Genomic DNA, 57,671 nt, shown 5'->3' with positions numbered 1-57,671 from the left:
CCTATGGCAGCAGAAGCAGTTCCATAATTGGCTCCGTTTAAGGATTGTTCTATAATTGGATAGGTATATCTGTTTGGAAAACCTGAAACGGCATCAGTAGGAACTGCCATAGCCGGATAATCCAATAACCTGATGGATGTCCAAGCCTCCAAGCCTCTATTGTATAAGGCAATCCACTTTTGGGTTCCAATAACCTCTTTCCAAGGTGTGGTAGCCGTACTTGCCAAAATAGACAGGTCATAATCCACATTAGGCTGCGCCAAATAATCGGCCGCCTCTGTAGCAGTTCCTCCCCAATCCAGAATGGAGGCCGTTATAGCCGCATCATAATGTTCTTTGGGAGTTCCACCCACCTCAAATAACCTTGCCCGTGCTTCCGCCAATAAAAATCGCACCTCGGCATAATCCAAAATTATCCCAGGAAAAGTTGCTTCCTCCACTTGGGCAGAGACATGTGAATAAGTAGTATAACTGGATGTTTCCCCTATGTTACCTCCTTTGTAGGTACCGTCTTCGGTGGGAGTAAAATAAAGGGGTCTTCTTGGGTCGTCCAAAGCATTCATAACGTCGATGATCGTAGTGGCGGCAACAAAATCCTTTCTTCCGCTCAATACCAAATTATCGTGAATAGGGTTTGTATTGGGATCTGACCCCAAATAGGTATAGGATGCATTGTCTGCATTACTTGTAAACACCCCTGTTGCAACGGCACTCTCCACAGTGGACTTGGCAAATGCAGCATCCTTATCGGACAAAAGTATACCCATTCTCAATTTTAGGGAAGCAGCAAATTTCTTCCATTGTGCCACGTCACCTCCATATATTCTATCGGCACTACCAAAACTTCCTGTATTAACATCCAAAGCACTTATTGCAGCAGTCAATCTACCAATCAAATCCTTATAAATGGTTTCACCGTCATCATACTTCGGTAGCAGGTTGTTAATATCCAAAGCTTCTGAATAAGGAACATCCCCAAAGGTCTCTACCAGGATACTGTAGGTGTACACATTAAGAATTTCGATAATGGTCAGCTTGTTAGGTTTTAACTCTTCTAGTTCCGCCGTAAGATAGGTGGTTTCAGAAATAACCCTTTTTGCCTCATCCAAGTCCTTTAAAACATCTTTGTACAAAACACTCCAATGCTTTTCAGGAATAGTTCTGGTAACCTGATCATAGTTACTTTCGTCCGTATAGGTGGTTTCCTGTAAGTATTGTGCCCAAAGTTTAGTATTGTTATTGTTCACATTTAGATCCACCACTTGGTCTACCAAACTTTTCTGCGCTCCGGTGAATAAACTTTCGCCCGGCACGGCCAATGGATCCTTAATATTCTCGTTCAGACTCTCCAAATCACTGGAACAAGAAGCAAAAATCACGGCAGTAATTAATATTGCTAGTTTTTTCATTTTTATTTTTTTTAGAATTGTAATTTAAGATTGACACCAAGATCCCTTGTAGTTGGTAATGATCCAACGGAATAACCTTGAAGGTTACCGGCAGACAAACCACTTTCTGGATCTGCATGAGGCAAGTTTTTATCTATAATCCAAAGGTTTGATCCAATAACGCTTAAACTAGCATTGGTCAAGAATGTACTGGCCAACAATTTGCTTGGCAAATTATAAGTAAGTGCCACTTCACGTAATTTTACATAACTGGCATCATAAACAAATGCTTTATCCGGTAAACCTCTTCTATATCCAAGAGCTCCGAATCGGTCGGCCCTGATCCTAGAAGTGTTTGTTGTTCCATCAGGATTTACACCTTCATTGATAAATCCACCACCATCGGCCAAGGTATTCCTTACGGGATTACCCAGATCGTTAATAAAGACAGTCTCTGCATACAGACCTGTTGCAAGGCCGTAGTATTGATCCAAGGAGAATATGCTACCCCCTTGTTGAATATCGATCAAAAAGCTTAACGAGAAATTCTTGTAATTAAATTTATTGGAAATCCCCATCAACCAATCTGGATTGGTGTCTCCAATTTTTTGATCCGAAGTAGACGTTTTAATATACTGTCCATCCGCTGGATCAACTACCCTTTCACCATTTAGATAGGTGTAATCCGTTCCGTAAATTACTCCATAGGGCTGTCCTACTTCCGCATTAAGGGTTACACCTCCTTGGAAATCCCCCAATTGCAAGGTCTGGATTCCATCTTCCAATGATACCACCTCATTTTTATTCTTGGTCCAGTTGACCATGGCTGTCCAACTAAAGTTATCGGTCCTGACTGGATTTCCGGAAATGGAAAGCTCCACACCCTTGTTCTCAATTTCACCTGCATTCAATATCTTTTTTTCATAACCTGTGGCTCTAGACACCGGAACTCCAAAAATTTGATCAACAGAATTGGTCTGGTAATAAGCAAGATCAAAACTCAATCTATTACGTAAAAACTTCATTTCCAAACCAAGTTCAAAGCTTTCGGTTTTTTCGGGCTTCAAATTAGGATTCTTTTTCTCATTGTCAACAGAAGTACTTGGCGCCCCTGGTGGAATGTTCACGTTATAGGTATCGTATAGATAATCGAAAGGTGCACTGTTCCCCACTTCCGCATAGTTAGCCCTCAATTTACCAAAGGTTACAAAATCAGCATTCAAAAGATTGGTAAAAACGAAACTAGTGGCTACGGAAGGATAATAAAAAGTACTATTGTCCTCAGGCAATGTAGAAGAGTGATCCCTTCTTATGGTGGCATCCAAGAAAAGTATACTGTTGTAACCCAAAGATGCGCTGGCATAAATACCATCTATACCTACTTTTTCATCATTTTCAACCGGAAGTCCAAGTGGTCCTGTACTGTTCTGCAAAGAGTAAAGTCTTGGGACACTCAGCCCGCCACTCGTAGCAGAATAAATAGATTGAAATTCACTTCTTCTAATATTGGTACCCAATATCCCTTTCAAATTAAATTGATCGGAAAGGTCCTTTTGAAAATTAAACATGAAATCGTAGTTGGTCTCTGTAACTTCCAGATTTCTTCTTCCATAACCTGAATCCACGTTACCCCTGTTTCCTGCACTATCCGGAATACCAAATTCTGTTGGCACACTACCGTTGGCCCTTCTTTCCTCTTGTATCTCGGAATAGGTATCTGTCGCCGCTCTTGCAGTAAAGTTCAACCAATCCGTAAACTTATAATCCAAGGATACATTACCTATAAAACGATTTCTAGAATCGTTTTGGTAATTCTCGTAACGGGTCCAATATGGATTGTCCCAATAAATCGGTGCCGAACCGGCATCAGTACTTGCAGGGTTCCACGTTACGTTCCTTTTCGTATTAAAATAGATATCCTTTAAATCCTTAATATCCACGTTGGTCTGCCACCATTGCTTAAAATTACTGACAATGTTATCACTATAACCCGTAGAGTTACGGCCCAATGCCTTTGTATTGATATAATTGGCATATCCAGTAACCGTTAATCGATCCGTCAATTTAAAGGATCCACTCATGGAAAAATTGTGTTTTTTAATGGAACTGTTCGGCATTAAACCGCTCTGATCAAATTGGGTGTAATTCAATCTAAAAGAACCATCATCCTCATAAGACCTAGCAAAAGAAACCGAATTGGTCGTTGTAACCGGAGTCTCAAAAAATGTGATTGGCCCGTTCTTGGCATTTACCCATGGGGTAGCCGTTCTATAATTTGGAGAATCCGGATCCAAGGCATCCCACTGGTAGATCAACAGATTTGGGTCGAACCTTCCACCATAGGAAGCATCTTCTGTAAACGGTACGGTTAGATCGGCAACACCATCACCGGTAACATCCTGCATATTATAAAAATCATCCTCATCAGGCCCGTAATAAGGTCCATAACCTGCACCGTATTGGTTTTGGTACTTGGCAAATGTACTTTTATCTATGGAGCCTATTGTAATTCCAGAACTAACAGTAACCCCAATGCCTTGTGCATCCTTTCCTTTTTTGGTGGTTATCATGATAACCCCATTGGCTGCCCTTGAGCCATATAAGGCAGAAGCGGCCGCTCCCTTTAAAACGTTTACCGATTCAATATCATCAGGGTTGATATCAGAGGCGGTATTACCGTAATCATAATAGTTACCACTTGCCTCACCTTGATATTTGGAATTGGTATTCGTATTGTTTACCGGCACACCATCTATAACGAACAGCGCCTGGTTACTCCCGGTCAACGAGGCATTACCCCTAATCACCACATTGGTGGAACCCCCCAGGTTGTTATTTTTTTTGATCTGAATACCGGAAGCCTTTCCCGAAAGGGCATTTACAAAGTTTCCGCTCTTCACTGTATTCAAGTCCTCACCTTGAACCTCCTGTGTAGCATATCCCAAGGATTTTTTATCCCTTGAAATACCCAAGGCAGTAACTACTACCTCCTCCAAGGCCTGGGCATCCTCCTGCATAACAACATCGATTGTGGACGTTGCGCCTATTACTTTTGTAACACTCATTTGTCCAATATAACTGAACAATAAGGTTTGCCCTTCACTCCCTTGAATGGTATAATTACCATCAAAATCAGTTTGTGTTCCATTAGTGGTCCCTTCCACCAAAATGTTTACGCCAGGTAAGGCCAGACCCATTTGGTCGGTCACCGTACCAGAGATAGTTTTTTCCTGCGCGTAGGAAAAACTCATAATTAGCCCCATGATCGGAACTAAAATCCAAGTTAGTTTTGATTTCATTTACTTTTTTTTAAGAATTAGTCTGCCACAAACTTGTAAAAAATTCGTTAAAAAACCTAAGAAATTTAACAGAAGGATTACAATTTGTTAAACTTATGCCTATTATTATTTTTTTGTTAATATTTTAATGAATTAACAGCATTTAGTTTAAAGAATATTGCCAAATTCTTATATATTCTTAACCTAAGAAGATTCCTACTATGTGTGTTGTAGATACTTTAACAGTTTTAAATAACCCAATAAATCCTATATTGCCTTTTTAGCCCCTAGATATTTTCTTGTCCCTATTGTTCCGTGGTCACTTACCAACTTCCTTCATTCCAGAATTAGAACCCAATCCGGGACAATTCCATAACGTACTTAAGAATTTGTTTACAATGGGCATTCAACCCTTTTATAAATTTTTATATTTGACTTTCACAGAAGAAAAGCACTCACTTTTGTTGGGCTTGACTCACATGCAACTATCCAAATTCAGGAAGTATTTGCATACCCAAGAACAATAGAACCATGCATAAATGCTAAAAACTTTCTACAAATACGAACTGGAAGCAGGAACCGATGAAGCGGGTCGTGGTTGTTTGGCAGGACCCGTAACCGCTGCAGCCGTTATTTTACCAAAAGAGTTTTCGAACAGCACCCTTAACGACTCCAAAATTTTATCCCCTGCCAAAAGGGATTTACTTAGGCCAATAATAGAAACCAATGCCAGTAGTTTTGGAATTGCCCATGTTTTTCCAGATGAAATTGACAAAATAAACATTTTGAACGCTTCCTTTTTGGCCATGCACAAGGCCTTGGATCAATTAAACACGGCCCCCGAACTTATCATTGTAGACGGCAATAGATTTAATCCCTACAAAAACATCCCCCACGCCTGCATTATTAAAGGAGATGGAAAATACCTAAGCATTGCGGCCGCTTCCATCCTGGCAAAAACCTTCAGGGATGCCTACATGGAGAAAATCCACTTGGAATACCCCATGTACAATTGGATAAAAAACAAAGGCTATCCCACCAAGGAACACAGGGCGGCCATACGGAAGTACGGTATTACCAAATATCATCGAAAAACTTTTAGACAATTACCCGATCAATTAAAACTAGACGTTTAAAAATCCTAAATTTGTTGAAAGATTTATTTATGAAAATCAAATTATTTGCGGTACTCTTCTTAATATTGACCGGATGCTCGAAACAAAGCCCCAAAACCTCCCCAATACTCTATTACGTTCCCCAGAATAGTGCCATTATTATAAAAATAAATGACAAGCCCTCTTTTTCCAGTGAACTGGAGAACAGCGACCTTCTTAAGACCTTGTCCGCTACGACCTCCTATAACGCCATTCAGGAAAAGCTGAAAGCACTGAAATATATCCAACCCAATGGAGAGAGTATTTTGGCCTTTGTGGAATTGGGAAAGGCAAATTTTGAATTGTTATTGATTGCCGAAAACAGTGATGACCTTTTTCAAATTGCCGAAGGAAGCAATAACGTAATTGAAAACGTAGGTTATGAGGGAAAGAACTTTGACAGCTACAGTGTGGACGGGGCAAATTTCTTTTCAACGGTTTTAGACGACAAAATTATAGTTAGTACCGCCCAAATGTTGATCGAAAATATTTTGCGCAATGAACAGGATTTAACGGCAGACGAATCCTTAAATAAATTGTATCAGATTGCCAATAACCAGAGCAGTGCCAATATTTTCATAAACACCAATAAAAGTAATTCCTTGCTCAACCACATTATGTCCGATGGGCATCAAATCGACATTTCCAAATTTACGGACTGGATATCCCTGGATTTTAACACCAATAAGGACCACCTAAAACTCAATGGCATTAGCATGGCCAACGATTCTATCATAAACTTTAGTAATCTTTTTAAAAACAGCCATGCCCTAACGCCAAAGACACCAACTCTGGCCCCAATGAACTCGGATGCCATTTTGGCCTTTACTTTTGACAATTATAAAGACTTTGCGTTAAACCAAAAAAAATATTTGGACCGTTCCACAGTTATAGACACTACCTTTAAGGCAGTGGAAGAAATTGGATTCGTGTATCTGAACAATGAAAAGGCCGCAATTCTCCACACCTACGGCTCCGAAAATATCCTTAACTACCTGGATAAATTGGAGAAAACTTCAGAAGAATACCAAGGCAATGAAATTGTTGGACTCTCCAAGTCCGACTTCCTTAATCATTATTTCAACCCACTAGTACAGGATTTTGAAGCAAATTATTATACGATCATAGAAAATGCTTTTGTGTTCTCCCCTACTCCGGAGACCTTAAAGACCATCATTGGTAATTTTAAAAATGTTTCCACTTTTGAAAAAACATCTGTTTACAAAACAGCAAAAGAGCAATTGGCAGACGAATCCTCTATGCTCTTTGTCTCCAACGCCAAGGGTATTGAATATTTTTTGGACCAATACATAGTCAAGGACATCGCTAAAAATATTAAAACCAAGGAATTAACAGAATATTCCTTTGCCGCGCAAATGGTAGCGGACGATAATTTTCATCATACCAATATACTTTTTCAAAAAATCGCCCACGAAACTACCCTCAACAAAACCATTCCCTATTTCACCCTACAGTTGGATACAGAAATCGTGACACCTCCCCAATTTGTAAAAAACCATAGGACCAACAAGGAAGAAATTATAGTTCAGGACCAGGACAACAATCTCTATCTAATTTCTACGGACGGTAAGGTAATTTGGAAAAAACAACTAAGTGGTAGGATCCAAGGACGTGTAGAACAGGTAGACCTATACAAAAATGGAAGATTGCAACTCGCATTCACTACGGACAATCAGTTTATGATAGTAGACAGAAATGGTAAGGATGTGCCCCCCTTTACCTTCACCTACGAAGGAGGCAACTTAAACCCCTTGGCTGTATTTGATTACGACCGTAGAAAGGATTACCGGTTTTTGGTAACACAGGGAACAAAAATATTTATGTACAATAGCTCGGGACAAATTGTAAAGGGCTTTAAGTACACGAAGTCGGCAAATCCCATCCTGGGCACACCCAAACATTTTAGGGTAGGCAAAAAAGATTATTTGGTCATGAAACAGGAAGGCGGAGAACTAAAAATATTGTCCAGAACCGGTGATACACGGGTTAATGTCTCGAACAAAATTAGCTTTTCCGATAATGAAATACTGCTACATAAAAACAAGTTTACCGTTACTGACACCAAAGGACGTCTTTTCCAAATAGACGAAAATGGCAAAACAAATGCAGCCAACCTAAACCTGCTCCCCGACCACGGTTTGGATGCCACAAGTAATACCCTGGCCATTATGAACGACAATGTGCTGACCATAAGGAGCAAAAAGGTGGAGTTGGAGCTTGGGGTATATTCAAAACCCAAGATTTTCTATTTAAACGACAAGATATATATCAGCGTTACGGATATACAGAACCAAAAAATCTATCTTTTCGATAGTCAGGCAGAAGCTATTTCCAACTTTCCCGTACCCGGCAATTCCAGTATCGATCTAATTGATATGGACAACGATCATAAGCTGGAGCTTGTTGCAAAGGATCAGGATAACTCCATAATAGTTTATAAAATAAATTAGGAAAAACACATCATTTAAATTTTCCTGACAATTGATAAAAAGGCAAGAATTTTCTGCTTTTTTTAATCTTAAAAATAATACTCAATTTCCCCATTAATCCTACATTTTTAGGCTTATCAATGCCTAGTGGCATTTCTTTTTTTACAAATATTTCCGATGTAAATGTTAAACATTGGTTGTAACACACCATTAATACATAAAAACATGCAAGATATACACCTATCTCTGCACAAGCCCGAAATTTTGTTAAATTTAGTTGGTTTATCGACCTAAAGTTGATTGAGTCAAAAACACTACGAGAACATAAAAAACGAAAGATTATGAATCCCTTAAAGGCATTCCCCAAAACAATTCCAGCTATTCTATTGGTTTTCTTTTTTTCCGCCTCCCTACAAGGCCAAATCTTGAAAAAATTGGGCAAACGTGCAGAAAGAGCCGTGGAGCGGACCGTAGAAAACCGTGTAGATAGGGAAGCTTCAAAAAAAACAGATGCCGTATTGGACAGTATATTGGAACCTGGCTCTAAAAAACCAACTTCCAACCCACAAATAGACAGCCCATTACCTCCTTCGGACCAAGGCAATCACGGAAATACCGGCGACAACTCGGGCAACGGAACCAAGGTTGCCCAGGGTACTGCCAAGACAATCCAAGTATATAGTAAATTTGACTATGTCCCCGGAGACAAACCTCTATTTTTCGATGACTTTTCCAACGATTTTATTGGTGACTTCCCTTCCAAATGGGATACGAACGGGAGTGGGGAAGTGGTAACGATCAATGAGTCTTCCGAAAAATGGTTGGAATTCTTGCCGGGATGGAATACCTATTACATTCCTATTGCTCCCAAACTTCCTGAAGATTATACCATTGAATTTGATTTGTTGACCTCTGGACTGGATCAGAAAACTTCCTCTACAGCAGGTATAAGCTTAACCCTCAGTGATGACCCAAAATTCAAGGCAGGCCAGTATTACGGTTATGTATGGTTCCCTGTAGGACAATATGGCGCCTTCAATATAAGGGTAAAGAACTTCGATAAAGTAGCGGGAAGTGAGATAAACAATGCCATTAGGGCCGATATAAGGGACGAAGTACTAAATAGACCCCATATATCCATTGCCGTTAATGGTCAGAGATTCAGGGTCTGGGTCAATGAGCATAAATACGTTGATATTCCAAAATTTATCCCTTTGGGAGAACATATTTCTTCCTTAAAATTTAATGTCAACAATTTAAAAGATGGAAAGGAACGAATATTTATCACCAATTTAAAAGTGGCCGAAGGAGGGGTAGACCTCAGACGCAAATTGATTGCCGAGGGGGAAGTTTCCACCAATGGCATTCTGTTCGATTCCGGCTCGGCCAACATCCAACCTCAATCCATGGGGATCATACGACAAATTTCGCAAGTTTTGCAGGAAGAAAAAGGAATGAACCTTATGATAGTTGGACATACGGACGCAGATGGATCCGGTGATGCCAATTTAAGCCTATCCCAAAAACGAGCTGCTGCGGTAAAAAATGCCCTAGTAAATGTTTATGGCATTACAGACGGCCGTTTACAAACCCAGGGCAAGGGAGAAAGCGAACCCATTGGGGACAATAATACTCCAGATGGCAAAGCCCAGAACAGGCGTGTCGTATTCAAAAAAATATAACTTAAAAAAATATTCAATCTAAATAATAAATATGAGAACACTTGCCTTAGTTTATAGTTTTTTTCTTGTAGCCACTACAACTTTTTCACAGGAATGTAGCAAATACTTCCCAATGGATGAGGGTACCAAATTCCAAATTACCAATTATGACAAGAAAGATAAAGTGTCAGGAGTATTGGATTACGTGGTTAAGGAATTTGTTGGCAATACAGCTACCTTATATTACGAAATGCACGATGAAAAAGGCAAAATGATTTTGAGTTCGGATTATGGAGTTACTTGTACGAATGAGGGGATTAAAGTAGATTTTAGTTCCATGATGTCGCCCGAAGTAATGGGGCAATACAAGGATTTGGAAGTGGAAATGACCGGAACCGATCTTTTATACCCCAATAACCTCAATACCGGACAGTCACTACCCGATGCCGATGTATTGATGACGGTTAAGATGCCTCCCCTTAATATGAAAATGAATATGAATTTTTTCAACAGAAAAGTAGAAGGCAACGAATCCATAACCACCCCGGCCGGCACTTTTGATTGCTATGTAATTACCTTTGATACGGAGGCCAAAATGGGTGTTAAGATGACGAACAGCAATAAGTTGTGGCTGGCTGAAGGTTACGGCATGGTACAGCAGGAAACCTACAATAAAAAAGGTAGCCTAATAAGCAAGAGTGTGCTTACCTCTTTTGAAGATTAAGTTAAAACAATAATGGAATCAAGTACTTTTCCCGGGGTTTAGCTAGGGACAAGGTTATTTATGGAATTGAATACATTTACACGTATTAGCCAGATTAGCTTTAAGACAACTGTAATCTAGTTCCCCAATAGCTCTAAACATAAAGGAGTTTACTCTTAAGACAGTATCCTGCGACAAACACCGAGACTTACACTTCGGCTTTTTGTTCTATAATCCCTGCTTCAAAAAGTGTTGCAAAATGTCCAAGAAGCCTTTGCTTCACCTCGGCCATATCCACTTCCCGTACGCCAAGCTCCACATTTAAGGAAGTAACGGCCTTCCCTTTGATACCACAGGGAATCATCAAGTCGAAATAGCCCAAATCCACATTTACGTTCAAGGCAAATCCGTGCATGGTAACCCATCGACTGGCCCGCACCCCCATGGCACATATTTTTCGTGCAAACGGTGTACCCACATCCAACCAAACACCTGTTTCCCCTTTAGATCGCTCCGCTTTAAGTCCATAGTCAGCCAAGGTCAAAATAACCATCTCCTCCAAAAGCCTCAGGTATTTATGAATATCTGTAAAAAAATTATCGAGGTCCAGGATAGGATAACCAACAATCTGTCCCGGGCCATGATAGGTTATATCCCCGCCCCGGTTTATCTTGTAAAATTGGGCACCTTTTTCATTAAGTACATTTTCATCCACCAACAGATTTTGCAGGTCACCACTTTTTCCCAAAGTGTAGACATGCGGATGCTCTACAAACAAGAAATGATTGGGTGTTTCCAAGTGGGAACCCTCCCTCCTATTCCTTATTTTTAAATCGATAATAGATTTGAACAATTGTTCCTGGTAATCCCAAGTATCCTTGTAATCCTTACATCCCAAATCTTCTAAGAGAATACTTTTATTCATGTGGCAAAGATACAAACTCTCCCCATAAACCAAACCACAAAACCTAGCTTGGATTGTTAAGAATGACCAATGCAGCAATTACACCGGGTACCCATCCACATAGAGTAAGCAGAAAAACTATTACAAAGGAACCGCACCCCTTGCCTATTACGGCCAGGGGTGGGAAAATAATGGCCAATATGACCCTAAAACAGCCCATGGTTATTTCGATTTTTGATTGATGAAGTCCCATAACGGGACAAGTATACCAATAAGACTAAAAAACGAACATTTTGTTACAATAAATTGGGAATAATTTGAATATGCTATTTTGAAAACGATCAATTCTGATTTTAGGATTGATAGATTAATGCAGAGTACCTATATTTGCAGCCTTAATTTATAAGAATATGCAGCTTTCGGAACAAGAAGTGATTAGAAGGGAGAAACTTGGCAAGCTAAGGGAATTGGGCATCGATCCCTATCCCGCGGCTCTATACCCAGTAGATAGCACTTCTAGAAATGCCAAGGAAAATTATGAAGAAGGTAAAAAGGTAGTGCTTTCCGGAAGACTTATGTCCAGAAGAATCCAAGGCAAGGCTTCCTTTGCCGAACTACAGGATAGCGAAGGCCGTATACAGGTCTATTTTAATAGGGACGAAATTTGCACTGGAGAAGATAAAACCCTGTACAACGATGTATATAAAAAATTGTTGGATATTGGCGATATTATAGGGATAGAAGGGGAACTTTTCACCACACAGGTTGGCGAGAAAACCGTCATGGTCAGGAATTTTACTTTGCTAAGTAAATCCTTGCGTCCCTTGCCCTTGCCCAAGGTAGATGCCGACGGAAAAGTTTACGATGAATTTAACGACCCTGAATTGCGCTATCGTCAGCGATACGTGGATTTGGTAGTAAACCCAAGCGTTAAGAAAAACTTTATTAAGCGTACTAAAATAACCAATAGTATGCGCCAGTTTTTTAACGATGCCGGCTATTTGGAGGTCGAGACCCCAATACTACAACCCATTCCTGGAGGCGCCGCTGCCCGTCCGTTTATGACGCACCACAATGCACTTAATATTCCTTTATACCTAAGGGTAGCCAATGAGCTATATCTAAAGAGACTGATTGTTGGTGGCTTTGATGGCGTTTATGAATTTGCCAAGGACTTTAGGAACGAAGGCATGGATCGCACCCATAATCCTGAGTTTACGGTCATGGAACTTTATGTGGCCTACAAGGATTACAATTGGATGATGGACATGACCGAAAAACTTTTGGAAAAAGTAGCCATCGATTCCAACGGCACTTCCAAAGTAACCGTTGGCAAAAATGAGATCGAATTTAAGGCCCCTTACCCTAGGGTCCCTATTCTGGAGGCTATAAAAATACATACCGGTTTTGATGTTGCCGGGATGGACGAGGTGGAACTCAAGGAAGTTGCCAAAAAACTAAATATTGAGGTAGATGATAGTATGGGTGTTGGCAAGCTCATAGATGAAATTTTCGGTGAAAAATGTGAACATCACTACATACAGCCTACCTTTATCACGGATTACCCCAAGGAAATGAGTCCTTTGTGCAAGGAGCACAGGGACAATCCCGCATTAACCGAACGCTTTGAACTCATGGTAAACGGTAAGGAATTGGCCAATGCCTATTCCGAGCTGAACGACCCCATTGACCAACGGGAAAGGTTTGAGGAACAACTTCAACTTTCAGAAAAAGGCGACGACGAGGCCATGTTCATTGATCAGGATTTTCTGAGGGCCTTGGAATACGGAATGCCACCTACAAGTGGTATTGGCATAGGTATTGATCGCTTGGTTATGCTAATGACCAACAACGCTTCTATTCAGGAAGTTCTGTTCTTCCCTCAAATGAGACCAGAAAAGAAACAACTGGAACTTAGCGAGGAAGAAAAAGAGATACTTGCCTTATTAAAACCAGAAGGCAAACTAGCGTTGGACGAACTTAAGACAAAAGCGGGACTAAGCGGCAAAAAATGGGATAAATCCATGAAGGCCCTTTCCAAGCACGAGTTGATCAAGGTTGCCACCGAAGGCGAAATTAAAGTGGTTCTTTTAAAGAAATAATCTCCAAGGAATTCAATACAAAATTCCAAAATTGTTTTAAGTGATTCTATTCTTGGGATAGAATCACTTAAATCCTTATCCCTTTTAACCATCCTCCCCTCTCGGGACAATAATTGTGGTTGACAAAGCCTTTGCAATTTCATATTTTTATAAGCACATTGTTCCAATGTAATTGGAATTATAGATTGAACAACATCCGGAATTAATAGAGAATATCCAACAACGACGTCATATTTGATAACAAATGGGGCTTATTTCCCACACAATTGCCGAAAATACCCCCTATTTATTATCCCAAAAATAGGATATTGCAGGTTGATGGGATTGGATTCTTGAACTGAAGTAAATAACGGAGGCTAATAAAAAACCTTTATATTAGTCTGGTGCAAAAAAGTATTGGCATTAGACAAAATCCGGGTTGCACCCAATTTTATGAAGCAGTATCATTATAATCTTAAAATATATAGCCGAGCTTCTTACTGCTATCCTACCCCAAATATGAAGAAGTGTATGGGTTTGAAAACATGGATATTGAATAAAGATAAAAAAACAATAGCGTGAAAAAGAAAGTATCATATGGTCTTTTATTTATAGGTATCATTATACTTATTATTTCTGTCTGGAGCCTTCTTAAACCCTCGGACACCGTTGATTTTAGTGCCGATATAAAACCCATCCTGAACAAGAACTGTATTACCTGCCACGGAGGGGTAAAGAAAAGTGGCGGATTTAGTCTATTATTTGAAGAGGAGGCCTTTGCCGATACCGAATCGGGAGGGCCCGCCATTATCCCCGGCAATGCCGCCAAAAGTCCGTTCATCCAGCGCTTAAAGGAAGATGACCCGGAATTGCGCATGCCCTATAAAAAATCCAAACTTTCAAAAGAGGACATAGAACTATTGACCAAGTGGGTAGATCAGGGTGCCAAATGGGGCAAACACTGGGCCTATACCCTACCGGAAAAAGTGGAAGTTCCCAAAGCTGCCCAATCGGCCGGTATTTCTTCCGGGGATGCCCAAGGATTTATTAAAAATGACATAGACCACTTTATTTTAAGAACCTTGGAAAATAACGGCTTGGAACCAAGTCCGCCTGCCGAGCAAAACGTATTGGCGCGCAGACTGTCCCTGGATATAACGGGACTACCACCGGACGATTCCTTATTTAATGATTTTACCACAGGCAAAATTACCTATGAAAATATGGTGGACGAGCTTCTCTCCAGGGATGCATATGGTGAAAAGTGGGCCAGTTGGTGGTTGGACCATGCGCGTTATGCGGACACCAAAGGCTATGAAAAGGACATGGGCAGGACTATGTGGCGATATAGGGACTGGGTAATAAAGGCATTGAATAATGACATGCCCTTTGACCGGTTTACCATTGAACAACTTGCGGGCGATCTTTTACCGGACCCTTCCGTAGATCAACTTATAGCTACAGCCTTTCACAGAAATACAATGAACAACGACGAGGGCGGGACCGAGGATGAGGAATTCAGGGTAGCCTCCGTAATAGACAGGGTAAACACCACCTTTGAAGTATGGCAGAGCACCACCATTGGATGTGTACAGTGCCATAGCCATACCTACGACCCCTTTAAGAACAGGGAGTACTACAATCTCATGGCTTTTTTTAACAACACCAGGGACGAGGACACTTCAGAGGATGAGCCCAATCTACGATTTTACTCCGGGGAACAACAGGAGGAAGTGGATAGGATTTACCAATGGATCGCCAAAAATGAGAACAGGGAAGTGGCCAAGGCCTATTACAATTTCCTACAATATTCCGAACCGATCTACCATGCCCATTTGGCCAAGGATTATACCAATGGAAATTTGGCGGACACGAAATGGCTGGCCCTAAGGGACAATGGCTCCTGCTACCTCCCCGATGTCCATACCCAAGGTGCCGACCATATATACCTGAAGTATTCCTCCTCTATAGATGGAACCAAAGTGACCATCAGAAAGGATAATGCGCAAGGGGAGATCCTGTCCCAATTTACTACGAACAGGACCAAGGGAAGGGAAATCCAAAAGTTCCCGTTCAAAAGAACAGACGACAAAATAAACTTATATATAGAGGCCGATAACGACAGGATTTCTCCCAAAAGCGCCACCAGTTATATCTCCTGGTTTGCATTTCTCCCGGAAATAAAGGCCGGGGATAATTCCGGATACTCCCAGATCGATGACAGCTTTATGAAACTGTTGAACTCCAACACCCCTACACTGCCCATCATCATTGAAAATCCCGACTACCAAAAAAGGGCCACCCAGGTCTTTGAAAGGGGCAATTGGCTCATGAAAACCGATACCGTTGAGCCCGCCACTCCACAAAGTCTCAATGCCTGGAACGATGCCTGGCCAAAAAATAGGCTCGGGCTGTCCAAATGGCTGGTCAGCAAGGAGAACCCGCTAACGGCACGTACCCTTGTAAATAGGGTATGGCAGCAAATTTATGGCCGCGGCATAGTAGCCTCCCTGGAAGATATGGGGTCACAGTCCGACCCGCCATCGCACCCCGAATTATTGGACTGGCTGGCCTTAAGGTTCATGAACGAGCACAATTGGAGCATAAAGGCCCTGGTAAAGGACATTGTTATGTCCGGTACCTACCGCCAGAGTTCCAAGAACAATGCCAGGTTATACAATTTGGACCCTGAAAACCTACTCTATGCACGGGGCCCCAGAATTCGATTGGGAGCGGAACAAATTCGCGATCAGGCCTTGGCCGTGTCGGGTCTTTTGAGCACAAAAATGTACGGCCCAAGTGTTATGCCACCACAACCGGAAGGTATATGGCAAACTGTATACAACGGTGGCAATTGGGTAGAAAGCCAAGGGGAAGACAAATACCGAAAGGCAGTATACACTTATTTAAAAAGAACCAGCCCCTACCCATCCTTCCTCACTTTTGACGCAGGAAGCAGGGAAGTATCAACGGTACGCAGGACCGTGACCAATACCCCATTACAGGCCCTGGTCACCCTAAACGATCCCGTTTATCTGGAAACGGCCTACCATCTGGCCAAATTTATGGCCCAGGGAAGCAATGTGGACAATAGTATACGCCATGGCTACAGGAAAGCCGTTTTGGCCGATATTTCGGACGAGAAACTTAACGTCCTAAAGGAACTGTACAACACTTCACTTTCCGATTTCCGGGAAAAACCGAAGAACATCAAGGAATTCATTCCTTTTGAAACCGGTACGGATGCCAATTTGGCGGCATTGACCGTGGTGGCCAATGCCATTATGAACTTGGATGAATTTTTAACAAAATCGTAGCTATGAACAGTTTGGACCGATTAATAAAGGAAAAGTTACAACGGGAAATCCAGGCCAGGACCCGTCGACACTTCATTAAGGACTGCGTTGCCGGGATGGGCGGTTTGGCCATGGGCTCCTTCTTTATGTCCTGCAATTCCTTTCTCGGCAACAATGAAAAAGGAAAAATCGCCCTTACAGAAAGGGATGTCAACCCATTGGCCTCCATGGCCCCTCCTTTCCCCGCCAAGGTGAAGTCCGTTATTTACCTGCACATGGCAGGTGCCCCCTCCCAACTGGAAATGTTCGATTACAAGCCCGCCCTCCAAAAGCTGGACGGACAGGTCACCCCACAATCCATGTTGGAAGGCAAGAAATTTGCCTTTATCAGGGGAACGCCCAAACTTTTGGGGCCACAAGCGGAATTTAAACAGCACGGGGAATCCGGGAACTGGGTCTCCAACTTCTTGCCGCACTTTTCCAAAGTTGTGGATGAAGTCGCTTTCCTAAAGGCAGTGAACACCGATCAATTCAATCACGGGCCCGCCCAATTGTTCATGCATACCGGAAGCCCCAGATTGGGCAGGCCAAGTATAGGGTCATGGGTCACCTATGGCCTGGGTTCCGAAAATCAGAATTTGCCAGGATTTGTAGTACTGACCTCCGGGGGGAAAACACCGGATGCGGGAAAAAGTGTTTGGGGAAGCGGTTTTTTACCATCGGTCTACCAAGGGGTCCAATGCAGGTCCAAAGGGGATCCGGTTCTGTATATAGACGATCCCAAGGGCATTGCCCGAAATCTTAAAAAAAGCACCATCGATGCCATAAACAATATCAACAAAAAAGAGTTCGACGAATATTCCGACCCCGAGATCCTGGCCAGGATCAATCAGTACGAAATGGCCTACCGTATGCAGACCGCAGTGCCGGAAGTAATGAACATCAACAATGAACCCGAACATATCAAGGAAATGTACGGGGTGCGACCGGGCAAGGAATCCTTTGCCAACAATTGCCTTCTGGCCAGAAAGCTTGTTGAGGACGGGGTGCGTTTTGTACAACTGTTCGATTGGGGCTGGGACAGCCATGGAACAGGCCACGATACGGCCATAGACCTGGGGCTGAGAAATAAATGTACCGAAATAGACAGGCCCATGTCCGCCCTTCTCCTGGATCTTAAACAAAGGGGGCTATTGGACGAGACCTTGGTGGTCTGGGGTGGCGAATTTGGCCGGACCCCCATGCAGGAAAACCGGGAAGGTCAGGAAATGGCCTATAAGGGAAGGGACCACCACGGAGATGCCTTTACCATGTGGATGGCCGGTGGGGGCATAAAAAAAGGCGCCAGTTGGGGGATCACCGATGAAATCGGGTTTTCCGCCCTGGAGGGCCAGGTCTCCGTGCACGATGTACACGCCACTATGATGCACCTTCTAGGTTTTGACCACGAACAGTTTACCTTTGATTTTCAAGGAAGGCCCTTCCGGCTTACCGATGTGGAAGGACATGTAATACACGAAATTCTCGCCTAAAACACAAACCGACCAAACCAATATAATGCGATTTATCATCATACTTTTTGGATCCTTACTATTCTCCTATGGTCAAGAAAAGGTCCTTTTTTTTCAAACCGATTGGGGGAAACAATTGTCCTGGGACCGATTTTGCGAACAGGCCAAGACCTCGGGCTATGACGGAGTGGAGTTAATTCCTTTAATCAACAAGCTTAAAAAGAACGCCTAAAATTGAACCAATAATCTATGGAAATTATTCAACAATTGATAGGGCGCCTGCACCCCCTTGTAGTACATTTACCGATAGGATTTATTATTGCCGCCCTATTATTGCAATGGTATGATAGAAAGAATAAGGAATGGTCCAAAATAATTGGACTCCTGTTTCAATGGGCCTTTATTTCAGCAACCGTAGCCTGTATAAGCGGCTATCTTCTTTACAAAGGCGAAGGATATTCCTTTGATACGGTAAAATTTCATTTGTGGTTCGGCATTGTTACCGCCTTGTTTTCCCTGTTGATGTATTTGCGACTGGCGGCCCCTTCGAAGATGGACTTCCTTAAGCGGGTACCAGTGGTCCTTTTATCTTTCTCGCTATTATTCCTGATTTCGTTCACCGGCCATCTTGGGGGAAATATTACCCATGGATCGGATTACCTCATCGAACCACTGCCCAACAGCATTAAATCCCTTTTGGGCGCTGGCCCCAAGGTTTATGAAATGCCAACTATAGAGGAGGAAAATTGGGAGGAGGCCGTACTCTATACGGACCTGGTACAGCCCATATTGAACAACAAATGTGTTAGCTGCCATAATGCCAAAAAAGAAAAGGGGGAATTGCAGTTGGAGGAAGAAAATGGGATCCTTAAAGGGGGTGAAAACGGTGCCGTCATAGAACCCAATGATCCCCAGAACAGTTCTTTGTACGCCAGGCTGGTACTACCACTGGACCATGAGGACCATATGCCCCCAAAGGACAAGACCCAACTTTCCAAAGAAGAGATCGACATCATTGAAAGTTGGATCGCCAACAGCAACTCTTTTGACAAAAAAATCGGGGAACTGGGATTGAAAAAAGAGTTGTTCCAGGCCTTTTTCCCAAAGGCAAAGGATAACACCTACCCTGATGTCAAGGTTGCCGAAGTTCCCAAGGATACTATTTCCGCCATAAAGAAAAAAGGTTTCCATGTGGAACGGGTAAGTGAAAACAGTAATTTTATACGCGTATCCTGCATCAACAGACCCACTTTTAAGGATAAGGATTTTGATTTGCTGTCCCCTGTCAAGAATCAAATTGTTTATCTTGATCTTGGCAAGACCCTTATCACCGATGCCGTTTTTGAGAAAATAAGCACCTTGCCCAACCTTACCATACTAAAAATGGACAATACCGGAATAACAGGTAAAAATATTGAACATTTGGAAAAACTTGAATACTTAAGAAAACTCAACCTAGTGGGCACCAATTTTCAGGAGGTTCATCTGGCCCATTTAAAAAGGTTCAAAAAATTACAAACAGTTTATCTCTTCAACACACCTGTTAAAAAACCCGATTATGTTGACAGACCAAAGGAAGGGGAATTGTTCATTGATTATGGAGGTTACGATCTGCCTAAAATAGCTACCGATTCCATAGTTTTCTAGTTTGTCATCCAACTTGTTATTTTGATCGTAAAATACTGGTTTACTTTAAAATACTGAAATGAGAACGGTATATTGATGTCTGTACCAACGTATTCCAAATTAATCTGGTTTGAAAATCTTCTACGCAGTTGTTTTAAGCCTTTTTTTTGCCGTTTGCCCTATTACACAAAACAATTTTTGTGGACTCCCCCAGTGGAATCCTAACACCTCATTCAATTGTCCTACGGCAACTTGGTTACCTATAGGAAGGCCGAACCCGGAATTACGGATAAAATACTCTACATTGGTGAAATGTCCATCCTAAAATATTTTACGGTACAGTGGACAACAATTAAAATTTGATTAGCTTGGGGATAATTTTTAATTAATTGGAATCCAAGCCACAAAAACTAAAGCTACTTATCGGTTACATTTTTATAAATGACAGAAATAACCTAGTTTAGAACACCATAAACCTCCCATATGGATTTGAGCAAGAAATTAGGATTATTATTAGGCCCCATCATTTTTTTTATTCTTTTAAATTTACCCAATACCCTAGTCTCAGAAAAAGGCGATGCAGTAATAGCGGTGGCAGTTTGGATGGTAGTTTGGTGGATTACCGAAGCTGTTTCGATTTCGGTAGCGGCCTTGTTGCCCCTTATTTTGTTTCCCCTTTTAAAGATTATGCCCATTAGCGAGGTAGGAGCCAATTATGGGAGTCCCATCATTTTTTTGTTTTTTGGAGGATTTGTGATGGCCTTGGCCCTAGAAAAAGTAAATTTACATAAACGCATTGCCCTTAACATCATTAGAATTACCGGAACAACACCGAACAAGGTAATCCTGGGATTTATGATAGCTACAGCTGCTTTAAGTATGTGGATAAGCAATACGGCCAGTACGGTTGTTATGCTTCCAATTGCCATGTCTGTAATTGGTCTTTTGATCAACGACGCGGACGGCTTTACCAAGGATGATCGCAACTTTGCCCTCAATGTAATGTTGGGAATCGCGTTTTCTGCAAACGCAGGGGGAATTGCCACCGTTATTGGCACCCCTCCCAATTCAATTTTAATTGGCTTGCTGGAAAATGAATACAACATTGAAATCTCTTTTCTTAAATGGATGCTTATTGGGTTACCATTTTCAATTCTCTTGGTAACCATTTGTTATCTGGTCCTGGTAAAGTGGTTTTTTCCCAATAAGCAATTAAAATTTACAGGTTCCAAACAGATTATTCAGGAAGAATTAAAAAAATTGGGGCCAATGAGCCGAAAAGAAAAAATGGTACTCACCATCTTTGGAATAACGGTTTTCCTATGGATTTTTAGAACATTGATCAACGGTATATTCCCGTCCCTGGGACTATCGGACACTATCATAAGTATGATAGCCGCCGTTTCCCTTTTTGCCATTCCCTTTAACCTTAAAAAAGGGGAATTTATAATAGGCTGGAGCGATACTGAAAAATTGGCCTGGGGAATTCTGATATTATTTGGCGGTGGACTGGCCTTAGCGGAAGGTATGTCTACAAGTGGTATTGTAGATATGGTGGCAAACGCCATTTCCACTAGCGAAATAAGTATATTATTTACGGCATCCTTGTTAATACTGCTGATGCTCTTCATGACAGAACTAATGAGCAATGTAGCCTTGGTTGCAGTACTTGCTCCAGTAGTCGCGGGAATAGCGATAGGTCTAGAGGTTCCTATACTCTATTTACTGATTCCTGCGACCATAGCCAGTAGCTGCGCCTTTATGTTGCCCATGGCCACACCTCCCAATGCCATTGTTTTTGCCAGTGGTTATATAAAGGTATATCAAATGGCAAGGGTAGGAATAGTTCTTAACCTTATTTCTGTGGTATTACTGATCCTTTTGTTCCAATTTGTAATTCCCCTACTCTTTTGATTTTTCAGCATCGGAAAGACATCAAAAAAGTAAAGTCTTTGTTCCCACAAAGACTTTACACATGCTTAATTCAAATAAACTATAAAAAGAAATTCTCTATTCAAATAGACTTGTAAACTGTAAAAATGTTACAGATTGTTTGTAATTTTTTTCTTTGGACCGATATAATGCAAGAATCCGGGCCCTAGATTCCATAAAAACTCACATTTTCGTTAATTATTTTGTAATTGGACAATAATCCAAACCTACTTCCAAAATTTAAATTATTTTTAGTTCTTTGAAAGATTACAAAAGCAGCCTGAAATATGATTAAAAATTTACTCGCGAAAGTGTTATTTACATTTTTACTTATTGGATGTTTCCATACCACGGAGGCACAAATATTTAAAAAGAAAAACAAAAAATCCGAAACATCCGACACCAAGGAAAAATCTAAAAAAGGAGAAATAGAATCCTACGAAAAGGTAATCACCAAAGAAGCAAAGACGGACAAAGGCCTTTTTGATGTACATATAGTTGATGACAATCATTTCTATGAAATACCGGACTCTCTATTTAACAAGGAAATGCTAATGGTCAGTAGAATTGCCAAAACAGCTACAGGCATTGGCTTCGGAGGGGGGAAAATAAACACCAAGGTCCTTAGATGGGAAAAATTGCCAAAAAAGGTCTTACTTAGAGTAGTAAGCTATGATATTGTGGCTGCGGATTCACTACCGGTAAGTGAAGCCGTGGTAAATTCCAATTTTGAACCCGTACTGTATTCATTCAATATAAAGGCTTTTAAAAAAGACAGTCTGAATCCCGCTACGGTAATCCAGGTAAACGATCTATTTGAAAAAGATGTAAATGCCCTGGGCATGCCAGATTATTATAGGAAAGAATACAAGGTGTCGCGTTTGGATGAATCCAGAAGTTATATCAGTTCCTTAAAAAGTTACCCCTTGAATATCGAGGCAAGACATGTAAAGACCTATGTGGCAGGCAATCCTCCTTCCAATGGAAGTTTGGGATCCATTTCTATTGAAATAAATAATTCCATGATTTTACTGCCGGAGGAACCCATGAAACGGAGATATTTTGATAAGCGTGTGGGTTGGTTTGCCCGTGGCCAGGTAGATTATGGCTTGAATGCACAGGAAAGTAAGACCGTGCGTTTTCTTGATCGTTGGCGACTTGAGGTGAAGGAAGAGGATATAGAAAAATTTAAAAATGGAGAACTTGTAGAGCCTAAAAAACCCATTGTCTATTATGTTGACCGGGCTACGCCCAAAAGTTGGGTGCCCTTTATAAAACAGGGAATTGAGGATTGGCAGGTGGCTTTTGAAGCTGCCGGCTTTAAAAATGCTATTTTGGCCAAAGATCCCCCCACCCCGGAAGAAGACCCTGAATGGTCCCCTGAGGATGTGCGTTATTCTGTAGTTCGCTATCTGGCATCACCAATTCCCAATGCCAACGGACCACATGTAAGCGACCCAAGGACCGGTGAAATATTGGAATCCGATATTAACTGGTACCACAATGTAATGACCCTGTTAAGAAATTGGTTTTTTGTACAAACGGCTGCCATTAACCCCGATGCCAGGGGCGTTGCTTTTAAAGAAGAGGTTATGGGCCGCTTAATCCGATTTGTGTCCTCGCACGAAGTTGGACATACGTTGGGACTGCCCCACAATATGGGAAGTAGTATAGCCTATCCTGTTGATTCGCTCCGCTCTGCTACCTTTACCCAAAAATATGGTACGGCACCCTCCATAATGGACTACGCCAGATTTAACTATATTGCCCAACCCGGAGATGAGGGTGTGGCCCTAATGCCAGAGATTGGGGTATATGACAAATACGCCATTGGTTGGGGATATCGCCCCATATTGGACAAATCCGCCAAGGAGGAAAAGGAGATTCTGGATAGCTGGATCCTAAAACATTCGGGCGACCCACTATACCGCTTTGGCCACCAGCAGGTAGGCGATGTTGTTGATCCAAGTTCCCAAACCGAGGATTTGGGGGACGATGCCATAAAAGCTAGTGCCTATGGTATTGAAAATTTGAAAAGAATAACTCCAAAACTCATTGAATGGACCGCGGAAAAAGGCAAGGATTACGATGATCTAAGCACCATGTACGGGCAGGTAATTGCACAATTTAACAGGTACATGGGCCATGTCAGCAATAATATTGGTGGTGTTTATGAACAGTATAAGACCTATGATCAGGAAGGAGCTGTATATACTCCCGTAGATAGGGAGCATCAAAAAAATTGTTTGCTATTTGTGCAGGAACAATTATTTCAAACCCCTCATTGGTTGATCGTCCCAAACATATTTAATAAAATAGAGTATTCGGGTTCCGTGGAGCGCATAAGAAACCTACAAGTTAGAACGCTGGACAATATTTTGAGTCTGGGCAAATTGGCCAGATTGATTGAGAACGAAACTGCTAATGGCAAAGACGCATATTCCATACTGGAAATGATGGGTGACTTAAGAAAAGGGTTATGGTCCGAAACACGAAATGGGAGAACAATTGATACCTATAGAAGAAATCTTCAAAAAGCGCACATTGAAAGATTGGCCTATCTGATGACCACTGAAGATAATTCCAAAAAAGGAAATTCGGGTGGATATCAAAAATCCACCCCGATCAATACCAGTCAATCCGATATACGCTCCATTGCAAGAGCGGAATTGAATATTCTTAGAAAAGACCTAAAAAGTGCAATCAATAGAACAACGGACCCTATGAGCAAGTATCATTTACAGGATGCCGTGGAACAGATAGAACTCATTTTAAACCCCAACAGTTAGATTCATCATAAATTGAGGGCTACCATTAATATTATGAATATCAACTTTGTATATAAATGAAAAGGGCTATCTTTCTCCATAGCCCTTTATAAATACCTAAATTCCTGATTTTTCCGTTGAATGGATACCTTTTAACGATAAAATGTAAAATTTAACAATATTTATTTCCTAGCATTTAATATTTTTCCTACTTTGAGACCATTATTAACACCCCCCAAATTATGTCTTATAAAATTAAAAGCTTATTATATTTTGTTGGTTTTTTAGCCTCGGCTGTGCTTTACTATGCCTTGGAGCCTGAATATAACAATAATACCAATCGGGATTCAGCTGAAGTTATACATCTACAGGCCGATGATCTGGATATTGACACTAAGGTTGCCAAACTGGAGAACATTCAAGAATAGCCCCTCTTATTCCTTATTGGCATATTCCTGACCACATTAAATGATATTTTTACAACAATTATAAAAGGGTTTCACAACATTCATCATTTTTGAGACAATAGATTATATATCTTAGAGGTGTTATAAAAAACCCCAAATCTATGTCCTACAAAATAAAAAGTCTTCTATATTTTATTTGTTTTTTGGTGTCCGCCTTGGTTTACAATAAACTATCGGACAACACCGAGGTAAAAAAAGACGTAATCTCAACTGAAAAATCAACGGTTACCAATGAAGCTTTGGCCGATAATTCGGAAAATCAATTCATAAACGTACAATAATAAAAATCCAATAACCTATTTTCAAAAAGGGCATAAACCTTGGTTTATGCCCTTTTTTTTTATTGACTATTACAGCGGTAACCAATCCATTGGGATTAATAATTCTCCTCGCTATAACAACTATACTCCCCATACCCACAAAGGCCATCTGTTAAAATTGCCCTAAAAAAAACTTTCCCATTAAACCAATCCGTTAATGTCATGTCCTATATACATAACAGAAAATATTAAACAGATGAAAAAATTAGTTGTATTAATTGTATTAATGGCAGGCATAACTGCCATAGCACAAAAACCTGAGCGCAATAGAGGAGACAGAAACCATATGAAGGATATGACTCCTGAACAAATTGCCACCTTGCAGACGAAGCAGATGACCTTGTCCTTAGACCTTACAGATGCCCAACAAAAGGAAATTCAAAGTCTAAACCTGGAAAATGCATTGAAGCGTTCAGAGAAAAAGAAGGAAATGAAGGCTAGAAAGGACAGCGGTGAGACGAAGAAATTAACTTCTGAAGAACGATACGCTATGAAAACCGCCATGCTGGATCATCAAATTGCCCAAAAAGAAAAGATGAAAAAAATATTGGATAAGGAGCAATATGAGAAATGGGAGAAAATGAAAAAAAACCGCGAAGGCCATAGAAAGGGAAGGGGAATGAAAGACGATACTAGGAGGTCCGGAAGAAAATAAAATTTATTATCTTCTAAAATACAGAAGGCTAAATAAGCAAAATGGTGCTTATTTAGCCTTCTTACTTTTGTAGATCAATGTAAGTCATTGACTATATTGGATAGTGCAGCGATGGTCTCATCCAAATCTTCATAACTGAGGGCATCGTTTAAAAAGTAACTCTCAAAGGCACTTGGCGGCAGATAAATCCCCTGGTTTAGCATACCGTGGAAATACTTCTTAAAAACGGCATTGTTTCCTTTGGCCGAAGATTCAAAATCTACCACAGGTTCTTCCGTAAAATGGATTGAGATCATGGAACCAAACCTGTTCATCTGAAAAGGAACATTATTATCGTTCAATACCTGTGCCATTCCTTCCCCCAAGTATTTGGTCTTATCGGCCAAACTTCTAAAAACTTCCGGATTATTGTTCAATTCGGTCAACATGGCCAGTCCGGCACTCATTGCCAAGGGGTTTCCGCTTAAGGTTCCCGCCTGATACACAGGACCATCCGGAGCTAAATGCCCCATAATCTCCTCTCTGGCCGCAAAAGCCCCAACAGGCAATCCTCCTCCAATTACCTTTCCGAAAGTCACAATATCGGCATCTACAGCCAATACTTCCTGTGCACCCCCTTTGGCCAATCGGAATCCGGTCATAACCTCATCAAATATCAGCAGTATATCCTCTTGATCACAAAGATTGCGCAACCCCTTTATAAAGATTTCGTCAGGAATAATACAACCCATATTCCCAGCTATAGGCTCAATGATAATAGCAGCAATTTCTCCTTTATTCGCAGTGGTCAGGGCCTTAACACTTTCCAGATTGTTATAGGTCGCCAAAAGGGTATCCTTTGCAGTTCCCTTCGTAACTCCTGGGCTATTGGGACTACCAAAGGTAACCGCACCACTACCCGCCTGAATTAAAAACGAATCGGAATGTCCGTGATAACATCCCGCGAATTTTATTATTTTATCCTTACCTGTAAACCCCCTGGCCAAACGCACGGCACTCATGCAGGCTTCCGTACCACTGTTAACAAAACGGATCTTATCAATATTGGGCACCATGGAAACTGCAAGCTTGGCCAATTGGGTCTCTATTTCCGTTGGCATTCCAAAAGATGTTCCCTTTTTTGCTTTCTCAATTACCGCGTCTATTACCGGAGCATAGGCATGACCTAAAATTAACGGCCCCCAAGAGGCAATGTAATCTATTAATCGATTACCGTCCTCATCGTACAAATATGCTCCTTTGGCTTCCTTTACAAAAACAGGATTACCTCCAACGGCCTTAAAGGCCCTAACAGGGGAATTGACTCCTCCAGGAATATAACGCTGTGCCTCGGCAAATAAAGCACTGCTTCTTCTATAAATCATAGATTATCTAATTTTTTCTGATTTTACAGTCAATTTCTGGCCCTCGGCCAAATTGCTATTGTTCATATTGTTCAACTTCATCAATTCCGGGATGGAGACAAAATAGCGCTTGGAAATGGAATATAGGGTATCTCCCTTTTGAACAACATGGATTTTATGTTCGTATTGTTTTGGTTCCTTTTTTACAATACCGCCCGATTTTAAAACGGTCATGTCATATTTATCCAATCCATACCGCTCTATAAGTGCAATCAACTTATGCGGATACTTACGATCCGTTGCATAACCGGCCTCTTTTAATCCATAGGCCCATCCTTTGTAATCATCATGATCCAAATTGAACAAAAACGCATATCTGGCCCTGGTGGATAAGAATATACTGTGGTCCCTAAACGAATACATGGGATGGTTATATTTTCTAAAGCACTCTCCTTTTGCGTCGTCATCATGAAAATCATAATCCCCATCCCATCCTGTATGGCATTTAATTCCGAAATGATTATTGGTTTTGGCACTAAGGACACCTCTACCCGCCCCACTTTCCAATATGCCTTGGGCAAGCGTGATACTCGCTGGTATTCCATATGCCTTCATTTCAAATTGGGCCATTTCCGCAAAGGTTTCTATATATTCTTCCGTGGAATTTACTGTAAATTTCACAAAATTACCATTGTCCTCCGGAAGGGAATAGGCGCCCTCACTTTGGGATTCTCTTAGTGGTTTGGTATCCCTATTGGTTGTGGAAACGGTTGTCCTTGGATTTGGCTTTTTGGCATAAGTGGTTCTCTTTTTAACACCACAACCCACTAGGAACAAACCCAATATTGTTGTAATAGCAATTCTTTTTATCATACTTTTATTAATCGAAGATTCTTCTTTTTTAATACCAAATTCATTCCTGCTATCCCCTGTAGACCACCACTATGTATGGCCAAAATTTTGGTTCCAGGTTTAAAATAATCATTTTTTACAAGATCCAAAATTCCGTACAAAAGCTTTCCCGTATATACCGGATCTGTAGGAATATGGGTCTTTTCCTTAAAATAATTAATAAAGTCTATAAGCGTTTCAGAAACCTTGGCATAACCCCCAAAATGATAATCTGTGTTGATTTCCCAGTTTTCTTTGGTTGTAAAATTACAAATATCTTTTCTTAAAAAATCACCTTTTAGTGAGGGAAACCCTATAATTCTCTGATTACGAAGGGAAGAATTGATAATTCCGGCCAGGGTACCGCCTGTGCCCACACTGGAACATATAACATTAAAAGCCCTATCCTCCTGGCTTAAAATTTCCTCACAACCTTTCACGGCCAACAAATTTGTACCCCCCTCGGGAATTAAATAATTTGACCCAAATTCCTTGTTTAACACTTCTAAAAATTCCCTACTCGACTTTTCCCTATACGCAGATCTTGAAACAAATTTAAACCCCATCCCGTGTTTATATGCCTGGGACAGCGTAGGGTTATGCCTCCAGTTTCCACTAAGCTCTTCACCCCTAATTACTCCAATGGTTCTTATTCCGTGTATTCTTCCGGCATAGGCAGTAGCAGCAATATGATTGGAATAAGCACCTCCAAAGGTAAGAATGGTGTCCAAGCCCCTTTGTTTGGCTTCCAAAATATTGTACTTAAGTTTTCGGTATTTATTGCCTGAAATGAACGGATGTATCAGGTCCTCTCTTTTTACGGATAGAGCTACTTGTTTTTCAACTAAAATAGAAAGATCTACTTTTTGATTTATTCCCTGCACGTTGAAGGCTTTTCGGCCCAAAGATATTTAATAAAGCTAAACGGTCTTCTCTCCTGTAGATAATTTAAATTGGATTCATTATCATAGGCCTCACGTTCAAAGCTGATATTTTGGTAAGCTCTATAGGCGTCAAAATAAATTAGAAACCGAATAAGGCCCTCTAGCGAATACAGCAAATAAAAAGGAACTATTAATAATTCCCGTTGTTGTCTTAAATGTATTCTTTCATGATTAAGCAGAGTGGTATCCTTTTTTAAAGAAGCGTTCTTTAAAATAATGAAGGGCCAGAGAGACAGTCCAACGTAATTCTTATAAAACAAATGCTTAAATACTACAATCATTAATTCGGATAAATAACGCGCTCATCAAATATAAGGGGGTACGATCCAAAATATTTTCCATAATCGGCTTACTACGAACAAAATAGGTTAAAGTGCAAAAAGCATGCTAAACTCTGTTAAATAACCCTCACTTAACAGCCCAGCTAAAATTATTTGATAGAAATCCCATAAATTTACATCAATGAAGAAATTTATACCAATTGAGGAAGGGGATTTTTACCTTTCAGAGGAGGGATACAAAGTTTTCACCAAACAATATCATTTAAAAAGGGGGTATTGTTGTGAAAGTGGCTGCAGACATTGTCCTTACGGCTACAACCAAAAAACGAATGCACAGCGCCACAAATAAGGTATTCGGCATGATTTTTGAGTTTGATTATATTGAATATCACAAGTACTAATTCAAATATTAAAGCTATGAAAAAAATTAAATCTTTAGTCGTTCCGGTCTTGGTGCTGCTCTTTGCCAGTTCCTGTACATCGGTACGCGTATTATCGGATTACGATAAAGAAGCAAATTTTAATTCGTTTAAAACCTATGCCTTTTACAAGACTGGTATAGACAAGGCCCAAATATCGGATTTGGATAAAAAGAGAATATTACATGCCATAGATGATGAAATGAGTTCTCGAGGTTTTGTGAAATCTGAAAACCCTGATATTTTATTGAGCATATTTACCAAAGAGAAACAACAGGTAGACGTATACAACAACTATTGGGGTGCGGGCTATTATGGCTGGGGCTGGTCTCCATTCTACTGGGGATCTCCATATTACGGAGGAAACAATGTTAGCACGAGGACAGAAGGCTCTTTATATATTGACATCATCGACGCCAAGAACAAGGAACTGGTTTGGCAAGGAAGGGGCGTTGGCACCTTGAACAACATAAGGAATATGGAAAAGAAAGAGAAAAGGATACAAGAATTCGTTTCTGAAATATTGGAAGCCTATCCTCCCGGATCTGCTTCAAATTAAATATTCTGTAGATAAAACACCCATTGCCTAAAGCATCTTTAGATAATATTTAGCATAAATTACCCTAAAAATCCCCCTTATAGTCAAAAGGGGGTTTTTTATATCCATCCCAAAAATTTCATTGCCCATAGTGTTATCTACCATTAACCCATTTTTCAAGCAACCAATTACTACATCCAACTATATAATAATAGAAGGTCGCCCTTTGCGACCATAGGTGCTTTTTGTATCTTTAATAGGAATAAAACAACATCTATGTCTTTTGAAAGCAACTACATTCTAGATAAGCTTCCCAAGCATTTGAAGCAGTATATAAAACCGCAGAATTATGAGGATTATTCCCCCATAGATCAGGCGGTATGGCGTTACGTAATGCGAAAAAATGTAGATTATTTAAGTAAGGTGGCCCATAAAAGTTATTTGGAAGGGCTAAACAAAACAGGGATTTCCATAGATTATATCCCCAATATGTACGGAATGAACCGTATTTTGAAAGAAATAGGGTGGGCGGCCGTGGCCGTGGATGGCTTTATTCCCCCTTCCGCCTTTATGGAATTTCAAGCCTACAATGTGTTGGTCATAGCCTCTGATATTCGGCAATTGGAACATATTGAATATACCCCTGCACCCGATATTATACATGAAGGGGCGGGTCACGCCCCCATCATAGCCAATCCCGAATATGCGGAATACCTGCGCAGGTTTGGGGAGATAGGATCCAAGGCCATTTCCAGTGCCAAGGATTACGAACTATACGAAGCCGTAAGACATCTGTCCATTATAAAGGAAGCCGAAGGCACCCCTATAGAAGACATAGACAAGGCCCAAAAGAAAATTGAAGACCTGCAATTGAATATGGGGGAACCCAGTGAAATGGCCCTGATACGAAACCTTCATTGGTGGACCGTGGAATACGGGTTGATCGGCACCGTGGAGCAACCAAAAATTTACGGGGCCGGTTTACTATCCTCTATCGGGGAAAGTGCTTGGTGCATGACGGACAAGGTTAAAAAAATACCCTATTCTTTAGAAGCAGCACATACTTCCTTTGACATTACACAACCGCAGCCCCAATTATTCGTTACTCCGGACTTTGCCTATCTGAACCAGGTGCTGGAGGAATTTGCCAACACCATGTCCTTGAGGCAAGGTGGCCTAAGTGGCTTGGAAAAACTCATAAATTCCAAGGATTTGGGAACAGTGGAACTAAGCACCGGTCTCCAAATATCAGGAAATTTTAAAAGTGTAATTGCCCAAGATGGAAAACCGGTTTATATGCAAACCAAAGGCAATACGGCCCTTGCCTACCGTGAAAAGGAATTGATAGGTCACGGCATTAAGCAACATTCAAACGGATTTGGTTCGCCCATTGGAAAATTGAAAGGCATAAATCTCGCCATAGAGGATATGAGCCCCCGCGATTTAAAAGCCTATAATATCTATGAAGGTGAAGTGGTCTCCCTTGAATTTGTAGGTGACATAAAAGTTTCCGGGGAAATTATTACGGGCACCAGAAACCTAAAAGGTGAAATTATACTGATTACCTTGGCAAATTGTACGGTTACCCACAATGAAAAAACACTTTTTCATCGGGACCAAGGCCTTTACCATATGGCTGTAGGCGAGAATATTGTTTCCGTATTCAATGGCCCCGCGGATTTAAAGAGCTTTGACCTAATTACACATAAGGTAACGGACACCACCATAAAATCGGTCAAAACGAACCAAAGGAAACAGTTGGAACAATTATACAAGCAAGTCAGGGAATTCAGGGAAGGTAAAAACGTAACCATCTCTAGAAACAAAGTTTTTCAGGAAATAAAAGCCAACCACCCAGAAGATTGGCTGCTTGCTGTAGAATTGTACGAATTGGCAAAAAATAATGACGATGTAAATTTTGCCAAAGAACTGAAATCGTATTTGGAAGCCCTTAAACACCAAAAACCTCAACTTGGCCACCTAATAGATGACGGTCTGGAATTGGTTGACAAAAGTTTGGTAGTATAACCTTGTACCTAATTTTCATTTGGATTCCCTATATTTATGCCCCTACCCTTAATAGATCTGAAATGAAGCTTTTAACTTGTTTTGTGTGTTCCCTTTTTGTTTTATCCATGTATACAGCGCAATCCCAAACCAATTATGACGAAAGTATGGTCCCTTCCTTTGAGATCCCGGATCCGTTACTAACCTTTAATGGGGAAAAAATAAAATCGGTTAAAGAATGGGAAAAAATAAGACGGCCGGAGCTACTTCAATTTTTTGAAAACAACGTTTACGGCAAGATTCCAAAATCCCTTAAGATAGATTCCTATACCATTTTAGAACAGGACGACAACGCCTTAAACGGAAAAGCCAAGCGCAAGCAAGTAGAACTTACTTTTAAGAACAATGGCAAAACCTTACGTTATACCATTTTGATTTATCTCCCGAAGAATAATGTAAAGAATCCTGTTTTTTTGGGTTATAATTTTTATGGCAATCACACCATCACAGAGGATAAAGCTGTAATAATTTCATCGGCTTGGGCCAATAACAATGAATCATTCGGAATTGAAAACAATACCTTGACCGAGGAGTCCCGAGGCAAAAGAACACATCGTTGGGCAGTAGATAAGATATTGGATGCCGGTTATGGCCTAGCTACCATATACTATGGTGAAGTGGATCCTGATAGAAATGATTTCTCGGACGGGGTACATAGTTTATTGTACCAAAAATCCCAAAATCAACCTAAACCTGCTGAATGGGGCAGTATTGCGGCTTGGAGTTGGGGCATGGCAAGGGCATTGGATTATTTTGAAAAAGACCATGATATAGACGCTTCCAAAGTAATTTCCTTCGGCCATTCGCGATTGGGCAAAACATCGCTTTGGGCAGGCGCTACGGACCAAAGGTTTGCCGGGGTAATTTCCAACAACTCAGGCTGTGGGGGTGCCACTCTTTCCAAACGCAAATTTGGAGAGACCTTAGCGGTCATAAATGAAAGGTTTCCACACTGGTTTTGTGACAATTTTAACCAGTACGGCAACAATGAAGAGGCCTTGCCCATAGACCAACACCAACTTTTATCGCTTATTGCACCAAGGCCGCTCTATGTAGCCAGTGCAGAAGGTGACCAATGGGCCGACCCCAGGGGCGAATTCCTTTCCGCACATTATGCAACACAAGTTTACAACCTATACGGCAAAAAAGGAATAGAAACCATGGAAATGCCCAAGGTAAACGAACCCATCCATAATACCGTCTCCTACCACATCCGCACCGGCAAGCACGATGTTACCGACTACGATTGGGACAACTATATTAAGTGGGCCAATGTCTTTGTAAAGTAAGGGAGGAGTTGCCCATATGGGCAGTTTTTTAATCCAGCAACTTTAATTCTTCAAAATTTTGGATGTTCCTATCCCCATAGGTCAGTGTCCAACCCATGGAATTGGTAAGTACCAAAAATTTGGACAGCTCACTTAGAAGTCGGTTCTGGGCATTGGACTTTAAGGTTGAGGCCTCAATTTTTTTCAGGAGGGACGCATTAACATTCCGTTTAATTTTGTTGTAATCCTCTGCATTGAACTGGTTTAAATAATCCGAAGTAACATCATAATATTCAAAATCGGGGTTTATATTAATTTCCGGTTCCGGGATACTTATTATCCGTAGGGTCTTGGTTGTCTCGTCGATGTCAAATTTTATTAGACTTAGGTCATAGGCTACGGTCACCTCGGCATTGACCACCACCAATGCTTTTTTATCGGCAGTAATCAAAGCACCAAATAATTGTTGGGAATCTTTATAATTATACACTTCGGCAAAGTGTCCTTCGGTAACGATCAATTTGGAAACGTTATTGATCTGTTCCTGAATAAGCATTGAATTCTCCTTTAAAATGGATTTCTTTTCTTTCTCCTCCGAACAGGAACGAAAAATTAAAACAATAGCCAACGTAAATATAACACCAACAAAAAACCTTTTCATATCATTAAATATATGTTATAATCAAGAATTATAATGCTAATTTTTAAATAAGATTATTGCGTTTTGCTTTTTCTACCGCTTCCAATTTATTATGCACTTGAAGTTTTACATATATGTTTTCTATGTGCTTTCGAACGGTACTGGGTGATAAAAAAAGATTTTCTGCAATTTTAGTATAACTAAGGCCTTTGCCCAATTGCTCCAAAACTTCCACCTCACGGTTTGTCAGGAAGACTTCTTCCTGGGTCGCAATATTTTGCAAAGCTATTGGGTTTCTAAGTAATTTAAGGGTTCTTAGTGCTACTGAAGGAGTCATGGCCGCTCCTCCATTTAATGTGTCCAAAATTCCTTTGTATAAGGTATCTGGGTCAACATCTTTTAGCAAATACCCATCAGCCCCTACTTTTATAGCATTAAAAATATTCTCATCATTATCAAAAACCGTCAGCATAACAATTTTAATCTGGGGGTATCTCGTCTTTATTCTTTCGGTAGTCTCAATACCATCTAAAATAGGCATTTCTATATCCATCAAGATCAGATCCAAATGGGGATTTTCTTCCAGTTTTTCCAAGCATTGCAATCCGTTGACCGCTTTCCATTTCACCACTATAGCCTCAAAAAAAGCAAGCTTATCCTCTACTGCTTTTAACAGAAAAGAACTATCATCTACAATAGCTATTTTAATTTTAATTTTCATTTTCTAATCTCTAACAGGGATATTAAAAACAATTGAAGTTCCTTGGCCCAACATTGAAGTCAATTTTAATTCACTATTTAAATCCTTAGCTCTTTTTTGCATATTGGACAGGCCATTGCCCAACGTAACTTCGGAAAGTTCAAAACCTACGCCATTATCGGTTACTTCTACATGAAAATAATCCATTGTTTTATGAATGCTAACCTCCATAGTATGTTCTAATTCTTCACTATTTGCAAAAGCGTATTTTAGGGCGTTATTAACAGCCTCTTGAATGATTCGGTATAGATTTACCCCTTCTTCGGCAGTAAAGGAATAGGTTGGGTCTATATCCGAATCTACCGTAAAATTAAATTTTATATGTTCTGATGCTCTGGTTACGGTTGCCATAAAGATGTTCAACCGATATTGTAAGTCATCAAAAGTGATGTTCTCTTTGTTCATTGCCCAGATCGTATCGCGCAATTCATTAATCGTGGTTTTGGTGAACATCCCAATTTCACTTAATTTGTTTTTTATTTTACCCTCTCCAGCGGTTAAACCATACTTTAAGGTATCTATTGATGAGATAATAAAGGTTAATTGACTGCCAATATTATCATGTAAGTCCCTTGATATTCTCAACCTTTGATCCTGTAATCTATTTTGGGTCTCTATATGAACCAAAGCTGTTTTTAATTCGTTTTCCTTTAATAATTGCCTGTTCTTCAATCGCTGTTGCCCGTAAAAAAGATAACCAATCAATCCCAATAAAAAAGCCAAGGAAAGTAGACCATAAATTAGATTGTTCTTTTTGTCGATCTCTATTTTGTTTTGTGTCAATTGCAATTGCTGTTCAGACAATTCCTTCTCTTTCTTTTCTGCCTGATATTTTGCCTCCAACTCAAACATTGCCTTGGTTTTGGCAATCTGAAACAAACTATCTTTTTTATTATTAAACGCTTGACTAGTGGTATAGGCCAGATCACTATCCCCTTTATCATAATAGGCTTCCGATAGTAATTGTAGTGCATTGACCTCGAATTCTTTAAAATCCTTCTGTCGGGCTACTTCCAAAGCCTTATCCAATTGAGCCATTGCAACATCATATCTTTTAAAACCCAATTGGTTTTTGGCAAAACCTATCCTAGTATTGGTTAGTTCATATTCATTATTATCTGAAGTAAACATATCCATAGCCTCCAAATAGGTTTTTTCGGCTTTCCCATGTTGGCCCAAACTATCTTCCGCTACGGCAACATTGTTCAACATATACGGCACATATCTATGGTACCCTAATTTTTTATATCCTTCGGCAGCATCAAGTGCATAACTTATAGCGTTGTCAAATTTTTTTAAACGCAGCATTACCGAACCTATATTCCCGGTAGTAACCGTAATCCCAAATGTATTCTTACTTTTCTTATATAATTCAAGTGCTTGTTGGTAATAGTCCAACACCATAGCATATTCTCCCTGCTTTTTATAAACGATGCCAATATTGCTCAATACCATTGGCAGTAGGTCCGGATCAGTAGTATTATTTCCATAAATCCTCAACGCCTTAAAATAATGCCCAAGTGAAGTTTTAAAATTTCCCCGCTCATCCTCTATAATCCCTAAATTATTATAGGTATCGGCCAAGCCAATACTATCTGCCTTTAAATAATTGATAGAAAGACTTTTGGAGTGGAAATAAATGGCACTATCGTAATCTGCTTTGGCCTGATAAGCACTGGCCATAGAATTATACACAGATGCATAAAGTTTATCTTGTTTCGTTTTTTTTGCTTCCGATAGCGCCGCCTTTGCATAAACCAAAGCACTATCCAATTGTATGTTTCTATATTGCCAGGAAATCTCGTTTAAAGTGCCAACCAGGAGTTCTCCATTTTGAGTTTTTGAAACCCCTAAAAGGCTGTCCAGCTTTTTTTGCTGAGCATAACATTTTAATATCGTTAGAACTGCTAACAAAAAAATTAGACCTTGCCTTTTCATTAGTACAATTATCGTGAAAATTTCTAATTTATACTATACTTTGATCTAGCAATGATTCTTTTAAATTATACGTTATAAAACTATAGCTATTTAATCCATTTTCCCTGGCGGCAGAAGCAACACGATGGTTCTCTATACATTCCTGATAATATCCTACAAGATCTCTATGGGCATTGTCCAGTGCATTGTTTTTATTTTTAAAATACAACATTACACCAAAAGCGATGGCCAAGGTAGCAAGAACTATCAAAATTGAAATAGGCATACTTTCGGCTTTAAATACAGAACCCATCCTGACTATTTTGAATGAAGAAAAAATGTCAGGACGGGTGCAAACTTTTCAAACTATTTATTAAGGTATGAAGGCCAAAAAAGACAAATTATCTTGAGCATTAAATAGGGCTACAATTAGGACCTTTTCCTGAGATAGCCCCCAATCAATAATTATGATTACTTGCCAAGTATTTCGCTGGTATGATATTCAAGTAGTTTTTTACCTGCCAAATATATTCCTTCTGCATATTTGCCTCCATCAGGCTGGAGCCATTTGGTGGTTTCGCTATAATTATCACCTCGAATAGAAACTATCGGATTCAGTAATGTAGCCGTTGCCTGGGTTTGAGTGGAATAGGCGGCAATCTTTTCTTTCTTCATAACGCCATCAATTTCCAAATCAGATTTCATACTTCCTAAGTATTGAGATTCTGGACTCCCACCAATTTTCAATTTTCCACGTGTAAAATTCACATAACTGGAAAGTCCGACCGCTTGTTTGGATTTGTCGAACATGCTTGTTAATCCTGCTGAAGTTTTTTCATCCGTTACGGTATAGGTATCGGCTAATCTATAATCCACAAAAAGCTTTACTTTGGCCTGATTGCCTATATTCCAATCTGTCCCCAAGGAAGAAAAAACATAAACCAATGAAACATCGGCTATTAAGGCATCATCCAATTCACTGGACAAATTTTGAGCTGTTTTATCAAATCCTCCCAATTTGGAAGAGAATGCATTTCTATCTTTATAATAATAAGAGTAATCTGTAGGTACAACCGCAATAATCCCTGTCATATCGGTTTCAAAAAGCATTGGACCAACAGCCTTTTCCCAGCCCTTATAGGTGTCGGTTTTACCGGCTTCTTCACTTGTTATTAGCTCATATCCCTTATTTTTAAAATCCGCTATAAACTCAGTATATAATTGATCCGCTTTTGCCTGAATGGCCTCTTTGTCCAAAGACGCCAATCCAACGGCCGCTTTTGCTTTGGAAGCGTTTTTAATACTTCGTCCAAATCCACCGGCTTTTTTTTCATCGACCGCCTCCTTATAAATTTCAAAATTTATAGTAAAGCTCGAGATATAGATTTTCTTTGGTCCATCACCAATTTTATTGGATTTAAAACCATCATTTTTTGGTTTAAATTCACCCAATTGTTGTGCTTGCACAGCGGTTATAACAAAAAGAAAAATCGTAAGGTGTAAAAAATTAAATTTTGATTTCATGAAGTTTAAGGTTTAAATTATTTGCCTCAAAACTCCAATAAAACAGAATACAAAACCATAGGGCAATTGCCTTATTTTAGTCAGAATTTCATAAAAGGATACTGCTCTTGAAGCAAAATCATCCTTTCTTTAAGATGTCGTAGAAATTTTTGATGCTTTTCCGATTCTAGATTAAAAGGGCGGTGATTTAATCCTTTTTGAATAGCGGCCACTTCATCCATAGTCTTATAGGAAGTATCGGACATCCAACTCTTTTTAAATTTTTCCCAGATATAGTTAATCGCCAGATCATTGGGATGAATCATATCCGTTTCATAAAACCGATAATCCCTAAGTTCATCCATCATTAGTTCATAACTCGGGAAATACAAGGCATTCCCTGCTTTTATTATTTGGTGAACCGCGCTAATCAAATGTGCCTTACTTTGTTGATTTTCTACAAAACCATCCTTTAAGTGTCGCACCGGGGAAACCGTAAAAACAATCTTGGCCAAGGAATTTATGGACCGAATTTGATGTACAATTGCCTCTAGACTTTGATTGATTTTTTCTATTGAGAGTAGTTGTTTCTGAAAGGCCATCTGAGGAACCTTATGGCAATTGGCCACTTCCTTTCCACTCTCCTTCAATTGATAGGTCCAAGCCGTCCCTAAAGTTACAAAGATATGGGAAGCCTTGGCTATCCATAATTTGGTTTCCAATAAACCCGAGTTTAGGCTACCGAGCAATTCTTCCTTTGTAACAGAGGACAAATCCGAATGCGCATCATAACACTGCCAGCGCTCATTTAAAAAAAAAACCTCCTCCCCTAAGTAATGTTTCTGATGAATGGCCCTGGAAATCAAGTTTTCAATAGCCAAAGGGTGAAATAAAATTCCAAAAGGATTTTGTAGTGTTTGGAATTTATAGAAAGCCAGCTTGTCTCCTATATTGTTGGCAAAACAGGACCCAAGTACTATAAGCCGACTAGCATAATCAATTTGATTTTCAGCTTGTTTTAAAGGTACCTGTGTTTGAAGTTTCATGTATCAATTTTAAGCATTACCTTCCTTAAGCAACCCTAAAGCCTCCTTTAGATTTCACAATTATTCGGATTCTGACTACTGTTTTATTCTATATAAGCCTTAGCTTTCTGGAGCACCTCTTCAATTCCTGCTGGATTTTTACCTCCGGCCGTAGCAAAAAACGGTTGGCCGCCCCCGCCTCCTTGAATATACTTTCCTAGCTCCCGCACAATGGTTCCGGCATTCAATTTCCTCTCTTCCACCAGTTCTTTGGAGATATAGCAGGACAAAAGTGCTTTCCCTGCGCTCTCCGCAGCGAAAAGTAAAAATAGATCCTTTCTATTCTGACCCATCTCAAAGGAGATATCCTTTATTCCCGAGGCATCCAAATCCACCTTCTTGGCCAAGAATTGAATTCCGTTTACTTCTGTAAGGGCATTGAGCAAATCGCCCTTCAAATTTTTGGCTTTGTCCTTCAAGAGGATTTCCACTTCTTTTTTCAACCTTAAATTTTCCTCTTGCAAAGCCTTTAACGCCTTTACGGGTTCCTGGGGATTATTCAAAAGCTCCTTAATTTCCAACAGGGTATTATTACTTTCGGCATAGAAGTCCTTTACCGCATCCGAGGTTATGGCTTCTATTCTTCTTATGCCCGCGGCAACTGCGCCTTCCGACCTAATCTTAAAATGCCAGATATCGGCCGTATTCCGCACGTGGGTACCCCCGCATAGTTCTACGGATTGCCCAAATCGAATGGTTCTGACCGCATCCCCATATTTTTCCCCGAAAAGGGCCATAGCCCCCTGCTCCAAGGCCTTTTCCATAGGCACGTTGCGCTGTTCTTCCAGCGGAAGTCCATTACTAATACGCGCATTCACAAAACTTTCTATTGCCGACAATTCATCCGTACTAAGTTTGGCAAAATGGGAAAAATCGAAGCGCAGGTATTTGGAATGCACGGCCGAACCTTTTTGTTCCACATGTGTCCCCAAAATTTCACGTAGGGCCTGGTGCAATAAATGCGTAGCTGTATGGTTACATTCGGTTCTTTTGCGCTGCTTTGCATCTACTACAGCCTTGAATTTATCCGTAGTGTCCTTGGGTAAATTTTTCGCAATATGAACAATCTCATTATTTTCTTTTTTGGTATCCAAGATATATACCACATCCCCATTGGGGGCTTCCAAATACCCCTTGTCCCCAACCTGTCCCCCTCCTTCGGGATAAAATGGGGTTAGGTTGAACACAATCTGATACTGCTTTCCTTCCTTTTTGGATGTTACCTTTCTATACTTTACAATCTTTACCGTGGTTTCCAAATGGTCATAACCCACAAATTCCTGCTGCGGATCATCGGCAAGAACAACCCAATCCTCTTTGGACACTTCAGATGCCGATCTGGAACGATCCTTTTGCTCCTTCATGGCCGTTTCGAAACCTTTTTCATCCAGATCATAGCCTCTTTCACTTAAAATTAGGGCTGTTAAATCTATGGGGAATCCGAAAGTATCGTAAAGCTCGAACGCTTTTCTACCGTCTATTTTTTTGTCTTTGTTTTCGGCAACAATATTGTCCAACAATAATAATCCTTGGTCCAACGTCTTTAAAAAGGAATGTTCCTCTTCCTTCACCACATTTTCTATTAACTGGCGCTGATCCTTAAGTTCGGGAAAGGATTTTCCCATGGTATCCGAAAGTACCTTTACCAATTGGAACATAAATGGTTCTTTGGTGTTCAAAAAGGTAAATCCGTAACGTATGGCCCTTCTTAAGATTCTCCTAATTACATAGCCTGCGCCGGTATTACTGGGCAACTGTCCGTCTGCAATGGAAAAGGAAACCGCCCTAATATGATCGGCAATTACCCTTATGGCAATATTAATTTCTTCATCCTTACCATATTTGGAATTGGTGATGGTCTCTATCTCCCTGATGATGGGCGTAAACACATCCGTATCGTAATTGGATTGCACTCCCTGCATTACCATGCACAAACGCTCAAAGCCCATTCCTGTATCCACATGTCTGGCGGGTAAGGCTTCCAATTGTCCGTTGGCCTTCCTATTGTACTGCATAAAAACCAAGTTCCATATCTCCACTACTTGCGGGTGATCTTGATTGACAAGAACTGCTCCGGATATTTTAGCCTTTTCCTCGGCAGAACGGATATCCACATGTATTTCCGAACAAGGTCCGCATGGCCCTTGGTCTCCCATTTCCCAGAAATTGTCCTTCTTGTTACCAAATAGAATCCTTTCCTTTGGCACTATTTTACCCCAAAGCTCCAAGGCTTCCGTATCCTGATCAAGTTTATCGGCATCCTTACTTCCTTCAAAAACCGTTACGTAAAGACTATTTTTATCAATTTTGCAAACCTCGGTCAAAAACTCCCATGCCCAAGCAATGGCCTCGGTCTTAAAATATCCACTTGCCGGCCGGGCAGGGTCGCCAAAACTCCAGTTCCCCAACATTTCGAACATAGTATGGTGATAGGTATCCTTTCCAACCTCTTCCAAGTCATTGTGCTTGCCACTTACCCTAAGGCATTTTTGGGTATCGGCCACGCGATTGTACTTAGGTACAGAGTTTCCAAGGAAAAACTCCTTAAATTGATTCATGCCCGCATTGGTGAACATTAAAGTTGGATCATCCTTGATGACCATAGGTGCAGAAGGAACAATTTTATGGCTTTTTTCCTTAAAAAATTCTAAAAACTTGGCTCTAATTTCTTGGGATTTCATGTAAATTGGTAAGCTTTTTATATATTTAACGGTTGTTAGAAAACATTTTGCAAAATTGTAAGTTATCTATAAACAAGACCACAAAAATAGGATAAATTAGATACATGTCTAAGGTAAAATATTATTACGACCCGGACACCCTATCTTACCGTAAGATAGAACCCAAAAAGTCCAGAAGATTTAGAAATATTGCTCTATTTTTTCTAGGGTCATTTCTATTTGGATTTTTAGGACTCATATTACTTTTAAACACCAATTTGGTAAACACCCCGCGCGAACTTTCCTTGGCACGAGAGGTCAAAAATTACGAACTTCAGTTTGAATTGTTGGGCAAAAAAATGGAGCAGATAGAAAATGTTCTGGCCAATATCGAAGACCGGGACAACAATATCTACAGATTGTATTTTGAGGCCAACCCTATACCTGAAGAACAGCGAAGAGCTGGATTTGGTGGGGTAAACAGGTACAAATCCCTGGAAGGCTTCAACAATTCCGAAATGATCATCGCCACTACCAAAAGGCTGGACATCATCCAAAAACAAATGGTGATTCAATCCAAATCCCTGGACGAAATTACCAAGTTGGCGGAGGAAAAAGAAAAATTATTGGCGGCCATCCCTGCCATACAGCCCATAAAAAATGAGGACCTAACGCGTATGGCATCTGGTTATGGTTGGCGTTCCGACCCATTTACCAAGGCTAGAAAAATGCATTGGGGTATGGATTTTACCTCTCCTAAAGGAACTCCTATATATGCTTCTGGCGACGGAACCGTTACCAGAGCGGACAACAATGCCTCGGGTTATGGAAAACACATAAGAATAGATCATGGCTATGGTTATATGAGTCTTTATGGCCATTTAAGTCAGTACAACGTTAAAGCCCGTCAAAAGGTAAAAAGAGGTGACCTCATCGGATTTGTGGGAAGTACCGGAAGATCCGAAGCCCCACACCTGCATTATGAGGTCTGGAAAGACGACCAACGTATTAACCCGATCAACTTCTATTACGGCAGTTTAACCTCGGAAGAATTTGAAAATATGTTGAAATACGCAACCCAAGAAAATCAATCCCTGGATTAATGCATATAGATCTTCCGGAAAAACGATATTATGGTATTGGTGAAGTGGCCGATGCCTTTGATGTGAACACCTCACTTATCCGTTTTTGGGAAAAGGAGTTTGACGTGCTCAAGCCTAAAAAAAATGCTAAGGGCAATAGAAAATTCACACCCCAGGACATTAAAAACCTTCAGTTGATATACCATTTGGTAAAGGAACGCGGTTTTACTCTGGAAGGTGCCAAAACCCATCTAAGGGAAGATAAATTAAAGACCTTGTCTACCTTTGATGTGATTCAAAAATTGGAAAAAGTTAAGGCTGAACTAATTAAAATAAAGAACCAACTATAAATAACACTAAACACACTGATCATGAAAAAATGGTTAATTCCGGTTATTATTCTTGCCGTTTTGGGAATAGGCTTGTACCAATGGGCCGTAGGCTTTAACAATACAGCTGTTAAACTCAAGGAAACATCTACCCAGACCTGGGCCAATGTAGAGAGCGCCTATCAAAGGCGAAACGATCTTATAGGCAATCTCGTCAAGACGGTACAAGGTGCTGCCGACTTTGAAAAAGGTACTCTTACAGCCGTTATAGAAGCTAGGGCCAAGGCCACTTCTGTCAGTATAGACCCCACCAACATTACCCCAGAGCAACTTGCAAAATTCAATGAGGTACAGGGTGGACTTAGCGGTGCCCTGAAAAGTCTTTTGGTCACCGTAGAGCGTTATCCTGACCTGAAAGCCAATCAAAATTTCCTTGAACTGCAATCCCAGTTGGAAGGCACTGAAAACAGAATAAACATAGAGCGAAATCGATTTAACGAAAGCGTCCTGCCCTATAACAATCACATTAAAACTTTTCCAAATTCCGTATTGGCAGGCCTATTTAATTTTGATGAATTGGCTTACTTTAAATCGGAAGCCGGTGCGGAGCAAGCTCCAGACGTAAATTTTGAATTCAACTAAAGTACCATGTCCAAAGTAGAAGATTTTTTGACGGCCAAGGAGGAATTGGAAATAGTGAATGCTATTGTAGAGGCCGAAAAAAACACTTCGGGGGAAATTAGGGTGCACATTGAACCCATGACCAAGAAACCCCATTTTGAACGTGCCCAAGAAGTATTCCACTATTTAAAAATGGACAATACCAAAGAAGAAAATGGGGTGTTGATCTACATTGCCGTTCATGACAAGAAATTTGTTATTTATGGCGATAAAGGCATAAACAGGGTGGTCCCCGATAATTTTTGGGACAACACCAAAACGATACTGGAAAATCATTTTAAAAAAGGGAATTTTAAACAAGGGATCATAGAAGGAATACTCATGGCCGGCAAAGAACTGCAAACCCACTTTCCTTGGCGACACAATAACACCAACGAATTAAGCAATGAAGTATCTAAAGGGTAGTCTCTTATTCCTGGTATTATGCAGCTTCTCCATAACTGTTGCCCAATTTAAAATTCCTGAAAAACCAAAACTTCAGGAACAAACAAGTGTTTACGATTATATAAATTTACTTTCTGCCGAACAAAAAACCAGTTTGGAGCAAAAATTGATCCGATATGCAGATAGTACTTCCACCCAGATCGTTTTAGCCATTATCCCTTCTACCCAAGGGGAAAATATCAATTTTCTAGGTGCTAACTGGGGACATGCCTGGGGTATAGGACAGGCCAAGGAAGACAACGGTATTTTGATCTTATTGGCCAGGGACGATCGAAAAATTGCCATCAACACAGGATATGGAATAGAGCCCACATTAACAGATGCCCTTTCCAAACGTATTATAGAAACAGTAATCATCCCAGAATTCAAACAGGGAAATTATTACGCCGGACTCAATAAGGGAGCTGATGCTATTTTTAATGTGCTGAATGGAGAGTTCAAGGAAGAGCGCAGTTTCGATGAAAATCCTGGATTTCCATTTCAGACCGTACTTCCTTTCATCATTTTTATAGTTATCCTGATTATACTCTCCAACAAAGGGAAAAGAGGGGGTGGCGGTAAGGGAGGCAACCATAAGGGCATGGACCTTTGGGATATAATTGTGCTCAGCAATATGGGCCGGGGCGGTTACAGATCCGGATCTTCGGGTGGAGGATTTGGCGGTGGAGGCAGTTTTGGCGGCGGCGGTTTCGGAGGAGGCTTCGGCGGCGGAGGCTTTGGTGGCGGTGGTTCCTCAGGAGGTTGGTGATGGTTTTAATGTGAAAATGTACCAATTGCTTAATGTAACAATTTATCAATGTGTTAATTTGAGGATTTGAGGATTTGGAAATGAAAATGTATAGGCATTCAAACCTTAAACCCTTCAAACCGGTAACAGCGATCGGAAGAAAGAAAAAAGATAATCAAGTATTATTGAAAAGAATACAATCGGGGCTCACTTGATAATGTACCAATTTATCAATGTGTTGGCGGTCATTGTACGAACAACATTAGAGAAACCAATGAAATACAAAAAAATAAAGCCTCATAATGAATTAGAGTCCTTTATCGATTTCTATTGGGAGTTGAAAGGAAACGAGTTCAAAAGCCAGAGGGAACGGGTTTTCCCAGATGGATGTACTGGTATTGTAATGAATATAGGAAATAAATGTCTTACAGATAACGGCTTACTATCAATGGAGTTTGGGAAAACCTACGTGGTTGGTGCAATGACTTCATTTAAAGATAGCGTTATTGATACTGATACACACTTAATGGGCGTATGTCTAAAACCTGGTACTTTCACAAATTTCTATGCCTCACAAAATGAACTGACTAACGACACCGTTGAATTTGAAAAATCCCAATCATTTAATCTTGATAAAACATTTGAAAATTCTTTCAATTATTTTAACCAATTCTTTTCGTCAAGACTAAAAAACAAAAATTACCAACTACAATCAATTATCAACGATATTCATTCAACGAAAGGGCAACTGTGTATCTACGAATTATCAAAACGAAATTTTACAACAATAAGACAGCTTGAACGCAACTTTAAAAAGCTCATCGGACTATCACCCAAAAAGTATTCAAACATTATCCGCTTTAGAAATGCTTTGGGTTTAATCAAAGGTTCAAAGCAAAATCGGAGTTTACTAGATATTGCCTTTGAATGTGGATATTATGACCATTCACATCTCACAAACGCAATTAAGCAATATACAGGTCTTCTGCCCTCCGACCTTTAAAAAGTCGTTTTTTTCCAAAGCAAGGTTTTGGGAGCATTCTTAGTTTTGTGGTAAAAATTAACATTCAATGAGAAAAGTAAAACTATTTATAGCAACCAGTTTAGACGGATTTATAGCTCAACCAAATGATGACCTTAGTTTTCTAAAACTAGTTGAAAAAGAAGGGGAAGATTATGGATATGCAGCATTTACATCAACAATTGATACCATTATCATAGGTCGAAAAACTTATGATTATGTGGTAAAGGAGATTGGTGCTTCGCATTACGATAATGGAAAACGGGATGTTTATGTCGTTACAAGAACAGAACGTCCAGATAGTGGTAGAATCAAGTTCTATTCAGGTAGTTTGGTGGAACTAATTGCCAAACTTAAAAGTGAAAAGGGAAAAGACATTTATTGTGATGGTGGAGCAGAAGTCGTTAACGAACTTTTAAAAAATGACCTGATAGATGAACTTACCATCTCCATCGTACCAATTCTGGTCGGAAATGGAACAAGGCTGTTTAAAGAAGAAAGACCTGAGCAATTATTAGAATTTGTCAGTGTAAAAACATTTGAAACTGGATTGATACAACTACACTACAAACGAAAAAAATAAAACGAACCGCCAACAATGGCTCCTAGGTAATGCTGAGTTCAGTAGCACAGGTAAGGCAAGTATTTCATAGCCCGCCAAAGAAGCGCTTTGACGTTTATTGAGTAAATTTAAACCCAAAGACACAGCTTTGGCTACTGTTAGTGCAATCGAAAGGCTACTGCCTTAAAATCCCGCATTACGCATAGCAGGGTCGTTAATTGGAGGATTTGGAAATGAAAATGTATTGACATTCAAACCTTAAACCCTTCAAACCGGTAACAGCGATCGGAAGAAAGAAAAAAGATAATCAAATATTATTGAAAAGAATACAATAGGGGTTCACTTGATAATGTACCAATTTATCAATGTGTTAATTTGAGGATTTGAGGATTTGGAAATGAAAATGTACAGGCATTCAAACCAAAAACAACTTATACTTCCTAGAGGATTAATTGTAATAACGTCTTCCCCCTCCACTATTTGGCCTTTTACCTCCAAACTGATCAAACTTATAGGTAAAGCTGGCCATAAAATACTGTTGCAGTACGGTACCTTGAAAATCCTGAATAAAATCCTCCCCTGTAGTTCTTCGGGTATTTATATTTTGATCCAACAAATCATAGGCCAAGACTTTAAGGGTGCCTTTATCCTGTAGCATTTGAAGACCGAGACTCATATTCCAAAAAAGGGCATCCTTCTTATATCCTGGACCCACATTGCCATTGTAGCTGTATTTTAAATCATTGCCCCATATTAAATTCTTGGGCCAATAGGTTGTAACCCTTAGACTGGCATTTTGGGATGTAAATTTAATATCGTCTACACTTTCCAAATTATAGGTAGTATTATTAAAACCTATTCCATACCCTGGTTCAATCTCTATCTGTTCCTTATAATTGTAGGTAGTTGAAACATACGGACTTACATCAAAGGATTTCGCTTTTAATTCCACCCCATTGGTAAAACTTACTTGTCGCCCAAAATTTAACCTTGGTCTAACGTTAAATTTAATGGTATATAGACTGTCTTTCTTAATTTGTTTGGAATACCCTACACCTCCGTACCCACTATAGTTTCCATCTACATTGGTATAGCGTGTAGTTCTTAAATAATTGTCATCGGTGGTGGAAATAGCGGACACCCTATCCTTTTGAATATCAAATCCTGAATACAGAAAAATCCCAGTTCGTTCCTTCCAATTATAATTGTTGTAATTAAAATCTATACCATGATTAACACTGGGCAGTAAATTGGGGTTTCCTATTACCACGTTCAGTGGATCATTAATATTGGGTACCGGTTGCAATTGATTGACCGATGGCACATTGAGCCTGGAATTGTACCTTAGGTACAAGCGCTCGTTCTTGCCCAGATTATATCTAATATTGGTCCTGAACATCAGATTCTTATATGAATTTGAAAAAGTGGTGTTCTGAAGAAAATCTTGATTCTTTAAATCCGTCATCACATAGGTGGCATTGACTCTAAAATTCAACTTTTCCCCATTACTGCGTATTCCAAAAGAAGGGGACTGTTGTATATTTCCAAAGGTAAAATCCGAACTCAAAGCCATGTTAAAATCGGTATATCCATTGGTTGCAGTGTCGAAATCCATTACCTGTTTGGCATTGTCCCTTTGATCATTTTTATATTCATAACCAAAATCCAAGAACAGTTTACTGGTCAACGGTTGTCTATAATCCAGCTCCAATTCATAGGAATTTCTTTTATTGTCTATTTCCGAAAGCTGATCTAGGGTTTCTATACTTGGATCATCCCCAAATATCTCTCGGTACGAATTTAAGTTGGACGTATTCAAATTTTCAGAATTGTCATTGGAAAAGGAAATACTTATCATTTTACCAATGGTATCCAGCTTTTTCATAATTCCAATACGATTGGAAAAACTACTTTGAACACCGTCATTGACCGATACCCTATCATTTCTATTGATCAAATCTCCATTTTGATCCGTGGAAACCCGATTATTACTGTTGACAGAGTTGGTCCTGTTAACGCTCAAGGAGGGCTGAACCGTCACCCGAAGCGTTTCATCAACATCATAATCTATGTTGGCCGCACCCCGATTGGAATTGGTAGAACCCTCAAAATTGGATATGTTGTCCGTAAAATATCTACTATCGGGCAAGATGTTTTCCCTACTTGTCTTCTGGTCATTATAGGAATCGCTGTATCCAAAAAAGTAATTGGCATCGATTTTATATTCCCCCTTTTCGGAATTGGCATAGCTAGTTCCAAGATTTGATGAAGTAGTAATTCCATTGCCAAAATTATTGATCAGCCCAGATTCCCGTGCCCCAGAATATCCCCCATCGGTATTCCCCACCATGTCGTAAATCTCATCAAAGGAAAAACCTGAATTGTTAATGTTATTGGAGCTTGCTATAAAACTTATCCTTTTCTTATCACTAAAATAATTGAGCAGTCCGTTTAGCTGATATCGATCATCAGTGCCATAGCCCGCTGCCATTCTTCCCAAATAGCCCTTGTTCTTATCTTCTTTTATGGTAAGATTTATGGTTTTGTTTTCCCCATCGCCGGCTTCCCCCGTAAATTCCTCGGTTTTGGTTTTGGTATCGGTAATTTGAATCTTGCTTATTATATCTTTGGGCAAACTTTTGGTGGCTACTTTAGGGTCGTTACTAAAAAAAACCTGACCATTTACCAGCACCTGATTTACCTCCTTACCATTTACGGTAATCTTCCCATCGCTATCCACCTCTACCCCAGGCAACTTTTTCAGCACATCCTCTACAGAGGCATCTGGTTTCGTTTTAAAGGAATCAGCATTAAATTCCAAGGTGTCCTTTTTTATGGTGATGGGAACCCTATCGCCCACAACAAGAACAGCATCCAATTCCTGTGCTTGCTCCTCCAATGGCACACTCCCCAAATCTACTTGGGCTTCCAGTTTCACTTTTAAACTATGTGGCTTGTACCCATTATAGGAGAAGTATACGTTTAACTCCTTGAGATTGGTATCCCCTTCCAGTTCAAACAACCCTTTTTGATCGGATACGGTATAGGTTACCAAGGAACTATCCTTTAATGATTCCGCATAAATTGTGCATGCTTCCAATGGAGCCTTGGTAATGGCATCGACAATCTTCCCGCTCAACACGAAATCCTGGGAAAAAGAATGGCTAAAAAATAGAATGGAAAATAGGATAGAAAGGTGAAATTTCTTCATTTGGTAATTCTGTCTTGGATTCTTGGTAGTATGGTAAGCCCCCAAAAATAACCCTTGCCCTACTACGACCCAAATGGTTAACAGAACTTTAAGACCTCACTTTTAGAAATACCTCAATACCAGTGCAGATCCCTATTTCTTTCTCATAAATACCGTTACCGGTACCCCGGTAAAATCAAAATTCTCCCTTAGCTTATTCTCCAGAAATCGCTTGTAGGGATCCCTTACATATTGTGGAAGATTACAGAAAAAAGCGAACTGTGGATAGGGGGTTGGCAGTTGAGTACAGAACTTTATTTTAACATACTTATCCTTATAGGCCGGTGGAGGATAATTTTCTATAATGGGCAACATGATATCGTTCAGTTTTCTGGTAACGACCTTTTTTTGCCTATTTTCATAGACTTGAACTGCTGTTTCAATAGCCTTATAGATACGCTGTTTGGTCAGGACGGATACAAAAAGAATGGGCACATCTGTAAAAGGAGCTATTGCCTCCTTTATTTTTTGGGTGTATTGCTTAATGGTGTTGGTTTCCTTATCCTCAACCAAATCCCATTTATTAACCAGGATCACTATTCCCTTGTTGTTGCGCTGAGCCAACCAGAAAATATTTTCCACTTGTCCGTCAAAACCTCGGGTAGCATCCAACATAAGAATACAAACGTCCGAATGTTCTATGGCCCTTACAGAACGCATTACGGAATAGAACTCCAGATCTTCCCGGACCTTGGCCTTACGACGGATTCCGGCCGTATCTACCAAATTAAATTCGAACCCAAACCGGTTGTATTTGGTATCTATACTATCTCTAGTAGTACCCGCAATATCGGTCACTATATATCGCTCTTCCCCAATCAGGGCATTGATAAAGGATGATTTTCCTGCATTGGGTCTTCCAACCACGGCAAAACGAGGCAAGTCGTCCTTCTCTTTTTCCTTTTCCGGCAACACCTTCACCAAATCGTCCAGTAAGTCGCCCGTACCACTACCGTTTATACTGGCAATGGTATAATACTCCCCTAGACCCAAAGAATAGAACTCAACGGCATCCTCGGCTCTTTTTCCGTTGTCTACTTTATTGACCACCAAGAAAACGGGCTTATTTACGCGCCTTAACAAATTGGCTACATCCTCATCCATTCCGGTAACCCCAGATTCCACGTCTACCATAAAGATAATGGCGTCTGCCTCATCGATGGCCAATTCTACTTGCTTATCTATTTCCTTTTCAAAAACGTCATCGCTCCCCAACACATATCCACCGGTATCGATCAAAGAAAACTCTACTCCGTTCCAATCACTCTTACCATAATGACGATCTCGTGTAACCCCACTTACGGCATCAACAATGGCCTCTCTTCTTTGAATCAATCGATTAAAAAAGGTTGATTTGCCTACATTAGGTCTTCCTACAATGGCTACAATAGCACTCATACTTTTAATTTGATGCAAAAGTACTATTTATATCCGAAGAAAAAACAGTATCTTTTATCCTAATTATCAGCCATCTAGTTTGAAAGTGTTACCCAACGAAATTATCCTAAGACCAAGATTCCAAATTAATCTAAAAGGTCCTGCGAAATCCATATTGCAATTATTCCAAAATGAGGACACTCCTCCTTTTGTCGTAAAGATTTCCGATCATCATGTTTTTATAAAATTCAATAAGGCGGAATCCCATTTTTGGTCGCCCCAACTGCAGATAGAAGTGGTGGACCGGGAAGAAGGCGGCAGCACTATCTACGGATTGTTTGGTCCCAACCCTACCTTATGGACATTTTTTATGTTCGTGCATTTCGGAGTGGCCACATTGTTCATTATTTTTGGGGTATGGGCCTATTCCAATAATGCGCTGGGTAAAGAAACGGACCTGCAGATCGGATTAATGGCCTTAATGGTCATTGTATGGATTGTTCTTTATGTATTTGGTAGGATAGGAAAAAGAAAGGGCAAGCCCCAAATGCATCAATTGCATGAGTTTATGTTACGGCATGCCAAGGTTGAAAGTTCAAAGTTTCTGGCTTAAAGTTTCATGGTCTTGGCGGAGATTGAGCGTAGTCGAAATCGAATAGGGTCAGCAAGAAAAACTTTTGAATGTGGCTTCGGCTCCGTTCAGCCACCAAGCAATAATCGGAGAATGTAATTCATCCAAATAAATACCTAGAGTTACCAAAACACACCAATGGGTCCGGCCTAAAATGTGCGACTTTTAGTCGTCCAAAAAATAGACTCTGTCGAAGTGACTATTACAAAAAATAATCCCCGAGTATACAGGGCAGATACCCGGGGAATACTTACAAAACAAATTGCAATCTATTTTATTTCGTAAATCGCTACGGTGTTGGAAACTTCATTGGTGATAATTACCAAGGTATTTCCTGTTGGGCTATTTTCCTCTGAAATAGTCACCAGACCTTCGGGAGCAATATCCGAGGAATCAAAAAGCCAATTTACGTATTCTGGACTATTGGGATTGGTAATATCATACACCAAAACACCACCTGTACGCTCCAAACCAACAAATAACAAAGTAGAACTGCCCACCTTCAAAGTGGTTACAGATTCTGGCTCGGCACCTTTATCATCACTTCGTCCATCGGCTTCACCCTCATCGGCATTAAAATAAGATGGGTTAAGCTCTAAAGTCCTTCTTCCAATTTCATCGGCACTGTCATATACCAAAGTCCCAGAAGTAGACCAGATTGTAAAAGACCTTCCTCCGTAGGCATATATTTTATCAAAGTCTCCATCGCCATCGATATCACCATTTGCCGTGGTAATTTTTAACCTTCCCAAATTTTCCTCCATTTGTAGATCAGCGGCATTAGGGAAAGCTAACGGATCCAAGATTACATCTTCTACCCTTTCCTCTTCGGAATATCCATCGTAATCCCTAGAATCCCCTTCATTGGCCGTAATAATATAATCCATGCCATCTAGCTTGGTAAAAGTAATGGCATCCGGCATATAAAAACCAAGCACTGGCCAATTCCGAAAGTTCCCTACCACATCATCCTTATTGCTGGCGTCCATCATATTTTCCCCAAAAGAATAATCCTTTACACCTAGACCAAAAACATTGGCAATGGCCTTATTCTTTAAATCGACTACGGCAATACCATTATTTTCCTGAAGCGTTACATAGGCAAACTTACTATCGTCCGAAACTGCCACATATTCCGGTTCCACATCCTGGGCAATACTTGCCGATGGACCAAAAACCCTAAAATCGTTCCCTATTGAAGCCGCACTATAGGAAGTAAAAAACATAGTATTAACCTCATTTTTTTGAACGTCCACTACAGAAATGGACCCCTCTGGATCTACCGAATAATCAGCATTTGGTTCCCCTTCATTGGCAGAAATTATATATTTTCCATCAGGACTAAAAGCAACCATGTCTGGCAATGCACCTACATTATATGTATTTACCAAGGCTTGGGTCTCGGTATCATAAGTCTGTACTGTACCATTCATTTGTTTATTGGCATTTTCTACAGCTACAGCCAAAAGTCCGTCGTGAACAGCAACACTATTTGGAGTTCCCACCAATGAAATTGAGCTCAATTTTACTGAGGAGGAAGGAGATGAAATATCCCAAACCGAAACTTCGGACTGGACCGGATTTACGATAAACAATTTGTTGGTCTTGGGATCAAAGGCACTGATTTCAGCAAAACCTTCCTCTCCTGTTCCATTGGAGAACCCACCTATTTTGGCAAATGTAAGGGTTGATACATCTACGTCGTCATTACCGCCACCATGGCCAATATGATCTTTGATACAAGAGGTGAATAGCATTCCACCTACGAAAAGTGCTAAAAGTGTTTTCTTCATTTTCTTTGGTTATTTATTTAAAACCAAAGATGTAAACCGGCTATAAGCTAAGCGTAAAATAAATAATAACTAATTGTTAAGGATCTAGCCTAAATGGGGTGGACAAAGAAAACTAAGAAACATTTACCTCCCTAAAAACGAACTTTTAAAATACTAACCCTGATTGTAGCCAAAGCGCTTCAACTGATTGGGATCGCTTCTCCAATTCTTGTTTACTTTTACATAGAGTTCCAAATGCACCTGTTTATCGAAGAATTTTTCCAAATCCTTACGGGCTTCCACTCCTACCCTTTTTAGGGCACTTCCCTTGTGGCCAATAATAATCCCTTTTTGGGAATCGCGTTCCACCATGATAACGGATCGCATTCGGATAATGTCCTCGTCTTCAAAGAATTCCTCGGTATCGATCTCCACTGAATATGGGATTTCCTTTTTGTAGAATTGAAGGATTTTTTCCCTGATGGTTTCGTTTACAAAAAATCGCTCCGGCTTGTCCGTTAATTGGTCCTTTGGATAATATGGCGGGGCTTCCGGCAACAATTCCAATATCCGTAGAAAGACTTCCTTCACATTAAAATTCTGCAAGGCGGATATGGGATGTATTTCAGCGGTCGGTAATTGTTCGTGCCAATATTGAACCTGCTCTTCCAAAATATTCTGTTCGGATACGTCAATCTTGTTCAATAAAAGCAAAACAGGGATTTTGGTATTTTTTAGTTTTTCAAAAAAGCGCTCGTCCTTTAAGGCCTTTTCACCAATTTCAACCATATAAAGCAATACATCGGCATCTTCAAAGGCCGATTTCACAAAGTCCATCATAGACGATTGCAATTCATAGGCCGGTTTGATGATTCCCGGGGTATCGGAAAGTACCACTTGAAAATCGTCCCCATTGACAATTCCCAAAATTCGGTGCCGGGTTGTTTGTGCCTTGGAAGTAATTATGGATAACTTTTCCCCAACAAAGGCATTCATAAGTGTGGACTTCCCCACATTGGGATTTCCTATAATATTTACAAAACCAGCTTTATGCGACATCTTTCCTTTTTAACTTTAATAGTTGCAAAGGTAGTGGAATCCTACCATCTAAATCATGATTAGGCCTAAAATTACATAAAGAAGCACTGTTACCAAACCGCCGATCAGGGCATAGGGCAACTGTGTATTTATATGGTCTATGTGATCACTGGCAGAGGCCATGGATGAAATAATGGAGGTGTCCGAAATAGGGGAACAGTGGTCTCCAAAAACCCCACCCCCTAAGGTAGCGGCCACAATTAAAGGCAGTGGTGCTCCATGGATTTCGGCCATGGGCATGGAGATCGCCATCATAATGGCAAAGGTTCCCCAGGAAGTCCCAGTTGAAAACGCTATAAGGGAGCTGATCACAAAAATAACAGCCGGTAAAAAAGCAGGCGACAACCAGTCCTTGGACCAATTTGCTATAAATTGCCCGGTACCCAAGGCATTACATGCGTCTCCTATTGCAAAGGCCAATAACATCAACAAAGCTAGTGGCATCAGTTCGCTAATTCCCTTCAGGGTCAGGTCGATCATTTCTTTGGTTTTCATAATTTTTTGCACTCTATACATTACCATGGCAACTAAAATTGCCGTTAGTACTGCATATAGCACGGATGATGAACCAGACCCATTGCCTATTGCCTTAAAAAGATGGTCCGAAAATGAAGAGGCGTCCTCCACGGCACCCCAACCCGTATAGGCCAAATTAATTGGCATCATAAATACCATAGTCGCCAAGGGCACGACCATATTATACGCCTTGGCCTTGATTCCTGCCTTGGATTCAAAAGAGGTTATCTCACTGGACAGCATGGGTTTGGCAGTATCACTTAACAATTTCCCTGTTTCCCTGGTGCGTTTTTCGGCCTTGCCCATAGGTCCTATATCCTTTTTGCCGATAATTACCACGAAAACAATCACTATGGCGAGAATAGGGTAAAAATTATAGGCTATGGAAGCAAGCATGGTCCCAAACGGATTCTCTATTCCCTGCGTAAGCAGTAACCCCATTATAAAAGCCCCCCATGCATTAAAGGGAATTAAAATGGAGGAAGGGGCGGAACTGGAATCGGCAATATAGGCGAGTTTTTCCCTCGGAATTTTAAGCTTATCAAAAACGGGTCGGTAAAGGGTCCCAACTGTCAAGGAACTAATACTTGTCTCCACAAATAGTAAAATTCCGGTAAGTAACGCCATAAGCTGCACCACTACCCTACTATATCCACTCTGCTTTTTCTCAAAATAGAGGATTACCCTATTGATCTGGTTTATAAATCCCTCCACCCCTTTGGAGTATTGAATGAACAGCAGCAGTGCCCCTACCAATGCACTGAACATTATGGTCCTTGTATTTCCCGGGGATTTAAAAACATTTACCAATCCCTCTATGGCCGCTAGCGTACCGGTAAGAAAATTCCAGTCATTAATGATGACCCATGAAAACCATATTCCAAAAAGCAGGGCCACATAAACTTGTTTGGTTCTGAGTGCCAATACGATGGCAATGATAGGTGGCAGGATTGAGAGAAAACCATAGTTATCCATAAATAATCGGGCGAATTAAAGGTGACGGATTTAATTAAAATCGATACAAAATAGAAAGATTTTGGACAAGGAGGACTACAACTGTGCATTTTTAAATGATAGATAAAAAATTAGGCTCAATTTTAATATTTAATCTAAAATAGATTTGGGAAATCATAAAAAGGATGTATCTTTGCAGTCCGAAATAATTCAGTCAGCATTATGAACTGAGGGTTTAGAGCCAGGTTGATAATTTTGGAAACGCACATCGCGGGATAGTCCTTCGGCTTCGCTCAGGAACCAAGCAGCATCCTTCGACTACGCTCAGGACAGGGTACCTACTCTGACTGAAAAAAAAATAAAATGACAGTACCATTAAGGTACATTGAACATACATCGCGGGATAGAGCAGTAGGTAGCTCGTCGGGCTCATAACCCGAAGGTCACTGGTTCGAGTCCAGTTCCCGCTACTAGGAAAGACAAGGCTTCACAGAAATGTGAGGCCTTTCTTTTTTTCAAGGGGTACAGAATAGGTACAGAATTGGAGTGTTTTTCAGGGATCAATCCCAAAAGTTGGGTTTTTACCATTTTAAGAATATAATTTAATCAAGCGATATAAGAAGTATTCCGTATTCCTGACTCCCCTAAATTGTGATCTAAAAGCCTTTACTTTGGCATTAAAGGATTCTGCTGAAGCATTTGTACTTCTGTTTAAAA

Annotated in this window: 47 protein-coding genes and 1 tRNA gene (1 of these 48 running past the window's edge); 27 read left to right on the top strand and 21 right to left on the bottom strand. The window is 40.3% G+C overall.

Going from position 1 to position 57,671, the window contains the following annotated elements; all coding sequences use genetic code 11:
- Together C7972_RS22185 and C7972_RS22180 are read right to left on the bottom strand one after the other, a co-directional pair.
- Positions 1-1,409: the 5' portion of a SusD/RagB family nutrient-binding outer membrane lipoprotein gene (locus C7972_RS22185; RefSeq protein WP_110358355.1), read on the bottom strand. 43 nt of this gene lie to the left of the window's left edge; 1,409 of the gene's 1,452 nt are visible here — the first part of the coding sequence; its start codon is at positions 1,407-1,409; its stop codon lies off the left edge, out of view.
- Positions 1,410-1,420: 11 nt separating this feature from the next.
- Positions 1,421-4,687, bottom strand: coding sequence for a SusC/RagA family TonB-linked outer membrane protein (locus C7972_RS22180; RefSeq protein ID WP_110358354.1), 3,267 nt, complete (start codon positions 4,685-4,687; stop codon positions 1,421-1,423).
- 518 nt (positions 4,688-5,205) lie between these two features.
- On the opposite strand from C7972_RS22180, the gene C7972_RS22175 reads away from it, so the two are divergent.
- The 4 genes from C7972_RS22175 to C7972_RS22155 all read left to right on the top strand — a co-directional run bounded on the left by C7972_RS22175 (position 5,206) and on the right by C7972_RS22155 (position 10,655).
- Complete coding sequence (locus tag C7972_RS22175; RefSeq protein WP_110358353.1) at positions 5,206-5,802, top strand: ribonuclease HII; 597 nt, start codon at positions 5,206-5,208, stop codon at positions 5,800-5,802.
- Between the two features lie 29 nt (positions 5,803-5,831).
- Positions 5,832-8,291 (top strand): ribonuclease HII, encoded by a 2,460-nt coding sequence (locus C7972_RS22170; protein WP_110358352.1) that lies wholly within the window; start codon positions 5,832-5,834, stop codon positions 8,289-8,291.
- Positions 8,292-8,611: 320 nt separating this feature from the next.
- Positions 8,612-9,952, top strand: a complete 1,341-nt coding sequence (locus C7972_RS22160; protein WP_110358350.1) for an OmpA family protein — start codon at positions 8,612-8,614, stop codon at positions 9,950-9,952.
- Between the two features lie 31 nt (positions 9,953-9,983).
- Entirely contained in the window at positions 9,984-10,655 is a 672-nt protein-coding gene (locus C7972_RS22155; RefSeq protein ID WP_110358349.1) for a hypothetical protein, read from the top strand.
- A 187-nt stretch (positions 10,656-10,842) separates the two neighbouring features.
- Here C7972_RS22155 and lipB read toward each other — a convergent pair whose 3' ends face one another.
- Together lipB and C7972_RS22145 are read right to left on the bottom strand one after the other, a co-directional pair.
- On the bottom strand, positions 10,843-11,559 hold the full coding sequence (gene lipB / locus C7972_RS22150; protein WP_110358348.1) for a lipoyl(octanoyl) transferase LipB: 717 nt from the start codon (positions 11,557-11,559) through the stop codon (positions 10,843-10,845).
- 43 nt (positions 11,560-11,602) lie between these two features.
- Positions 11,603-11,758: a YqaE/Pmp3 family membrane protein gene (locus C7972_RS22145; protein WP_110358361.1), complete on the bottom strand. Its 156-nt coding sequence runs from the start codon at positions 11,756-11,758 to the stop codon at positions 11,603-11,605.
- 190 nt (positions 11,759-11,948) lie between these two features.
- Between C7972_RS22145 and lysS the strand changes: the two genes are divergently transcribed.
- The 10 genes from lysS to C7972_RS22095 all read left to right on the top strand — a co-directional run bounded on the left by lysS (position 11,949) and on the right by C7972_RS22095 (position 26,194).
- Complete coding sequence (gene lysS / locus C7972_RS22140; protein WP_110358347.1) at positions 11,949-13,640, top strand: lysine--tRNA ligase; 1,692 nt, start codon at positions 11,949-11,951, stop codon at positions 13,638-13,640.
- A gap of 557 nt (positions 13,641-14,197) precedes the next feature.
- Positions 14,198-16,936 (top strand): PSD1 and planctomycete cytochrome C domain-containing protein, encoded by a 2,739-nt coding sequence (locus C7972_RS22135; RefSeq protein WP_110358346.1) that lies wholly within the window; start codon positions 14,198-14,200, stop codon positions 16,934-16,936.
- 2 nt (positions 16,937-16,938) lie between these two features.
- Positions 16,939-18,447: a DUF1501 domain-containing protein gene (locus C7972_RS22130; protein WP_110358345.1), complete on the top strand. Its 1,509-nt coding sequence runs from the start codon at positions 16,939-16,941 to the stop codon at positions 18,445-18,447.
- Positions 18,448-18,472: 25 nt separating this feature from the next.
- On the top strand, positions 18,473-18,658 hold the full coding sequence (locus C7972_RS23965) for a hypothetical protein (RefSeq protein WP_181422968.1): 186 nt from the start codon (positions 18,473-18,475) through the stop codon (positions 18,656-18,658).
- 17 nt (positions 18,659-18,675) lie between these two features.
- Positions 18,676-20,073 (top strand): c-type cytochrome domain-containing protein, encoded by a 1,398-nt coding sequence (locus tag C7972_RS22120; RefSeq protein WP_110358344.1) that lies wholly within the window; start codon positions 18,676-18,678, stop codon positions 20,071-20,073.
- 462 nt (positions 20,074-20,535) lie between these two features.
- Positions 20,536-21,966, top strand: coding sequence for a DASS family sodium-coupled anion symporter (locus C7972_RS22115; RefSeq protein ID WP_110358343.1), 1,431 nt, complete (start codon positions 20,536-20,538; stop codon positions 21,964-21,966).
- 305 nt (positions 21,967-22,271) lie between these two features.
- Positions 22,272-24,773 (top strand): zinc-dependent metalloprotease, encoded by a 2,502-nt coding sequence (locus tag C7972_RS22110; RefSeq protein WP_110358342.1) that lies wholly within the window; start codon positions 22,272-22,274, stop codon positions 24,771-24,773.
- A gap of 221 nt (positions 24,774-24,994) precedes the next feature.
- Positions 24,995-25,180, top strand: coding sequence for a hypothetical protein (locus C7972_RS22105; protein WP_110358341.1), 186 nt, complete (start codon positions 24,995-24,997; stop codon positions 25,178-25,180).
- Between the two features lie 140 nt (positions 25,181-25,320).
- Positions 25,321-25,500 (top strand): hypothetical protein, encoded by a 180-nt coding sequence (locus tag C7972_RS22100; protein WP_110358340.1) that lies wholly within the window; start codon positions 25,321-25,323, stop codon positions 25,498-25,500.
- Positions 25,501-25,735: 235 nt separating this feature from the next.
- A complete protein-coding gene (locus tag C7972_RS22095) occupies positions 25,736-26,194 on the top strand; it encodes a hypothetical protein (RefSeq protein WP_110358339.1) in 459 nt (152 codons plus the stop codon).
- 74 nt (positions 26,195-26,268) lie between these two features.
- Here the strand turns inward: C7972_RS22095 and hemL are convergent, their stop codons facing one another.
- The 4 genes from hemL to C7972_RS22075 are packed head-to-tail and all read right to left on the bottom strand — an operon-like array spanning position 26,269 to position 29,653.
- Complete coding sequence (gene hemL, locus C7972_RS22090; RefSeq protein ID WP_110358338.1) at positions 26,269-27,558, bottom strand: glutamate-1-semialdehyde 2,1-aminomutase; 1,290 nt, start codon at positions 27,556-27,558, stop codon at positions 26,269-26,271.
- Positions 27,559-27,561: 3 nt separating this feature from the next.
- Entirely contained in the window at positions 27,562-28,410 is an 849-nt protein-coding gene (locus tag C7972_RS22085; RefSeq protein ID WP_110358337.1) for a glucosaminidase domain-containing protein, read from the bottom strand.
- Positions 28,407-29,303, bottom strand: a complete 897-nt coding sequence (locus tag C7972_RS22080; protein WP_375334797.1) for a 1-aminocyclopropane-1-carboxylate deaminase/D-cysteine desulfhydrase — start codon at positions 29,301-29,303, stop codon at positions 28,407-28,409. The genes C7972_RS22085 and C7972_RS22080 overlap by 4 nt, the downstream gene beginning before the upstream one ends.
- Positions 29,300-29,653, bottom strand: a complete 354-nt coding sequence (locus C7972_RS22075) for a hypothetical protein (RefSeq protein ID WP_110358335.1) — start codon at positions 29,651-29,653, stop codon at positions 29,300-29,302. The genes C7972_RS22080 and C7972_RS22075 overlap by 4 nt, the downstream gene beginning before the upstream one ends.
- Before the next feature lie 181 nt (positions 29,654-29,834).
- Here C7972_RS22075 and C7972_RS23960 point away from each other — a divergent pair, with 181 nt between their 5' ends.
- The 4 genes from C7972_RS23960 to C7972_RS22060 all read left to right on the top strand — a co-directional run bounded on the left by C7972_RS23960 (position 29,835) and on the right by C7972_RS22060 (position 33,966).
- Positions 29,835-30,002 carry a DUF5522 domain-containing protein gene (locus C7972_RS23960; protein WP_181422967.1) on the top strand — a complete coding sequence of 56 codons (168 nt, stop codon included), beginning with the start codon at positions 29,835-29,837 and terminating at the stop codon, positions 30,000-30,002.
- 68 nt (positions 30,003-30,070) lie between these two features.
- Positions 30,071-30,631, top strand: coding sequence for a DUF4136 domain-containing protein (locus tag C7972_RS22070; RefSeq protein ID WP_110358334.1), 561 nt, complete (start codon positions 30,071-30,073; stop codon positions 30,629-30,631).
- Between the two features lie 255 nt (positions 30,632-30,886).
- Positions 30,887-32,638 carry an aromatic amino acid hydroxylase gene (locus tag C7972_RS22065; RefSeq protein WP_110358333.1) on the top strand — a complete coding sequence of 584 codons (1,752 nt, stop codon included), beginning with the start codon at positions 30,887-30,889 and terminating at the stop codon, positions 32,636-32,638.
- A gap of 62 nt (positions 32,639-32,700) precedes the next feature.
- Entirely contained in the window at positions 32,701-33,966 is a 1,266-nt protein-coding gene (locus tag C7972_RS22060; RefSeq protein ID WP_110358360.1) for an acetylxylan esterase, read from the top strand.
- A gap of 28 nt (positions 33,967-33,994) precedes the next feature.
- On the opposite strand, the gene C7972_RS22055 is transcribed toward C7972_RS22060, so the two are convergent.
- The 7 genes from C7972_RS22055 to alaS form a co-directional block, all read right to left on the bottom strand.
- Positions 33,995-34,606 carry a DUF4230 domain-containing protein gene (locus C7972_RS22055; RefSeq protein ID WP_110358332.1) on the bottom strand — a complete coding sequence of 204 codons (612 nt, stop codon included), beginning with the start codon at positions 34,604-34,606 and terminating at the stop codon, positions 33,995-33,997.
- A 43-nt stretch (positions 34,607-34,649) separates the two neighbouring features.
- A complete protein-coding gene (locus C7972_RS22050; protein ID WP_110358359.1) occupies positions 34,650-35,300 on the bottom strand; it encodes a response regulator transcription factor in 651 nt (216 codons plus the stop codon).
- Between the two features lie 9 nt (positions 35,301-35,309).
- Positions 35,310-37,283, bottom strand: coding sequence for a tetratricopeptide repeat protein (locus C7972_RS22045; protein ID WP_110358331.1), 1,974 nt, complete (start codon positions 37,281-37,283; stop codon positions 35,310-35,312).
- Between the two features lie 28 nt (positions 37,284-37,311).
- Positions 37,312-37,575, bottom strand: a complete 264-nt coding sequence (locus C7972_RS22040) for a hypothetical protein (protein ID WP_110358330.1) — start codon at positions 37,573-37,575, stop codon at positions 37,312-37,314.
- Positions 37,576-37,733: 158 nt separating this feature from the next.
- Positions 37,734-38,786, bottom strand: coding sequence for a hypothetical protein (locus C7972_RS22035; protein WP_110358329.1), 1,053 nt, complete (start codon positions 38,784-38,786; stop codon positions 37,734-37,736).
- Between the two features lie 80 nt (positions 38,787-38,866).
- Entirely contained in the window at positions 38,867-39,811 is a 945-nt protein-coding gene (locus tag C7972_RS22030; protein ID WP_110358328.1) for a GSCFA domain-containing protein, read from the bottom strand.
- A gap of 83 nt (positions 39,812-39,894) precedes the next feature.
- Positions 39,895-42,531: an alanine--tRNA ligase gene (gene alaS / locus C7972_RS22025; protein WP_110358327.1), complete on the bottom strand. Its 2,637-nt coding sequence runs from the start codon at positions 42,529-42,531 to the stop codon at positions 39,895-39,897.
- Positions 42,532-42,635: 104 nt separating this feature from the next.
- Between alaS and C7972_RS22020 the strand changes: the two genes are divergently transcribed.
- The 7 genes from C7972_RS22020 (at position 42,636) to C7972_RS21990 (ending at position 47,377) form a co-directional block, all read left to right on the top strand.
- Entirely contained in the window at positions 42,636-43,613 is a 978-nt protein-coding gene (locus C7972_RS22020; protein ID WP_110358326.1) for a M23 family metallopeptidase, read from the top strand.
- Positions 43,613-43,942, top strand: coding sequence for a MerR family transcriptional regulator (locus C7972_RS22015; protein WP_110358325.1), 330 nt, complete (start codon positions 43,613-43,615; stop codon positions 43,940-43,942). The genes C7972_RS22020 and C7972_RS22015 overlap by 1 nt, the downstream gene beginning before the upstream one ends.
- 21 nt (positions 43,943-43,963) lie before the next feature.
- The gene (locus C7972_RS22010) at positions 43,964-44,563 is read left to right on the top strand and encodes a LemA family protein (protein WP_110358324.1); all 600 of its coding nucleotides are present in this window, start codon (positions 43,964-43,966) and stop codon (positions 44,561-44,563) included.
- A 6-nt stretch (positions 44,564-44,569) separates the two neighbouring features.
- On the top strand, positions 44,570-45,007 hold the full coding sequence (locus tag C7972_RS22005) for a TPM domain-containing protein (protein ID WP_110358323.1): 438 nt from the start codon (positions 44,570-44,572) through the stop codon (positions 45,005-45,007).
- The gene (locus tag C7972_RS22000; protein WP_110358322.1) at positions 44,988-45,794 is read left to right on the top strand and encodes a YgcG family protein; all 807 of its coding nucleotides are present in this window, start codon (positions 44,988-44,990) and stop codon (positions 45,792-45,794) included. Before C7972_RS22005 ends, C7972_RS22000 begins: the two co-directional genes overlap by 20 nt.
- Positions 45,795-46,047: 253 nt before the next feature.
- Positions 46,048-46,776 carry a helix-turn-helix domain-containing protein gene (locus tag C7972_RS21995; RefSeq protein WP_110358358.1) on the top strand — a complete coding sequence of 243 codons (729 nt, stop codon included), beginning with the start codon at positions 46,048-46,050 and terminating at the stop codon, positions 46,774-46,776.
- A gap of 67 nt (positions 46,777-46,843) precedes the next feature.
- A complete protein-coding gene (locus C7972_RS21990; RefSeq protein ID WP_110358321.1) occupies positions 46,844-47,377 on the top strand; it encodes a dihydrofolate reductase family protein in 534 nt (177 codons plus the stop codon).
- Positions 47,378-47,804: 427 nt separating this feature from the next.
- On the opposite strand, the gene C7972_RS21985 is transcribed toward C7972_RS21990, so the two are convergent.
- Positions 47,805-50,567 (bottom strand): outer membrane beta-barrel protein, encoded by a 2,763-nt coding sequence (locus tag C7972_RS21985; protein ID WP_110358357.1) that lies wholly within the window; start codon positions 50,565-50,567, stop codon positions 47,805-47,807.
- A gap of 132 nt (positions 50,568-50,699) precedes the next feature.
- Positions 50,700-52,004: a ribosome biogenesis GTPase Der gene (gene der, locus C7972_RS21980; protein WP_110358320.1), complete on the bottom strand. Its 1,305-nt coding sequence runs from the start codon at positions 52,002-52,004 to the stop codon at positions 50,700-50,702.
- Between the two features lie 85 nt (positions 52,005-52,089).
- Here der and C7972_RS21975 point away from each other — a divergent pair, with 85 nt between their 5' ends.
- On the top strand, positions 52,090-52,596 hold the full coding sequence (locus C7972_RS21975; protein ID WP_309148940.1) for a GTP-binding protein: 507 nt from the start codon (positions 52,090-52,092) through the stop codon (positions 52,594-52,596).
- Between the two features lie 287 nt (positions 52,597-52,883).
- On the opposite strand, the gene C7972_RS21970 is transcribed toward C7972_RS21975, so the two are convergent.
- From C7972_RS21970 to C7972_RS21960, 3 genes are all read right to left on the bottom strand, one after another.
- Complete coding sequence (locus C7972_RS21970; protein WP_110358318.1) at positions 52,884-54,407, bottom strand: choice-of-anchor I family protein; 1,524 nt, start codon at positions 54,405-54,407, stop codon at positions 52,884-52,886.
- A gap of 153 nt (positions 54,408-54,560) precedes the next feature.
- Positions 54,561-55,445 (bottom strand): GTPase Era, encoded by an 885-nt coding sequence (gene era, locus C7972_RS21965; protein ID WP_110358317.1) that lies wholly within the window; start codon positions 55,443-55,445, stop codon positions 54,561-54,563.
- Between the two features lie 48 nt (positions 55,446-55,493).
- On the bottom strand, positions 55,494-56,975 hold the full coding sequence (locus tag C7972_RS21960; RefSeq protein ID WP_110358316.1) for a Na+/H+ antiporter NhaC family protein: 1,482 nt from the start codon (positions 56,973-56,975) through the stop codon (positions 55,494-55,496).
- Between the two features lie 376 nt (positions 56,976-57,351).
- Here C7972_RS21960 and C7972_RS21955 point away from each other — a divergent pair.
- Positions 57,352-57,424 (top strand) — tRNA-Met (locus C7972_RS21955).
- A gap of 119 nt (positions 57,425-57,543) precedes the next feature.
- On the opposite strand, the gene C7972_RS21950 is transcribed toward C7972_RS21955, so the two are convergent.
- Positions 57,544-57,671, bottom strand: a 128-nt coding sequence (locus C7972_RS21950; RefSeq protein ID WP_146216268.1) for a transposase, incomplete at its 5' end; no start/stop codon positions are given.

The sequence above is a fragment of the Arenibacter sp. ARW7G5Y1 genome, assembly GCF_003201775.1.
Taxonomy (GTDB): Bacteria; Bacteroidota; Bacteroidia; order Flavobacteriales; family Flavobacteriaceae; genus Arenibacter.
Note: the sequence above shows the minus strand (reverse complement) of the source record. Positions and strands in the feature narration are given on the sequence as shown.

Bases quoted from the DNA above. Each gene is read 5' to 3' on its own strand.
- lysS (WP_110358347.1), top strand. From the start codon at position 11,949: ATGCAGCTTTCGGAACAAGAAGTGATTAGAAGGGAGAAACTTGGCAAG.
- C7972_RS22070 (WP_110358334.1), top strand. From the start codon at position 30,071: ATGAAAAAAATTAAATCTTTAGTCGTTCCGGTCTTGGTGCTGCTCTTT.
- alaS (WP_110358327.1), bottom strand. From the start codon at position 42,531: ATGAAATCCCAAGAAATTAGAGCCAAGTTTTTAGAATTTTTTAAGGAA.
- hemL (WP_110358338.1), bottom strand. From the start codon at position 27,558: ATGATTTATAGAAGAAGCAGTGCTTTATTTGCCGAGGCACAGCGTTAT.
- C7972_RS23965 (WP_181422968.1), top strand. From the start codon at position 18,473: ATGCGATTTATCATCATACTTTTTGGATCCTTACTATTCTCCTATGGT.
- lipB (WP_110358348.1), bottom strand. From the start codon at position 11,559: ATGAATAAAAGTATTCTCTTAGAAGATTTGGGATGTAAGGATTACAAG.
- C7972_RS22010 (WP_110358324.1), top strand. From the start codon at position 43,964: ATGAAAAAATGGTTAATTCCGGTTATTATTCTTGCCGTTTTGGGAATA.
- C7972_RS22105 (WP_110358341.1), top strand. From the start codon at position 24,995: ATGTCTTATAAAATTAAAAGCTTATTATATTTTGTTGGTTTTTTAGCC.
- C7972_RS22180 (WP_110358354.1), bottom strand. From the start codon at position 4,687: ATGAAATCAAAACTAACTTGGATTTTAGTTCCGATCATGGGGCTAATT.
- C7972_RS22085 (WP_110358337.1), bottom strand. From the start codon at position 28,410: ATGATAAAAAGAATTGCTATTACAACAATATTGGGTTTGTTCCTAGTG.
- C7972_RS22000 (WP_110358322.1), top strand. From the start codon at position 44,988: ATGAAGTATCTAAAGGGTAGTCTCTTATTCCTGGTATTATGCAGCTTC.
- C7972_RS22170 (WP_110358352.1), top strand. From the start codon at position 5,832: ATGAAAATCAAATTATTTGCGGTACTCTTCTTAATATTGACCGGATGC.
- C7972_RS21960 (WP_110358316.1), bottom strand. From the start codon at position 56,975: ATGGATAACTATGGTTTTCTCTCAATCCTGCCACCTATCATTGCCATC.
- C7972_RS22110 (WP_110358342.1), top strand. From the start codon at position 22,272: ATGATTAAAAATTTACTCGCGAAAGTGTTATTTACATTTTTACTTATT.
- C7972_RS21990 (WP_110358321.1), top strand. From the start codon at position 46,844: ATGAGAAAAGTAAAACTATTTATAGCAACCAGTTTAGACGGATTTATA.
- C7972_RS22155 (WP_110358349.1), top strand. From the start codon at position 9,984: ATGAGAACACTTGCCTTAGTTTATAGTTTTTTTCTTGTAGCCACTACA.
- C7972_RS22095 (WP_110358339.1), top strand. From the start codon at position 25,736: ATGAAAAAATTAGTTGTATTAATTGTATTAATGGCAGGCATAACTGCC.
- C7972_RS22160 (WP_110358350.1), top strand. From the start codon at position 8,612: ATGAATCCCTTAAAGGCATTCCCCAAAACAATTCCAGCTATTCTATTG.
- C7972_RS22020 (WP_110358326.1), top strand. From the start codon at position 42,636: ATGTCTAAGGTAAAATATTATTACGACCCGGACACCCTATCTTACCGT.
- C7972_RS22045 (WP_110358331.1), bottom strand. From the start codon at position 37,283: ATGAAAAGGCAAGGTCTAATTTTTTTGTTAGCAGTTCTAACGATATTA.
- C7972_RS22005 (WP_110358323.1), top strand. From the start codon at position 44,570: ATGTCCAAAGTAGAAGATTTTTTGACGGCCAAGGAGGAATTGGAAATA.
- C7972_RS23960 (WP_181422967.1), top strand. From the start codon at position 29,835: ATGAAGAAATTTATACCAATTGAGGAAGGGGATTTTTACCTTTCAGAG.
- der (WP_110358320.1), bottom strand. From the start codon at position 52,004: ATGAGTGCTATTGTAGCCATTGTAGGAAGACCTAATGTAGGCAAATCA.
- C7972_RS22030 (WP_110358328.1), bottom strand. From the start codon at position 39,811: ATGAAACTTCAAACACAGGTACCTTTAAAACAAGCTGAAAATCAAATT.
- C7972_RS21985 (WP_110358357.1), bottom strand. From the start codon at position 50,567: ATGAAGAAATTTCACCTTTCTATCCTATTTTCCATTCTATTTTTTAGC.
- C7972_RS22145 (WP_110358361.1), bottom strand. From the start codon at position 11,758: ATGGGCTGTTTTAGGGTCATATTGGCCATTATTTTCCCACCCCTGGCC.
- C7972_RS22055 (WP_110358332.1), bottom strand. From the start codon at position 34,606: ATGAAAAGGTTTTTTGTTGGTGTTATATTTACGTTGGCTATTGTTTTA.
- C7972_RS21995 (WP_110358358.1), top strand. From the start codon at position 46,048: ATGAAATACAAAAAAATAAAGCCTCATAATGAATTAGAGTCCTTTATC.
- C7972_RS22100 (WP_110358340.1), top strand. From the start codon at position 25,321: ATGTCCTACAAAATAAAAAGTCTTCTATATTTTATTTGTTTTTTGGTG.
- C7972_RS22075 (WP_110358335.1), bottom strand. From the start codon at position 29,653: ATGATTGTAGTATTTAAGCATTTGTTTTATAAGAATTACGTTGGACTG.
- C7972_RS22115 (WP_110358343.1), top strand. From the start codon at position 20,536: ATGGATTTGAGCAAGAAATTAGGATTATTATTAGGCCCCATCATTTTT.
- C7972_RS22035 (WP_110358329.1), bottom strand. From the start codon at position 38,786: ATGAAATCAAAATTTAATTTTTTACACCTTACGATTTTTCTTTTTGTT.
- C7972_RS22120 (WP_110358344.1), top strand. From the start codon at position 18,676: ATGGAAATTATTCAACAATTGATAGGGCGCCTGCACCCCCTTGTAGTA.
- C7972_RS22060 (WP_110358360.1), top strand. From the start codon at position 32,701: ATGAAGCTTTTAACTTGTTTTGTGTGTTCCCTTTTTGTTTTATCCATG.
- C7972_RS22175 (WP_110358353.1), top strand. From the start codon at position 5,206: ATGCTAAAAACTTTCTACAAATACGAACTGGAAGCAGGAACCGATGAA.
- C7972_RS22065 (WP_110358333.1), top strand. From the start codon at position 30,887: ATGTCTTTTGAAAGCAACTACATTCTAGATAAGCTTCCCAAGCATTTG.
- C7972_RS21970 (WP_110358318.1), bottom strand. From the start codon at position 54,407: ATGAAGAAAACACTTTTAGCACTTTTCGTAGGTGGAATGCTATTCACC.
- era (WP_110358317.1), bottom strand. From the start codon at position 55,445: ATGTCGCATAAAGCTGGTTTTGTAAATATTATAGGAAATCCCAATGTG.
- C7972_RS22130 (WP_110358345.1), top strand. From the start codon at position 16,939: ATGAACAGTTTGGACCGATTAATAAAGGAAAAGTTACAACGGGAAATC.
- C7972_RS22015 (WP_110358325.1), top strand. From the start codon at position 43,613: ATGCATATAGATCTTCCGGAAAAACGATATTATGGTATTGGTGAAGTG.
- C7972_RS22040 (WP_110358330.1), bottom strand. From the start codon at position 37,575: ATGGGTTCTGTATTTAAAGCCGAAAGTATGCCTATTTCAATTTTGATA.